At 35.5% G+C, this 40,635-nt stretch carries 36 protein-coding genes, 1 pseudogene and 1 riboswitch; of the genes and pseudogenes, 22 read left to right on the top strand and 15 right to left on the bottom strand.

The window, feature by feature from the left end; translation table 11 throughout:
- Nucleotides 1-646: 646 nt before the first annotated feature.
- Nucleotides 647-787 (bottom strand): annotated as a pseudogene (locus ACECE_RS30580) (ISKra4-like element ISAcce1 family transposase); the annotation flags it as partial.
- Nucleotides 788-988: 201 nt separating this feature from the next.
- On the opposite strand from ACECE_RS30580, the gene ACECE_RS0207515 reads away from it, so the two are divergent.
- The 3 genes from ACECE_RS0207515 to ACECE_RS0207505 all read left to right on the top strand — a co-directional run bounded on the left by ACECE_RS0207515 (nucleotide 989) and on the right by ACECE_RS0207505 (nucleotide 2,419).
- Nucleotides 989-1,189 carry a hypothetical protein gene (locus ACECE_RS0207515; protein ID WP_010246271.1) on the top strand — a complete coding sequence of 67 codons (201 nt, stop codon included), beginning with the start codon at nucleotides 989-991 and terminating at the stop codon, nucleotides 1,187-1,189.
- A gap of 323 nt (nucleotides 1,190-1,512) precedes the next feature.
- A complete protein-coding gene (locus tag ACECE_RS0207510; protein WP_010246269.1) occupies nucleotides 1,513-2,040 on the top strand; it encodes a CarD family transcriptional regulator in 528 nt (175 codons plus the stop codon).
- A 10-nt stretch (nucleotides 2,041-2,050) separates the two neighbouring features.
- Nucleotides 2,051-2,419: a hypothetical protein gene (locus ACECE_RS0207505; RefSeq protein WP_010246267.1), complete on the top strand. Its 369-nt coding sequence runs from the start codon at nucleotides 2,051-2,053 to the stop codon at nucleotides 2,417-2,419.
- Nucleotides 2,420-2,672: 253 nt separating this feature from the next.
- On the opposite strand, the gene ACECE_RS0207500 is transcribed toward ACECE_RS0207505, so the two are convergent.
- On the bottom strand, nucleotides 2,673-3,116 hold the full coding sequence (locus ACECE_RS0207500; protein WP_010246265.1) for an RbsD/FucU family protein: 444 nt from the start codon (nucleotides 3,114-3,116) through the stop codon (nucleotides 2,673-2,675).
- A gap of 535 nt (nucleotides 3,117-3,651) precedes the next feature.
- Here ACECE_RS0207500 and ACECE_RS0207495 point away from each other — a divergent pair.
- The 5 genes from ACECE_RS0207495 (at nucleotide 3,652) to ACECE_RS0207475 (ending at nucleotide 11,326) form a co-directional block, all read left to right on the top strand.
- Nucleotides 3,652-4,146 (top strand): chemotaxis protein CheW, encoded by a 495-nt coding sequence (locus tag ACECE_RS0207495; RefSeq protein WP_010246263.1) that lies wholly within the window; start codon nucleotides 3,652-3,654, stop codon nucleotides 4,144-4,146.
- Nucleotides 4,147-4,189: 43 nt separating this feature from the next.
- The gene (locus ACECE_RS0207490) at nucleotides 4,190-5,977 is read left to right on the top strand and encodes a methyl-accepting chemotaxis protein (protein WP_010246261.1); all 1,788 of its coding nucleotides are present in this window, start codon (nucleotides 4,190-4,192) and stop codon (nucleotides 5,975-5,977) included.
- A 92-nt stretch (nucleotides 5,978-6,069) separates the two neighbouring features.
- The gene (locus tag ACECE_RS0207485; protein ID WP_010246257.1) at nucleotides 6,070-8,112 is read left to right on the top strand and encodes a chemotaxis protein CheA; all 2,043 of its coding nucleotides are present in this window, start codon (nucleotides 6,070-6,072) and stop codon (nucleotides 8,110-8,112) included.
- A 17-nt stretch (nucleotides 8,113-8,129) separates the two neighbouring features.
- Entirely contained in the window at nucleotides 8,130-10,883 is a 2,754-nt protein-coding gene (locus tag ACECE_RS29200) for a response regulator (protein ID WP_010246255.1), read from the top strand.
- Nucleotides 10,884-10,930: 47 nt separating this feature from the next.
- Nucleotides 10,931-11,326: a response regulator gene (locus ACECE_RS0207475; protein ID WP_010246252.1), complete on the top strand. Its 396-nt coding sequence runs from the start codon at nucleotides 10,931-10,933 to the stop codon at nucleotides 11,324-11,326.
- A gap of 104 nt (nucleotides 11,327-11,430) precedes the next feature.
- Here ACECE_RS0207475 and ACECE_RS0207470 read toward each other — a convergent pair whose 3' ends face one another.
- The 4 genes from ACECE_RS0207470 to ACECE_RS0207455 all read right to left on the bottom strand — a co-directional run bounded on the left by ACECE_RS0207470 (nucleotide 11,431) and on the right by ACECE_RS0207455 (nucleotide 16,109).
- Nucleotides 11,431-13,443: an ABC transporter permease gene (locus ACECE_RS0207470; RefSeq protein ID WP_010246251.1), complete on the bottom strand. Its 2,013-nt coding sequence runs from the start codon at nucleotides 13,441-13,443 to the stop codon at nucleotides 11,431-11,433.
- Nucleotides 13,436-14,221 (bottom strand): ABC transporter ATP-binding protein, encoded by a 786-nt coding sequence (locus ACECE_RS0207465; RefSeq protein WP_010246247.1) that lies wholly within the window; start codon nucleotides 14,219-14,221, stop codon nucleotides 13,436-13,438. Before ACECE_RS0207465 ends, ACECE_RS0207470 begins: the two co-directional genes overlap by 8 nt.
- Before the next feature lie 219 nt (nucleotides 14,222-14,440).
- Nucleotides 14,441-15,436 (bottom strand): sensor histidine kinase, encoded by a 996-nt coding sequence (locus ACECE_RS0207460; protein ID WP_010246245.1) that lies wholly within the window; start codon nucleotides 15,434-15,436, stop codon nucleotides 14,441-14,443.
- 4 nt (nucleotides 15,437-15,440) lie between these two features.
- Nucleotides 15,441-16,109, bottom strand: coding sequence for a response regulator transcription factor (locus ACECE_RS0207455; RefSeq protein ID WP_010246240.1), 669 nt, complete (start codon nucleotides 16,107-16,109; stop codon nucleotides 15,441-15,443).
- Nucleotides 16,110-16,338: 229 nt separating this feature from the next.
- Nucleotides 16,339-16,436: riboswitch (NiCo riboswitch) on the top strand.
- Nucleotides 16,437-16,483: 47 nt separating this feature from the next.
- On the opposite strand from ACECE_RS0207455, the gene ACECE_RS0207450 reads away from it, so the two are divergent.
- On the top strand, nucleotides 16,484-17,875 hold the full coding sequence (locus ACECE_RS0207450; RefSeq protein ID WP_010246237.1) for an ABC transporter permease: 1,392 nt from the start codon (nucleotides 16,484-16,486) through the stop codon (nucleotides 17,873-17,875).
- A 77-nt stretch (nucleotides 17,876-17,952) separates the two neighbouring features.
- Here the strand turns inward: ACECE_RS0207450 and ACECE_RS32310 are convergent, their stop codons facing one another.
- A complete protein-coding gene (locus ACECE_RS32310) occupies nucleotides 17,953-18,225 on the bottom strand; it encodes a glycoside hydrolase family protein (protein ID WP_026073740.1) in 273 nt (90 codons plus the stop codon).
- A 288-nt stretch (nucleotides 18,226-18,513) separates the two neighbouring features.
- Here ACECE_RS32310 and ACECE_RS0207440 point away from each other — a divergent pair, with 288 nt between their 5' ends.
- The 11 genes from ACECE_RS0207440 (at nucleotide 18,514) to ACECE_RS0207390 (ending at nucleotide 27,332) form a co-directional block, all read left to right on the top strand.
- A complete protein-coding gene (locus tag ACECE_RS0207440) occupies nucleotides 18,514-18,846 on the top strand; it encodes a DUF3795 domain-containing protein (protein WP_010246233.1) in 333 nt (110 codons plus the stop codon).
- A gap of 44 nt (nucleotides 18,847-18,890) precedes the next feature.
- The gene (locus ACECE_RS0207435; RefSeq protein WP_010246230.1) at nucleotides 18,891-19,529 is read left to right on the top strand and encodes a flavin reductase family protein; all 639 of its coding nucleotides are present in this window, start codon (nucleotides 18,891-18,893) and stop codon (nucleotides 19,527-19,529) included.
- 191 nt (nucleotides 19,530-19,720) lie between these two features.
- Nucleotides 19,721-21,076 (top strand): MATE family efflux transporter, encoded by a 1,356-nt coding sequence (locus ACECE_RS0207430; protein WP_010246227.1) that lies wholly within the window; start codon nucleotides 19,721-19,723, stop codon nucleotides 21,074-21,076.
- A gap of 258 nt (nucleotides 21,077-21,334) precedes the next feature.
- The gene (locus tag ACECE_RS0207425; protein ID WP_010246224.1) at nucleotides 21,335-22,003 is read left to right on the top strand and encodes an HAD hydrolase-like protein; all 669 of its coding nucleotides are present in this window, start codon (nucleotides 21,335-21,337) and stop codon (nucleotides 22,001-22,003) included.
- 105 nt (nucleotides 22,004-22,108) lie between these two features.
- Complete coding sequence (locus tag ACECE_RS0207420) at nucleotides 22,109-22,747, top strand: HAD-IA family hydrolase (protein ID WP_010246221.1); 639 nt, start codon at nucleotides 22,109-22,111, stop codon at nucleotides 22,745-22,747.
- Between the two features lie 195 nt (nucleotides 22,748-22,942).
- Entirely contained in the window at nucleotides 22,943-23,749 is an 807-nt protein-coding gene (cbiQ, locus tag ACECE_RS0207415) for a cobalt ECF transporter T component CbiQ (RefSeq protein WP_010246218.1), read from the top strand.
- A gap of 3 nt (nucleotides 23,750-23,752) precedes the next feature.
- Nucleotides 23,753-24,511, top strand: a complete 759-nt coding sequence (locus ACECE_RS0207410) for an energy-coupling factor ABC transporter ATP-binding protein (protein ID WP_010246215.1) — start codon at nucleotides 23,753-23,755, stop codon at nucleotides 24,509-24,511.
- Nucleotides 24,512-24,586: 75 nt separating this feature from the next.
- The gene (locus tag ACECE_RS0207405) at nucleotides 24,587-25,720 is read left to right on the top strand and encodes a YcxB family protein (RefSeq protein ID WP_010246212.1); all 1,134 of its coding nucleotides are present in this window, start codon (nucleotides 24,587-24,589) and stop codon (nucleotides 25,718-25,720) included.
- Nucleotides 25,721-25,882: 162 nt separating this feature from the next.
- Nucleotides 25,883-26,323 carry a DUF4288 domain-containing protein gene (locus ACECE_RS26925; protein ID WP_010246209.1) on the top strand — a complete coding sequence of 147 codons (441 nt, stop codon included), beginning with the start codon at nucleotides 25,883-25,885 and terminating at the stop codon, nucleotides 26,321-26,323.
- Nucleotides 26,324-26,403: 80 nt separating this feature from the next.
- Nucleotides 26,404-26,994, top strand: coding sequence for a hypothetical protein (locus ACECE_RS0207395; RefSeq protein WP_010246206.1), 591 nt, complete (start codon nucleotides 26,404-26,406; stop codon nucleotides 26,992-26,994).
- Nucleotides 26,995-27,071: 77 nt separating this feature from the next.
- Nucleotides 27,072-27,332, top strand: a complete 261-nt coding sequence (locus tag ACECE_RS0207390; protein WP_010246203.1) for a hypothetical protein — start codon at nucleotides 27,072-27,074, stop codon at nucleotides 27,330-27,332.
- A gap of 5 nt (nucleotides 27,333-27,337) precedes the next feature.
- On the opposite strand, the gene ACECE_RS0207385 is transcribed toward ACECE_RS0207390, so the two are convergent.
- The 5 genes from ACECE_RS0207385 to ACECE_RS0207365 all read right to left on the bottom strand — a co-directional run bounded on the left by ACECE_RS0207385 (nucleotide 27,338) and on the right by ACECE_RS0207365 (nucleotide 32,621).
- Complete coding sequence (locus tag ACECE_RS0207385) at nucleotides 27,338-28,333, bottom strand: tetratricopeptide repeat protein (protein WP_010246200.1); 996 nt, start codon at nucleotides 28,331-28,333, stop codon at nucleotides 27,338-27,340.
- 344 nt (nucleotides 28,334-28,677) lie between these two features.
- Nucleotides 28,678-30,999 (bottom strand): tetratricopeptide repeat protein, encoded by a 2,322-nt coding sequence (locus ACECE_RS0207380; RefSeq protein ID WP_010246197.1) that lies wholly within the window; start codon nucleotides 30,997-30,999, stop codon nucleotides 28,678-28,680.
- A complete protein-coding gene (locus ACECE_RS0207375; RefSeq protein ID WP_010246194.1) occupies nucleotides 30,980-31,366 on the bottom strand; it encodes a hypothetical protein in 387 nt (128 codons plus the stop codon). Before ACECE_RS0207375 ends, ACECE_RS0207380 begins: the two co-directional genes overlap by 20 nt.
- Complete coding sequence (locus tag ACECE_RS0207370) at nucleotides 31,359-31,940, bottom strand: RNA polymerase sigma factor (protein ID WP_010246191.1); 582 nt, start codon at nucleotides 31,938-31,940, stop codon at nucleotides 31,359-31,361. Before ACECE_RS0207370 ends, ACECE_RS0207375 begins: the two co-directional genes overlap by 8 nt.
- Nucleotides 31,941-32,183: 243 nt before the next feature.
- Complete coding sequence (locus ACECE_RS0207365; RefSeq protein ID WP_010246188.1) at nucleotides 32,184-32,621, bottom strand: DUF3788 domain-containing protein; 438 nt, start codon at nucleotides 32,619-32,621, stop codon at nucleotides 32,184-32,186.
- A gap of 168 nt (nucleotides 32,622-32,789) precedes the next feature.
- On the opposite strand from ACECE_RS0207365, the gene ACECE_RS0207360 reads away from it, so the two are divergent.
- A complete protein-coding gene (locus ACECE_RS0207360) occupies nucleotides 32,790-33,260 on the top strand; it encodes a hypothetical protein (protein WP_205410165.1) in 471 nt (156 codons plus the stop codon).
- Nucleotides 33,261-33,377: 117 nt separating this feature from the next.
- Here the strand turns inward: ACECE_RS0207360 and ACECE_RS0207355 are convergent, their stop codons facing one another.
- Together ACECE_RS0207355 and ACECE_RS0207350 are read right to left on the bottom strand one after the other, a co-directional pair.
- The gene (locus tag ACECE_RS0207355; RefSeq protein ID WP_026073737.1) at nucleotides 33,378-34,112 is read right to left on the bottom strand and encodes a carbonic anhydrase; all 735 of its coding nucleotides are present in this window, start codon (nucleotides 34,110-34,112) and stop codon (nucleotides 33,378-33,380) included.
- 253 nt (nucleotides 34,113-34,365) lie between these two features.
- Complete coding sequence (locus tag ACECE_RS0207350; RefSeq protein ID WP_010246179.1) at nucleotides 34,366-35,175, bottom strand: MerR family transcriptional regulator; 810 nt, start codon at nucleotides 35,173-35,175, stop codon at nucleotides 34,366-34,368.
- A 292-nt stretch (nucleotides 35,176-35,467) separates the two neighbouring features.
- Between ACECE_RS0207350 and ubiB the strand changes: the two genes are divergently transcribed.
- Nucleotides 35,468-37,156 carry a 2-polyprenylphenol 6-hydroxylase gene (gene ubiB / locus ACECE_RS0207345; protein ID WP_010246176.1) on the top strand — a complete coding sequence of 563 codons (1,689 nt, stop codon included), beginning with the start codon at nucleotides 35,468-35,470 and terminating at the stop codon, nucleotides 37,154-37,156.
- A 536-nt stretch (nucleotides 37,157-37,692) separates the two neighbouring features.
- Here ubiB and ACECE_RS0207335 read toward each other — a convergent pair.
- The gene (locus tag ACECE_RS0207335) at nucleotides 37,693-40,275 is read right to left on the bottom strand and encodes a calcium-translocating P-type ATPase, PMCA-type (RefSeq protein WP_010246171.1); all 2,583 of its coding nucleotides are present in this window, start codon (nucleotides 40,273-40,275) and stop codon (nucleotides 37,693-37,695) included.
- Nucleotides 40,276-40,635: the final 360 nt, after the last annotated feature.

Genomic DNA, 40,635 nt, shown 5'->3' with positions numbered 1-40,635 from the left:
GTTGTCAGTAGGTGCACACGCTATTGCGTTCATTTGCTTTCCTTCTTCCAGAAATTCTTCAATTTATCTCGTAATCAAGCACCATGTCGAAGTCTGCACGCTTTCACGTCAGGATATTTATCCCTATCTACCTCATTACAAGATAGCCTTCGCTTCCTCGACACTCCCATACCCACATTCCCGTCGGTTCACCTTGCGGTTGCCTACCTGTCAATTGACAGGAGAAATTTGGGCTTACCACGTTTCACACAGATAACATATTTCAGATGGGTTAGGTTCTGCGATTCCGCCGGTAGCTGTACATCCGTGTAATCCCAAACACGTAAGGAGTTAACTTAGCTACTTACCTTTTGGTTAAAGCTTATCAGCACTTTTAGCTTTTTGACATTGACGACGTTTATATGCAGTTTATTTAATTTAACCATACCATCCACAACCTAGCTCCCTAACCGCTTTAGTGCTAGCAGAATTCCAGATTCCTCACGGATTCCAGTTCTTCTCTTTCGAGAAAGGGTTGCATTGTCACAACAGCTTAGAACCCAAGGTGTTACCACCTACGCACCGTTGTCAGATTACTGTTAACGGAATAACAGGTTTATACTACTTAATGTAGCTAAACATTTATCTGTGCGACCTCGTGTCGCACCATATTCCATATCCAATGAGCACATTCTCCAATTACCATTACCTTTTTCACTCTACCATAACCTGCTCTTGCGGCAGAATCAAATAGAACTTTCTTAAATTCTGCTACACTGCCAATGTGTGTAATAAATTCCTTTATATTTGTTATATTGTTTTGAGTCTGTTTATAATACTAATATAATGCTCAAAAAAACTTCAAAAGTGCAACAGTAAATTTTCACAAAAAGCACGAAATGTACTATGCGCATAGGTCACAAATTTTTGAATTGTAAGAAATTTTCATTTGCGAATAAGTTTTTAAAAATGATAAAGTAAAAATATAAAAGAAATGGAGGTCAATTATATGAAAAGGATTCAATTTGCATGTTTAGAGCAGACAATACGTTTTGAACTAAAAGAGGAAGTAGACACCTTTAAAAAAGGTATGGATAAAAAGCGTGTACTTTATAAAATTTTGGAAGAAAGCTCACAACCTGATGGTTCTACAATTATTAAACTTAAGAGGCAGTATAATTCATATGACTGTGGCGATTATCTAAAATAATTATGCTAATAAGATTTATACCAACTATGAAACAATAAAAGTTATTTGACCCTATAAGAAATTATAATTGAAATGGCTAAAGTCTGATTTTTGTGGATTGCGGCCGTTTTGCTTTTTTGCACAGTTTAATTAGCTGTAAAAAAAGTGTTTTATTATAAAAAGTTTTACTTACATTGAGAAAATAAAAAATGATAAAATTAAAGTACAACGTGTAGTTTTGATAAACGTAAGTCCAGTTGTCAGAACTGCATGTTTTTATATGGGGCTAAGTATTTTTTAAAAGAACAAAATGTAAATGAAAGATAGGAGAAGTAAGAAAAATAATGTATCAAATTGGTGATTTTATTATTTATGGCAACCATGGTGTATACAAAGTGGACGGAATTGGAACTCCCGGAGTTTGTGGAATCGATGAAAACAAACTATATTATACAATAAGCGCTGTTTACGGTAATGAAAGGATATTTACCCCGGTTGATACAAATGTGTTTATGCGTAAGATTATTACTTTTGATGAAGTGCAACAGCTGATATCCTTAATTCCATCAATCAAAGAAAGTGTATACTGCAACAGGAATATAAAATTAGTTGAAGACCATTATCAGGAATACCTGCAAGCCTATGACTGCCGCGATTTAGTAGAATTGATAAAAAGTATCTACACAAAAAAGACTATCGTAGCTGAGCAGGGGAAGAAACTCGGTCAAATTGATGAACGTTTCATGCGTAAAGCTGAAGAATTGCTCTACGGTGAACTTGCAGTAGCTTTGAAAATACCAAAAGAAAGCGTAAAGGGATATATCGAAGAAAGAGTAAAAGAATTCGATAATGCGTATTTAATAAAATGTTGAGGTGAGAATTATGAATATAGTAAATGAACAAGTAAGCCATATTTTGTATAGAGAAGGAAAAGTAATCAGTCAGGAAGAGAATACGCTTTCTATCCAATTTTCGCAGGAGTACGGGATAAAAAAATTCGTATATCCTGATGTGTTTGAAAAGTACCTGAAGTTAAAGAATCCCGAAGTTGAAGTTTCTGTGCTTGAAGAATTAAAGGATAAACAAGCAATGCTTGAGGCTAAAGCATTACAGGAACGGCAGGAATATGAGGCTATGTTAAGAAATAGGGAAGATAAAAAATCTAAATCATCAACTCGTAAAAAGAAATCACCATCAAAAAGCAAGGTAGCCAAATTAGCTGATGAGGAATTTGAGGAGAATGACGAGTAATGAGCATACAAGAATCTCCATGTAAAAGTTGTAAAACGAAACATTGTTTAACAACATGCGCTCGTTGGACAGAGTGGTTTCGTTCTTTCTGGACGGCTGTTATAGCGTTATTTGGAAGGGCTTAAAAACAGAAAAGCTAACGGATTACCGGTAGGGCTGTAAAATTTTTTGTGTATTTCCTTAGCAGGTTGAATACAAAAAGTGGTAGTTTAATTTTGAACTACCACTTTCTTATTAATTGTTGTGCGCCTTTCTATTCTGGTGCAATTACACCTTTCTTCAAAATAGCATTGGCGTAGATTGCTCTCTCTCCTGTTGCAACAATACAATATGCCTTCTTGGCTGTATCATAAAATGAAAATCTCTCAATAAAACCAATTGCACTTTTTGCTCTGTCATCATGCGCAGCAACAACTGTTTCAATTTCACTCCATATGGGTTGTATCGGATCATCCTGTGGGCCTGCCTGCATCAACTGGATAGGCTGTTCCACATATGTATCAAGTGGGAATACTTTTAAGACAGCATCCAAAATATCTATGACACCATGTCCATCGGCACGAATTACTAAGGAATCTCTACCTACAGACTCAGCCGGGAAATTACCATCTGCTAGAACAATACAGTCACCATGCCCCATTTCACACAATATTTTTAATAATTCCGGAGATATAATACTTGGAATTCCTTTTAACATCTAAATGACCTCCTAATGAATGACGTAATAGGTTTATTCTAACTTTTTTTTGATGGATTTACAACCGCCCATATCTATATTATTATGGGAATTTCTAAAGCTGCTGAACGGATTTATGCAAACAATATAGAAGTAGATTTGGTTATCATTGAGGGAAAATTAGGAATTGTCATAAATCTATTGAGGAGTTTATAAATACTGCCGATAAAAAATATGAAATTCAGTTAATTCTTTATATAAGGTTAATAAAATCCTGCAACTTGAAACTACAATAAAGATCTTGAAGCTGTTGAATTTGAGAAAAATATATATGAAAGAATAAGCAATTCTGAATAGAAAAGTTGAAGAGGTCAAAATTAGCATTTCTCAGTCTTCTTACGAATGATTCAATAAGTATTAAAAAGGAATTTAAATAAAACGTGAGCATGAAAACTAACTATGAAAGCACGATAATTGGATAAACCAACAAAGGGGTAGTATGTAAAATTGTGCATATATATGTTAAAAACGATAAATAACAAGGAGGTTGGAGAAAATGTCGGAAGTATTAGATGAACTACAGGAATTGGAAGAGGACACTCAAAAGGGCAGATTTCTGACTTTTATTATTGGGAAGGAGGTATATGGGATTGAAATAAAATATGTTACGGAAATAGTTAACATCCAGAAAATAACCGAAGTGCCTGAACTGCCAGATTATATCAAAGGAATTATCAATCTTAGAGGCAAGATAATTCCAGTGCTTGATGTAAGGCTGCGGTTCAAGAAGGAATCAAAAGAATATAATGATAGAACATGCATTATAGTTATAGACATAGGGGATATTTCTGTTGGGCTTATTGTTGACAGCGTTGCAGAGGTTATTGCAATAACAGAAAATGATATTGTGCCTCCCCCTGACGAAAATACTGGATTCCACAACAAGTACATAAAAGGAATTGGAAAAGTTGGTGATGAGGTAAAGCTCATTTTGGATTGCAGTCGACTTTTAAGTGATGAGGATTGTGAAAGCTTAATTAAAGTATCTTAAATAAATGCAAATGTAAAAATAACAAGGAGGGTAAATTTATATTATGAATAAATTTAAAGATTTCAGTATAGGCAAAAAAATGATAATTGGATTTGCTTTAGTAGCTGCAATTGCAATGGTTATAGGAATTGTGGGTTTTTATGGAATGAGACAGGTTATGAATGGAGAAAAAGTGCTTGGGAATGAAGACTTGCCAGCAATAAATAACCTGGAAGTTGTAAATGAAGCTACAACAGCTGTATTATTGGGAGAACGAGGTTTGTTGATACCTCAAATGACTATGGAACTTCGGGAAGCAAATTATACTTATATGAACAATGCAATGTCAAGGATTGAAGAAGCCTGGAAGGTGTATGACAATATACCAAAAACTGAAAAGGAGAAAGAACTTCTGGATAAATATAAAAGCAGCCTGTATGCGTGGTTTGAGGCGCATGATGCTTTTATTGCAATTGAAAAAGAAAGGGACAAACTTATTGTATCTGGTATCGGTTTAAATGACGAAAGAATATTAAAGCTGGATAATGAAGCTTTTGATGCATCTCTTGTGTCAAGAGAGAAATATCTTGCTGGTCAAGCAGTGCTTGATGAATTAATTACTACGGTTAACCAGGGTGTAAATCAAACAGTTAAAGATGGCCAATCAACATATAATTTTGTTTTAGCAATATTGGTAGTGACACTTATAGCAGGTGTTATCATTGCTATGATTCTCGGGTTATTCATTTCAAAATTGATAAGCAAGCCAGTTGCGGAATTGGTAGATGCTTCTCAAAAGATTGCAAAAGGAGATTTGGATGTTGATATAAAAGTAAATTCAAAGGATGAAGTTGGAAAGCTTGCTGAGGCTTTTAAAGAAATGGCTGATAATGTAAATGAAACAATGTTAAATATTAGTTCTTCAGCAGCACAGGTTACATCAGGTTCAAGGCAGATATCAGTGTCCAGTCAGGCGCTTGCACAGGGTTCTACAGAGCAGGCAAGCTCTATTGAAGAGATAACAGCTTCTATAGAGGAAATTGCTGCACAGACAAGGCAAAATGCTGCAAATGCAACTAAGGCAAATGAACTGGCTCTAGGAACAAAGGCAAATGCAATTTTAGGTAATGAAAAAATGAAGGATATGTTAAAATCAATGGATGAAATAAATGTATCTTCAAACAATATATCCAAAATAATAAGGGTTATAGATGACATAGCCTTCCAGACCAATATACTTGCCTTAAATGCAGCGGTTGAGGCAGCAAGAGCAGGACAATACGGTAAAGGGTTTGCTGTGGTTGCAGAGGAGGTTAGAAATCTTGCAGCAAGAAGTGCTGATGCTGCTAAGGAAACAACTGCTATGATTGAAGGATCGATCAGGAAGGTTGAAATTGGAACAAGTATGGCTAATGAAACGGCAAAGGCATTAAATCAGATTGTTGAAGGAATTACTGAAGCAGCTACATTAGTGGGAGATATTGCAACAGCATCTAATGAGCAGGCGTCAGGTGTAGCACAGGTTAACCAGGGAATTACTCAGGTTTCTACAGTAGTGCAGACAAATTCTGCAACATCTGAAGAAAGTGCTGCAGCAAGTGAAGAACTAGCAGGACAGGCTGAATTGCTCAAGGAAATGGTTGGAAGGTTTAAGTTGAAGAATGCAGGCTATTCTGCATTTAATCATATGAGTACTATAAACCCTGATATTATGAAGGCACTTGAAGATATGGTAGAAAATAAAGCAAGGAGTAGTACCGAAAACAGAAATAAGGCAGTTATGAAAGAACCTGACAAGGTTTCTGCAGGTGTTAAAATAAATCTCGGAGATAATGATTTCGGTAAATATTAATCATGCTTTTAAAAGTCGATTCAGTATAATAGTTTTGCTATTATACTGAATCGACTTAAAGTATTGCTAGTAAATTTGTGAGGTGAGGTTATATGCAGAGAGACTTTAGAAATGAACCTATGCTTGAAATGTATTTGTTTGAAACCAATCAACAGATAGAAGAATTGGAAAGGATACTATTGGAAATTGAAAAATCAGATGGGTTTGATACTGTTTCTATAAACGATATATTCAGACTAATGCATACCATTAAAGGTTCTTCGGCAATGATGATGTTTAATAGCATTGAAACTCTTTCTCATGCGATGGAAAATCTATTTTCATTTTTTAGAGAAAATGATGGGGTGAAAATAGACAATTCAGAAGTTGTCGATCTTATACTTGAAAGTGTTGACTTTATAAAGGAAGAGATTTTAAAGATTGGGAATGGGAACAATCCTGACGGGGATGCCTCAACTCTCATCGGTAGAACCGATGCTATGCTTGCCAAGCTAAACCAGGAAACAGGTACTTCAGGTATCGCCAAACAGCAAGAAAGTTCAGATAAAGAGAGGTATTACGTTGGTTATGCAACAGATGATTTAGTATTAAAAAATAGTTTTAAAGCCAAAGTTTTATTTGAAGAAGATTGTGAAATGGAGAATATAAGAGCTTTTGCGCTTGTACATAGCTTGAAAGACAGTGCAACAGTTATTTCACATATTCCTCCTGATGTTATTAATCAAAATGATGCAGCGGAGGAGATCAAAAAGAACGGATTTGAAATATTTTTTAAGACTGACTTGTCCTATAATGATATAAAAAGCTTACTATTGCAGACCTTATTTTTAAAAAACCTTGAATTGGAAGAAGTAAATGATTGTAGAGAAGTTTCGGATGCACCTGTGAATTTCGATAATATAAATGAAAATGTTATTAAAATTCCCGAAAAGTTAAAATCAATAAAAAATGAGGAAAACACTAAAAGCAGTTCTGCCCACACCGGGATGATAAGCGTAAATGTCCAGAAGTTAGACAAGCTTTTGGATCTTGTAGGTGAACTGGTTACTTCCGGGATGATGGTTACAAACAGCTCGAATTTAAAGGGTTCTAATTTGAATGAGTTTAAAAAAGCAGCAACAATGCACCAAAAGATAATCAATGAACTTCAGGACTTAAGTATGGCACTTAGAATGGTGCCTATTTCAGGAACCTTTAGTAAAATGAGTAGGATTATAAGAGATGTAAGCAAAAAGCTGGGTAAAGATATTGAATTGGAAGTGATAGGAGAAGAAACGGAAATTGACAAGAATATAATTGAAAGTATCTCCGACCCTCTGATGCATTTGGTTAGAAATGCAGCCGATCATGGAATAGAAGACAAAAATGAAAGAGCTTCTATGGGCAAGAAGGAAAATGCCAAAATTATATTGGAAGCAAAAAATATCGGCAGTGAAGTTTGGATTATGGTGAGGGATAACGGAAAGGGGCTCGACAAGGAGAAAATTTATAATAAAGCCTCTCAAAAGGGATTGGTATCTAAATCCATTTCTGAGATGTCAGATGAAGAAGTTTACTCCATGATATTTCAGCCCGGTTTTTCTACTAAGGAAATAGTGACAGAGTTCTCAGGACGTGGTGTTGGTCTTGACGTTGTAATGAAAAATATAAACAGTATTGGTGGCAGTGTTTCTGTTGACAGCAAAAAAGGGGAAGGCACAAGCTTTATTATAAAAATACCGTTAACTCTGGCAATTATTGGTGGCATGGTGGTGAAAGTTGGAAAAGGGAAATATACAATTCCTACAACAGGGGTTAGAGAAAGTTTTAAACCCATTCCAAAGGATATTATATGTGATCCGAACGGTAAGGAGATGATTATGATCCGCGGTATGTGTTACTCTATTGTCCGCCTGCATAGTGTTTTTGCAATGGATACTCAAATAACGGAATTTACTAATGGTATTTTTATTCTTGCAGAGAACGAAAGGGAAAAGTATTGCATTTTTGCAGATGAGTTAATCGGAGAGCAGCAGGTCGTAGTAAAAGCACTTCCAAACTATATTAACAAACGGATTCGTGGAGTATCAGGATGTACATTGCTTGGAGATGGAAGTATAAGTTTGATTATTGATTTAGAAAGTCTTCTTGCATAAAAATTGGGGTGGATAATATGAGGGATAATGTATTTAAGTGTAAGCCAGATATATTAGTTGTGGATGATATGCCTGAATATATTGATAATTATATAAGACTTTTAGGAGAGAAAGGTTGCAGTGTCAGAGTTGCTAAAACTGGGAAAGATGGATTGGCGGAAGTAGAAAAAAAGCTTCCGGACTTAATCCTTCTTGATGTTGCTATGCCCGGAATGAATGGATTTGAAGTTTGTACAGTTATTAGAGGTTGTGAGAATTTTGGAAATATTCCTATAATTTTTATGATCGTCGATAATGATGTTAATAGTATTGTTCAGGGATTTAAGGCCGGAGGTCAGGATTATTTGACTAAACCGCTTAATGAAATAGAATTTATATTAAAAATTGAAAACCATTTGAAGCTGAAATTTATGTCAGAAAATAATGACGCAGAACTTAAAGACATAAGCGAGTCGACTGACGGGAAGATGCTTTTTGATGAGATATTTGAAAGTATAAACATTTCAGCGCATGATGTTTTTGAAAATACCGTTGATGGAATAGTTGTGACTGGCCCTGAAGGAGAAATTCTGTATTTAAATAAATTTGCAGAGCAAATTATTGGATGGGAACAAAAAGATGTAATTGGGAAAGCTTTTGAAGAAATCTTTCATCTTTTTGAAGGGGATCCATGCAATAAGGCTCCGAATCCGGTAAAAAAGGCTATTGAGACACGCAAAGTTGTCGGGCTTGCAAAGAATACGTTATTGTTAACAAAAAACAAGGAATATATTTATTTGTCTGCCGGTATTTCTACAATTCAAGATAGGGATGAAAAAGTTAAAGCTGTAGTAATTGTGTTTAGAGATATATCAAGACTTAGAAGAAGAGAGATCAATGTTGAAGAGAATGAAAGAAAGTATAGAGCTTTGTTTAATAATACCCTTGATGCTATATTTGTGTCATTGGTTATGCCGGATAATGAATTGGGAAAAATTATTGAGGTCAATGATGCTGCCTGCCGTTGGACGGGTTTCAGCAGGGAAGAACTACTGAACATGGAGATTACTGATTTGATGAAAGTTCTTAAGGTAGAGTCTAGTTCATATTCAAACACAGGCATGGTAAATTATGCAATGATAAATGCCGAGGCTGGAGTGATCAAAAAGAATCAGGGTATACTGGATAACAATAAAGTATACTTTGAGAGCAGTATACACTACTTTACCTTAAATAATCAGAAGATAGCATTATCTATTAACCATGATGTAACCAGTTTCAGGGTTGCTCAGGAGCAAATGCTTCAGGCTAAAAAAATAGCAGAGGAAGCAAATAAAACAAAAAGTATATTTTTAGCAAATATGAGTCATGAAATCCGCACACCACTAAATGGAATTATAGGGATGAGTGATTTGATGCTAAGGGTTAAAATGACGCCAGAAGAGCAAAGAGAGACTACAAAAACAATTATTTCCTGTTCTCAAAATCTATTGCACCTTCTGAATAATATTTTAGACTTTTCTAAGATAGAGGCAGAAAAGGTTGAAATAAGCAGTAATGTGTTTGACTTAAAGGAAATTATCGGGGAATCAATCAATATGTACAAAATCCGGGCAAAGGAAAAAAGCTTGGATATTAGTGCTGGTTTTCAAGATGGTCTGGAAAACTTGTGGATAGGTGATAAAGTAAAAATCCAGCAGATATTAAACAACCTTATAAACAATGCTATAAAGTTTACTATAGAGGGTAGAATCAATGTTTTGGTAAATAAGTTGAATGATGATGGCAGTTGCTGTGAGCTGCAGTTTACTGTCAGTGATACCGGTATTGGGATAGAAGATAAAGACCTAAATAAGCTCTTTGTAGCATTCAGCCAGGTAGATGGTTCATATACAAGACAGTTTGGGGGAACTGGCCTTGGTCTTTCAATTTCAAAGAAATTAGTTGAATTAATGGGTGGCAGGATTTGGGTAGAAAGCACAATGGGTGTTGGAAGTAGATTCAATTTTACTCTCAAACTCACAAAGGCAAACGATTCGGAAAAACATACTATAAAAAAACAAAGTGACTTATTGGTAGCCAAGAAAGATGGCTTGAGGGGAAAGAAGGTGCTTCTGGTTGATGAGGAAAAAGTCAACCAACAGTTGTTCATAAAGATAGCAGATTTCTGTATGATTGAGACTGATGTTGCAAATAACGGTCTCGAAGCGGTGGATGCAGTTAAAGACCAATTTTATGATTTAATTTTAATGGATATTCAAATGCCTGTTATGGATGGCATTGAGGCGACAAAAAAGATTCGGGAGTATCAAGAAACAAGAGGAATGTATACACCAATTATCGCAGTTACTGCCAATGCATTACAGGGTGATAGGGAAAAATTCATTGCTTTGGGGATGGATGATTATTTGGCAAAGCCTTATACTGTTGAGGAATTGTTGAGTGTAATTGCAGGTAAAATTGATGAGAAAACAGATGTATCCAATGATATTTCTTTTTCAAAATTGGTACTTGGTGGTATAGACAAAGCAGATCCTTCAAAGAATGGTAATTGGAAATCCAACGATGCTAAGGAATATTGCGAAAGGCTACAAGCTGCTATATTGGAAAGAGATCAGCAAAATGCTGAAAAATACTCTCATCTCATCAAAGAGATGGCTGCCAATTCCGGTTTTGATGACGTTAAATATGCTGCATTTGGTATAGAAATAGAGGTTCGTAAGAGAAATTTTGCTGAAGCCGAGGTTCTTATTAAAGAGCTTATAAACCTATTTATTGCTATTAGAGAATAAATATTGGTATAGAAAAGGTAAACCAATTAAATGAGGAGGTCCTTTTTATGAGGATACTAATTGCAGAAGATGATTATGTTAGCAGGCAGTTTCTTTTTAAGCTGTTATCACAGTATGGTGAGTGTGACATGGTTATAGACGGAATGGAAGCAATAGAGGCTTTTATGATGTCTATAAGAAAAAAACAGCCATATGATCTGGTTTGTCTTGACATTATGATGCCAAAAGCCGATGGTACAAGAGTTCTAAAAGCTATCAGAGAATTGGAAAAACAAAACAATATTGCACCGCAAGATGCATCAAAGGTTATTATGGTTTCAGCCTTAAATGAAGTAGAAATTGTAAATGATTCATTTGATTCAGGCAGTGAAGGTTATGCAGTGAAGCCTTTGAATACTGAAAAATTCATTACACTGCTGAGAAAACTCAAATTGATAGACTAACTAATTTCGCACCATAAAGAGTTTGTGAAGAGAATAAAAGTTTGAAAGAAACCTTAAACGGTAATGAAATGGGAAGCTAAACTATTTCATTACCGTTTTTAATACTATTCCACAATTTTGTAGTAAATCTTTGCAGTCAGTGCATAAACCAATCCATATATAGCTGCAAATACTAGCAAAGTACCTACCGTACACCAGAAAAAGAGTGTGACATTTGTAAGGTTCATTAGTGCAAGCAGCTTGGTGATCATTTTGAAGGCTGCTGCAATATGGACTGCTGCTGCTGCAATGGGAAGGAAGAAAACTTTCAGTACTTGTGAACGTACGGTTGACTTGATTTCGTCGTGGCTCATGCCTACCTTTTTCATTATTTCGAAACGTTCCTTATCATCATAACCTTCGGATATTTGCTTGTAGTAAATAATTAATGCCGTAGCCATCATAAATAAGGTGCCTAAGAATAATCCAAGAAATAAAAATCCACCATATAGTACATAGAATTGCTTTGCAGTCTTTTGTCTGGATTCTGTGAAATTTACATAGCGATAGCTAATGCTGCCATCCTCCTTAGTGTATTCTTCTTTTTCCCTTGTGGCATTATCTACAGCATCTGCACATGCTATTTTTTCATCGTTTGTGCCATCTATGTCGAGTGAAATTTCATATTCCGGTGAGCTTGCATTTTCGCCATAAGCACTCAACTGAGCATTCATTATTTGTGACAGTAAGGCGTCACTGCTTAGAACAACATAATGGACATTCATTAAAAATGCAGCATAATCACTTGTTGATGGAAAACTATCAAGACGATTCTTTACAGTGTAAGTTTTTCCGAACAAGGTAAAATTATCGCCAAGTTGGCGGTTGCTGCTGTATGAAAGCACATTATAACCACTTATATCTGCGGATTTGCCTGTAAGATGTTCATATTCCTTTGAGGTTATGAAGCAAAAAACTTCAGTACCGGAGCTTCCAAATTGATTTTTAGTATTGGTAATAAACTGACCGTCACTATAGCTTACTGTAAATACCAGGTATTCGTAGTCGGTCAATTTTTTTATTGTCCGTCCTTTTGAGGACACGGCTTTAAGTACTGATTTAATAGTTCTATCCCGGTCATTGTTCTCTTTAGCATCTTTTATGACTGTTATGTCGTGGGGATATCTATTGTCTATGGCATCTTCTGCTCCAAGATACAAGGATACTGTGCCGCTTACCATAACAAGTACCATAGTTGAAAGAATACAGATGTTGGCAAGTCCTACTGCGTTCTGCTTCATGCGGTAAAGCATTCCAGAAACCGATGTAAAGTGCTTTGTCTGATAATAATACTTCTTGTTTTTACGAAGCAGTTTAAGAAGAGCTATACTTCCTGCATTAAAGAGAAAATAGGTACCCATAATTACAAGGACAACTGCCACGAGGAAAAGCGATATGGCATCTGTTGGGGTTTCGGTTGTAAGTGCGATGTAATAACCGATTCCTAAGGATATAGCACCTGCTATTGCCATAATAGCTTTAGTTTTTGGCTCTTTTTCACCTACATTTCCACCACGAAGCAGCTCGATTGGTTTTGCGAGCTTTATCTGCCATAGGTTTGATAAAAGAATGAGTATAAATGCTGCAGAAAACAGGCATATAGATGCCTTTATCCCGTATGTCGATATAGAGAAGCCAAACGGTACTGGAAAATCCAAAAGTTTCGAAAAGAGCATAAAAATCAGCTTAGATAAAAGAATACCTAAAAACAGTCCTGTAATGATGGAAACAACACCTGTTATGGCAGTTTCAAAAAACAAAATTTTGGCTATATGCCGTTTCTCCATTCCAAGAATATTATAAAGTCCCAGCTCTTTTTTCCGGCGTTTTATCAGAAAGCTGTTTGTGTAGAATAAAAAGATTACAGCGAATAGAGCAATGACAAAGGTTCCAGCTCCCATCATAGATTCAAGTGCATCAGCGCCGGGCATTTTTTTTATTCCTTCATTTGTTTTTATGAAACACATAATGTAGAACATTGCCACAGTGAAGATACATGTCAGGATATAAGGAAAATAAAATTTTCCGTTCTTTTTTATGGTGGTTATGGAGAGCTTCGGAAAAAACAGCTTACTCATCATGATCACCTCTTGCAGCTTCAGCGGTTTTTGTTGCAAGCATGGTCAAAGTATCGGATATTTTGCTGAACATTTCCTCTTTGCTCATATTTGCACGGTAAATCTGATGAAATACCTCTCCATCCTTAATGAAAAGAACACGCTTTGCATGGCTTGCAGCCTTAACGCTATGGGTTACCATGAGAATAGTTTGACCATCATTGTTTATTTCATTAAACAGGTGGAGCAGACTGTCAGTGGCGTGAGAATCGAGTGCACCTGTTGGTTCATCGGCCAGAATCAGCTGTGGATTTGTAATAAGAGCACGGGCAACAGCCGATCTCTGCTTTTGACCACCGGAAACCTCGTAGGGGTATTTTGTGAGTATATCATTTATGCCTAGTTTTGATGCAATAGGCTTTAGACGGTTGTTCATTTCATCATAGGATTTTCCTGATAGAACAAGGGGCAGAAATATATTGTCCTGCAAAGAAAAAGTATCAAGCAGATTAAAATCCTGGAATACAAAACCAAGATTATTTCGACGGAATGCGGATATTTCCTTTTCCTTTATTGAGACAATGCTTTTGCCGTTGAGCAAAACCTCACCGCTTGTGGGTTTGTCAAGGGATGCGAGAATGTTTAGCAGTGTGGTTTTACCGGAACCTGATTCACCCATTATTGCAACATATTCACCCTTTTCAACTGAAAAGGATACATTAGTCAAGGCCTGAACATGATTACTGCCGAATCGTGAGGAGTATACTTTTTTAAGATTACTTACATTTAATATTTCCATTTATTTTAACCTCCTGGTGATTTTAACATTATTAATCTGTTATAATGCTAAAAATAAATTTCATCTGCTCTATGGTCTGCATTTTGTAACCAATAAATATACAGAGCACTTAAGAAGCAACTTGTCATATTCATTGTAGCAAAACGAGGAAATGTACTGCCATTGATTTGGCTTACATTTCCCCTAGGTATCTTACAATATTGTAAGGAATAGATTTTTTTACTCGACCTTTATATTTGCTGTATCCAGCTTGATTTTTACGAGAGTTCCCTTGCAAACGTCCGATTCAATGGAGATAGAGTGCGACAACTTCGTTAAAATACGCTTGCATAGATATAATCCTATTCCTGTAGATTTTTTATCCGTTCTTCCATTGTATCCTGTAAATCCTTTTTCAAACACACGGGGCAAGTCTTCCGGCTGAATGCCGATGCCGGTATCCTCAATAACAAGGGTTTTACTGTTTGGGCAATCCATATATATAGATATTCTGCCTTCATGAGTATATTTGAGCGCATTAGATAAAATTTGCTCAATAACGAATAAGAGCCACTTTTCATCTGTCAGTACTTCACAGTCAAACTCTGATAAGTCAAGGCTTATTTTCTTCTGTATGAACAGCTTTGCATATTTACGGACAGCTTGCCTTACAATATCATCAAGCTTGTAACGTTTGAGAATAAAGTCGGTTGATGTGCTGTCAAGCCGCAGGTACTGAAGCACCATTTCTACATACTGCTCAATTTTAAAAAGCTCAGAGGAGAGCTCGTTATTCTGTCCGTTATCTGCTGACTGCAGCAATAAGCGCATGGCTGCAATGGGAGTTTTAATCTGATGTGCCCAAAGTGTATAATAATCTACCATATTGGTTCTTGCACTGTCTGCTTTTGAAACAAGCTGCATTTTGTCCTGATGAACTATTTTAAGCAGGTTCTGATAATCAAGTTCCAACAAATTACCCGCAGTAGGAAGTGAATCAATTGAAAGAGTAATACTCTCTTCAAGTTTACAGAGCAGATGATGCTTATTGGAATATTGCCAGAAATCAAACCCTGTAAATATTATTCCAAGGCATGTACATAGCAAAGCTGCATAGGCAATGGGTTCTGAAGGTAAATTATAAAGTATGGAAACAACTGCAAAAATAATAATAAAAAGACAGAATAGCAAGATAACTTTTGACTTGTTTTTCAAATATGCAAATAATAATCTCATAGCATTACACCATATATCCTATACCTTTTTTAGTTGAGATAAAGTCACAAAGTCCTGCGTCCTCGAGTTTCTTTCTAAGCCGAGTCACATTGACAGTAAGTGTATTGTCGTCGATAAAACTATCGGTTTCCCAAAGCTTTGTCATAATGGTATCTCGGGATACAACTTTGTCTTTGTTTTCAATGAGGACTTGAAGAATCTTATATTCATTTTTAGTAAGATCAATTTTTTTGTCATTATAAGAAAGTGTTGTATCGCTAGTGTTTAGAATTACACCTTTGTGTTCAAGCAGATTTGTTTGACCAGCGAAATCATAGGTACGGCGAAGCATTGCCTGAACCTTTGCAGTCAGCACGCTCAAATCAAACGGTTTGGAGATGAAGTCGTCCCCACCCATGTTTACAGCCATAACAATATTCATGTTGTCGGAGGCTGAGGATATAAATATGATGGGTACCTTTGACAGCTTTCGTATTTCACTGCACCAGTGATAGCCATTATAAAATGGCAGGGATATATCGAGCAAAACAAGCTCCGGATTGTATGAAACGAACTCAGTCATCACATTGCGAAAATCCGTAACACATTTAGCATCATAATTCCATGTTTCAATAGTATTCTTAATTGCCTTTGCAATTACTGCATCATCTTCAATAATTAAGATCTTATACATGTTTTTTTTCCCGCCCAAGTTCTTATTTTGCTTTTTTCGAACTAAGTAAAAGAGGCAAAACCAAAAGGAGTCAAATGCCCTTTTGGTTTTGTTAGATTGATTTTCATAAATATATCATAGATTAATGGAAAACTCAAGGAACTGCCTTTTTAAGGTGTGTAGGTATATATTGACAGATGCTGGCTAATATGATAAACTACCTTTAATCTCTTTGCACTGCATTTAATCTACAGTACAATCTGATCAGGCGATGAATGCGAATTCATGGTGCCGGGCTGCTTCAAATAGCGGCAGTGGGTGAGTGATACACACATCTACGGGACAGTAGTATGTCCTGATGGTGTGTTTTTTTATGCCTACAGGACCTACCAGCAATGGGATACCGGAAGCGTGAAATAATAAAACACTATCTTTATCTGCCGGTGATGATTTCACTGTTTGGTTCAATAATTGGTTTAGGAGCAGGTTTACTGCTGATTGAGCCGTTTCAGAATTTAATAACTGTGGAATACAATGTCCCGAAGACTCAGTTTTCTATTCGAGGGTATGATATTATACTGGTAATACTTTTGCCTGTGATTCTTAATGCAATGTCGGCACTAATGGTTGTCAAAAAAGCATTGAAAATCAATATTGTAGCACTGCTCAAAGCCAATGGCGGTAAAGAAAAAAGGAATATATTTTTAAAGGCTGTTCCTCACAAAAAGGGTCCGTTCAAACTGCGTTTTAAGTTAAAAGAAATATTTTCAAACATTCCGAGAAGCTTTTTAATGCTCGCGGGAATAACGGCTGCTTCAATGTTTTTGATGACAGGATTTCTGTTTTACAGTTGTGTAAATTTTGTTGTAGAAAACAACTTCAATGCTGTGTTTGGCTATGATTACCAATATGTATTCAATAAGCTTCAAACAGAAAATTTAACAGATGGTGAGCCCTTTATGATTTCCAGCTTTGAATATACGTCAAAGGGTGAAACTATAGGCCTTGAAATAAACGGTGTGCCTGAAAATCCAAAGTTTGTGAAGCTTCGCAATAAGGATGGCGAGATTATTCCAGCAGACAAAACCGTAATTACTTCGAGTGTTGCAAAACGGCTTAAACTCGAAAAGGGAGATACAATTACAGTCAAGAATGTTTCAAATATGAAAAGCTATGTTTTAACTATCGATGAAATATGCAACATTAAATTCAGCGAGTATGTTTATATGCCGATGAAGAAACTTAATAAAATGCTGGATTTGCCAGAAACCGCTTATGTTGGACTTTACTCGGATAAACTGTTGGACGTTGATGACAACATTGTTGAGAAACTGTTGACGGTTGAGGACAGTAAAGCAGGACTTGAAGCATCCATCAGTTCCTTTAGTTCATTATTATACCTTCTTGCCGCCTTTGCTGCGATAATTGGAATTATTATAGTGTATATTGTTACAGTAATGCTAATTGAGGAGAACCGAAAAAATATATCGATGCTAAAGGTAATGGGATATCGCAACAGGGAAATTTCGAGGCTGCTGATTAATTCAACATCTATACTTGTTTGGGCAGGCTTTTTTCTGGCTGTACCTGTTACAATTTGGCTTATACAGGTTTTTCTTGATCTCCTGACTAAAACAATGTTTTATGATTTTACCACAAGTCTTGCGTGGTGGCAGGCATTGATTTCCTTAGTGTTTATTCTGGCGGTTTATTATATTACACTGTTTTTTACCAGAAATAAGGCCCTTAATATAAATATGGCAGAAAGCCTTAAAGCAAGAGAATAAAAATTTTTATCTTGATTCAAACATTTTATATTTTTGAAGGTGCAACGATTTTTGCGCTAGCAAAATATCGAACTGATTTATGCCAGGGCCTTATGGTTTACTCCATAAGGCCCTGTATAATATTTACAGGCATTAGAAATAATAGACAGTAAAATCAAATTGTAAGAAGAGTAAAATCTGATGCTATTTCCGCATGCTACCAGAGCGATCCACTTATTAGAGGATTGGTTAAAGAAAACTTTTGGATCCCTGAAATCTTTTATTCCTGGATTCTTAATCACAGGGTTATTTTTATACTTTATCCAACTGCGGCCATTATCATTACTGTATGCAATACTTTGAACTTCCAAATTATTTAATGGGCATTTATAAAACTAAAGCCACTATTGAAATAATACACTAATATACGAAATTTTTATCGCAAATTTGAGATTTATTTATTATATATTTTAGAATGTATTCAAATTGCTTTAAAATAAAACTACAAAGTATTTTTCGGAATTGTCTTTGAATTTATTTAGATATGCTGCTAAAATTTTTGAAGATAGTATTGAAATTGGAAAGGATTAGTGATAGAATTATTATCGAACAGATGTTCGACAATAATTCTATCTATTCTATTAAGTAGGAGGGGTCTTATGAGCGATATAATAGCGTATTGCGGTTTATTATGTAATGAGTGTCCTGCATATAAAGCTACTGTACATAATGATAATGAATTAAGGGAAATGACTGCTAAAGAGTGGAGAAAGATGTTTAATCCGGACATTAAGGCTGAAGACGTAAATTGCCTTGGGTGTAAGTCGGATTTGGTTTTTGGGTATTGCAAAACATGCGATATAAGAGCTTGTTCATCAGGCAAATCGCTTGATACATGCGCAGGCTGTGCTTCATATGGATGTGATAAACTAGAAGAAATGCTGCAGTATGCCCCTAATGCAAAGGAAAGACTTGATAAATTAAGAGTTTGAGCTGTTACTTTAGAAATATAATTTTATAGCTATGGAGGTTTTGTATGAAGCTTGAAATGGGTGTTAATAAGCCAGATGTATTAGTAGAACAGTGGCCAGGGAATTACAGCGTTTTTTCCTGGATGGAATTTGTTACAGCAATACCACAGCCTATTTTCCTAATCTCAACATTAAAGGAAAATAACAGGCCCAACGCGTGCCTTCATGCGTGGTCTACATTTACGGGAGAGGGAGATAATTTTTTCTGCATTATTTCGATTCTTAAAAGTCAACATACCTATACAAATATATTAAGGACAGGGGAATTTTGCATAGGTTTTCCTGACAACACACTTATTGAAAAGTGCCGGGAAACAGTTAAAAATAATAGTGAAGATGATGATGAGATTACCAAATCCGGTTTTACAGTTGAAACTGCTGCAGAAATATCAGCTCCAAGAATCAAGGAATGCTTCCTGTCTATTGAATGCGGTTTAGAATGGGAAAAGGAGCTTTTTGAAAACAGCCAGTGGGCTTTGATATGCGGAAGGGTGAAACATATGGCCATGGATGAGGAACGTCTCAAAGCAGGTGCAGAAGGGCGATATGGAAAGAACGGATATTTTTATAATATTCATTCGCCAAAGAATCCGATTGATGGATCTGGAGTGGAAGATGGAATTGGTGTAATTCAGGTTTTGTAACTATGAAATAAATCCTTCAAATATATATACAGTATTAATCCCGCGAAGTCATATTGTTTGTGATTTCGCGGACTTTTTATATAGGGGGATATTTATTCGGCCTCTCTAATATCGTAATATATTTTTATTATAGTATTACATAAGGACATGCTATACTTAATAAGAAAAACTTATGACACATGGAGTTATTAATGGAATCAAAAATTTTAGATAGTAAATCTTTCTATAAAATGGCATTTGCTCTTGTAATGCCAATGGCACTTCAGAACCTAATCAACGTAGGAATAAACTCAATTGATGTACTTATGCTTGGTAAAGTTGGTGAAACTGTACTTTCCGGGGCATCCCTTGCAAGTCAGGTCCAATTCATCATGAATCTTATTTTCTTCGGGTTAACTTCTGGAGCTGCTGTTCTGACAGCCCAATATTGGGGCAAAGGTGACACAAAAAGCATAGAAAAGATTCTTGGAATTTGTATGAGATTCTCAATACTTGTGGCAATATTTTTTACTGCTGTTGCATTATTATTTCCCTCGCAGACTATGAGAATTTTTACTTCAGAAGAGCCCGTAATTGCTGAGGGTGTAAAATACCTGCGTATAATTGCCTTTTCGTACTTATTGACCTCAATTACAATGATTTATTTGAACGTAATGAGAAGTATGGAGAAAGTAGTAGTTTCGACAGTTATATATTTAATTTCATTAATCATAAATTTAATTGTCGCTTCGATTTTGATTTTCGGGTTATTCGGTATTCCCCAAATGGGAATACAAGGTGCGGCCATTGCTACTCTTACCTCGAGATGTGTTGAACTGATATGTGTTATAGTTTATGCAAAAAAGTTCAACAAAACGGTGCACTTTAACCCTACAAAATTGTTTATCAAGGACAAGCTCTTATTCAAGGATTTTATGATCTACTCGATACCAGTTACTATCAACGAGCTTATGTGGGGAGCTGGTGTTGCTATGAACTCAGTTGTCATAGGTCATTTAGGCAGCTCAGTTGTTTCAGCAAATTCAGTTGCACAGATTACCAGGCAGCTCGCAACGGTTATAGCATTCGGTATCGCCAACGCAACTGCAATTACAATTGGAAAGACAATTGGGGAAAACAACATCGAGGCAGCTAAAGTATATGCCAAGCGATTTATAAAGCTCAGTATAGCAGCAGGTTCATTCGGAGCATTAGTTATTCTTGCAATAAGGCCGATGTTAATGTCGGTTCTCAGTATAAGTGATATAACCCGGGGGAATTTGTCTGTGATGATGTTTGTAATGTCCTATTTTGTTATTGCACAGGCCTTCAATACGGTCCTTATTGTTGGAGTATTTCGTGGTGGCGGTGATACCAAGTTTGGTTTAGTGCTCGATGTTACAACTATGTGGGGTGGCTCTATACTTTTTGGTGCATTAGCTGCATTTGTTTTCAAATGGAGTGTTCCAGCGGTATACATCATTTTGATGAGTGATGAGATAATAAAAATCCCTCTTTCATTTATGAGATATAAACAGAAAAAATGGCTTAACAATGTAACAAGGTAACGGCTGATTATGCCTTGATTTAAAACATTTTATTTGGTAAAATTTTCTTCTAAGATCGCAATAATTATATTTTTATTTCACCTCTTTTGAACAAAGTGAAAGAGGCACAAGAAGGGGCATAAGTATCTCCGATTACTTCAAAACGAGTTTTAGCTTTGACTATGAAAGAAGGAAGTGGTAAGCTTTATTAATGTGGAAGGTATAGGCAGCTGGAAATTATTTTTCGAACGATATGAAAAGTACGGGGGGAAACCTTATATGAATTTTACAAGCAAAAAGACAATTCTTTTCGATCTTGACGGAACAATAACAGATTCCGGGGAGGGAATAGTAAATTCCATAGAATATGCTTTGAAGGCTTATGGGATAAGTGATTATGATAGAAGTCATTTATATACGTACCTTGGACCACCGTTGATAGATACTTTTAAGAATGGATTTGGATTTGATGAACTTACGGCTATAGAGGCAGTCGAAAAATTCAGGGAATATTTCAAAGATATTGGAATTTTTGAAAACAAACTATATAATGGTATTGAATTACTGCTTAAACGTCTTAAGGAAAGCGAAAGAAAAATAATACTTGCGACTTCAAAAGCAGAAGTGTTTGCAGTAAGGATTCTGGAGCATTTTAAGATTGCAGATTACTTTGATGTAGTTGTAGGAAGCGAATTGGATGGAACTCGCCTGAGGAAAAGTGAAGTTATTCGTTATGCATTAGGTAAGGCTGGTATAACCGAATTAAGCAGCGTAGTAATGATTGGAGACCGCAAGGAAGATATTATCGGTGCAAAGGAAACAGGCATAGAATCAATTGGTGTGTTATATGGTTATGGAAGCTTTGAAGAACTTGAAAAGGCTGGGACTTCTATGATTGTAGAAACAATTGATGAGCTTGGGAAAACGTTGATGGGCTTGGAAAACTGAAATTGGAATTGTTAAGAGAGCTCAATTACTGGTGCCCAGTAACAGAATTCGTTTCTAGAGATCCTTTAGTATTACACATTTGTCCAATTAACGGAGGTTAAGGCAGTGAGCAAAAATATATTATTTGATTTTGATGGAACAATTGTACATTCTGAACAATTAGTCATTACTTTGTATAATGAATTGGCGGATGGAAAAAGTCTTAAAAAGATTGGTGTTGAAGATGTTGAGCGTCTAAGGAGTTATTCACTTATAGAGAAATGCAAAATGATTGGAATTCCGGTTTATAAAATTCCTAAAATGTATGTTGAGGCGAAGAAAATCTATAGAAATCATGTAAGCTCATTAGTTCTGAAAGATGGGGTATTGGATTTATTACATAACTTGAAGAATAAAGGCTTCAGGCTGGATATTCTTTCATCTAATGATGAGGGTGTTATTAGTGAGTTTGTTAAGTCAAGAAATATTGATTTATTTGATCATATTTATTCATCAAATAATTTGTTCGGAAAGCATCATGCTATAAATCGTTATATAAAAAAGCATGATTTATCCGCGGATGACATATGGTATATAGGAGACGAAGTAAGGGATATAGTTTCATGCAAGAAAGCCAATGTTAAAGTAATTGCTGTAGCATGGGGTTATGACTCGGAACAAATACTGGCGGAGGAAAAGCCGAATTTTTTGGCTAGGAAACCGCATGAAATTCTGGATATTGTATTGGGTTCAAAAGCTGTTTGACAAAGAATAGAAAGATATGTTATATTGATTTTGAAGTGAGGCCATGAAGGTTTCAAAGCAGTTTTTCCAACTAAGAATAATGTGACCCATGAAGGGCTAAGTGCTAAACTATCCTTTTATGGGCTGTTTTATTTTTGAGGCTCAAATTCGCTCGAGGTGGAGCATTATAATATTGAATAGGATTTGGTTTATAATATGTCCGGTATAACAAGCTCATTATACAATATGAGGCTTCTAGATGATTTGGCTCGGAAAGAAAGCTCTATACATAGGATTCATCCACTCATAAAACTATTGACCACAGTTGTTTATTTGACTGTGGTTGTCTCATTTGGAAAATATGAAGTTGGAAGGCTCTTGCCTTTTATGTTCTATCCGGTAATTATCTTTGCACTTGCAGAATTACCTGTTGTTCCAATCATAAAAAGGATATTGATTGTTGAACCTTTAATAATCGGAATTGGGATATTAAACCCTTTGTTCGATAGTCATTTAGTTGTTTTTTGCGGGTTTGCTTTTTCAAGGGGTTGGGTTACTTTCATGTCTATCTTTATAAAAAGCGGACTAACAGTGACCGTTGGTATTTTACTGATTGCAACCACAGGGATGGATAAGCTGGCTGCAGCGTTGCGCATGCTCAAAATACCCAAACTTTTTGTATTGCAGCTTTTATTGACTTACAGGTACGTCTATGTATTTATTGAAGAGGTTTCGAGGATGGTAAGGGCGTACTCGCTGAGAGCACCTGGACAAAAAGGTATTAAACTGGGTGATTTGGGACCTTTCCTTGGACAATTGATTCTAAGGACTTTTGATAGAGCGCAGCGGATTTATGAAGCTATGATTCTGAGAGGATTTACAGGTGAGTATAATACAGGGATTACAGAAAAAGCAGGAGTTAACGATTTTGCTTATTTGATAGGCTGGAGTTTGTTTTTTGTTATGGCAAGAATTTATGATATCCCTAAGCTTATAGGTGTATTGTTTACAGGAGTGATTTAATAGATGAGTCATCATAAACTTGAAGTAAGAAACTTAAATTTTGCATATCCCGATGGACAGGTTGCAGTGAAGGATATATCGTTTACGATTCGCCATGGAGAATCGGTGGGGATTATCGGTGCTAATGGTGCAGGAAAATCTACTCTTCTTATGCTGATAATGGGTGTCCTGTTTCCAAAGGCAGGAGAGGTTTTAGTTGGGGATGTTCACGTGACAAAGAAGACAATACCCATGATACGCCAGAGATTGGGAATGGTTTTTCAAAATCCGGATGACCAGTTGTTTATGACAACTGTGTATGATGATGTAGCCTTCGGACCACGGAATTACAAGCTTGATGAAAAGGAAGTTGAAAACCGGGTAAATGAGGCCTTGGAATTGGTAGGTATAGCTCACTTGAAAGATAGGGCATCTTTTAAATTGTCTGGTGGAGAAAAACGCTCAGCAGCAATTGCAGCCGTTCTATCCATGCAGCCGGATGTATTGATAATGGACGAACCAACGGCAGCCCTTGATCCAAAATCAAGGCGCAGAGTTATAAACCTGCTGAAAAGCTTTGAGCATACGAAGATAATTACCAGTCATGATCTGGATATGGTGTTTGAAACATGTAAGAGAGTTATTGTAGTTAATGAAGGTGAGATTGCAGCAGATGGAACAGTGGGTGAGATTCTGCAAAACTCAGAGTTGCTGGACAGCTGCGGACTGGAAGTGCCTCTTTCACTGAAAGATTGTCCTGTATGCGGAGCTTCAAAGAGATGAGTGTAATACGCAATTTACTTGTAATGCTTTTAAAGTTATAATATAAAGTAAAAGACAATGAGGGGAAGTGAATTTGTGGATTCGGAAATGAGTGGAAATGTAAAAGTAAATATAAAATATACATTGAAAGATATTAGAGATTTTTGCTTTACAAAAGTATATGGAAGTGTGTTTAGAAAGATCTTTTTAGCTCTTATGGCCCTGATGATTTTTGCAGGTGCTGTTTGCATGCTTGCTTTTTTTATTTTTAGCCCCGATCCGGGGTTTATGGTTGTGTTTGCGATGTTTTCCATTTTATATCTGCTTATTATTTTAGTTATTGTAATGATGCCATTTTTTACGAGCTACCTGATCCTAAGAAATAATTTTAAAAAAGGTAAAGCCTGGCAAAGTTTATCATCTGTTGAATTTTCAAAAGAAGAATTCACTGTGTCAGCTATAGATGGGGTAGCTTTCCATTCTTGGAATGAGATCTATAAAGTTCAGGAAATGAGGCCCTGTATTCTGATTTATTTATCTTTTGCAAAATACTATATAATCCCAAAAAGATGTCTTGCTTCTCAGGAGCAGTTGGAGGAACTCCGGAACATTTTGCAAAGTAGTGTTCAAAAAAGTAAGTTGAAGCTTAAGAAGTATAAACTGACAAAGTCTTGTCCTGATTTTGAAGAGACGGAAAATGGGAAGGTGAATGCAACCGCAACTGAGTTGATTGAGGATGATTGTAGCGAGAGTCCTGAACTTGTATTGGAGTATTCGCTTGAAAAAAGTGATTTGTTGTATATTAATTTTATGGTGTTTTATACAAGACCACTCGGTATTATTGTGTCATTGTTGGGCGCGTTTGTAACTTGTAATTGTGTAATGCGTTTTAGAAAAATTACTTATCCAGATCTCATTTCTATATTATCCGGGCTGGTTTTCATTGCCTTTATTCCAGTAATGCTTATTATTAATTCACATAGATCATTTAATACTGACCCCTCAATAAAAAAGCTTTCAGAGCTTAAAGTGTATAAAGACTTTTATCAAATTGATCATCCTTCGGGCAGATCACGTGTTAAATGGGTGGATCTGGTGAAAATTAAAGAGACTAAAGCTCATTTCTTATTGTATGTATCTCCACAATTTATCCATGTGATTCCTAAAAGGATTTTTGAGGGGAGAGAAAACGATTTACAGAAATTGAAGGGTATTTTGAATAGTAAATAACGTATATGGCTTTTTCTTATAAGACAGTTGAAAAATCCACGATGGTATGGCACTAGAGGTTATGCTGCGGATAAATGGCTAGAATGAAACACTAAGTTTAATAAGTTAGTGCATATTTATATAAAAACGAATGAAATATAATAATAGGAGTACATAGAATATATGAAAAGTAAGAAAAGAAGATCAAGTTGGTCATGGTATGCTGTTAAACTGCTGTATGAAAGTACCATAACAGGTGAAGCAAACAAAGAAAAAATAGATAACCATTTTAGTAATGAATTCAAGCTGTATGAAGAACGAATTGTTGTTATAAGGGCTCAGTCTTCTGATCATGCGTATAAGAAAGCTGATGAAGAGGCAGTAAAAGATGAAATGGAATACAAAAATCCCTATGATCAATTAGTTAAATGCAGATTTGTTAATTCATTAAATTGTCAGGAGTTATTTGACAATGAAATAAAAACTGGAACAGAAATTTATTCAAGGTTATTTAAGGTGCCAATTGGAGAGAAAATAGAAAAAGTCATAGAAACATATTGCCCTGAAACATTGCCTCCAAAAGAGAATAAAACACCTTTTTATAATTTCCTTATTAATGAATAGAAAAATTAGAGTATCTAAAACCATTTTATGACCACGAGTTTAAAAGGCAGAATTAGAAATAAAAAAATGGGGGAATCTTTGTGGAAACAGAAGTTATTAAACCAAGCAAAATATTTTATGTTGTGTCAGGAGTAATTTTAGTTATAGGAATTATTTTGTTTGTGATTATCTTGATATCAGGTATTTTTTCAAGTGTAGATAAAATAAACAATCAGGTTATTGTACCGGGAACAAAGATAATTGAATTAAAAGAAACTGGTAAGTACAGCATATATTTTGAGTATAGAAGTGTTATTGATGGAAAAGTATTTGAGACAAATAATATAAGTGGCTTGATGTGTTCCTTAAGAAATGCTGAAACAGAGGAATTAATAAAGCTTGACAACTCTTCAGTAAATTCCAATTATTCAGTTAATGGCCGGGAAGGTAAACGTATATTTGAATTTGCCATTAATGAACCAGGGAAATATGAATTGAAAGCTTGGTATGAAGAAGGGGAAGGCGAAGAGGCTGTTCTGGCAATTGGCAAAGGATTTGGTATGACGTTAGTACGTACCATTGTAGTAAGCTTAGGTACACTTTTTATAAGTTTTGGAGCTTCGTTTGCTATTTTTATAATCACATTAGTCAAAAGGAAAAAAGCTAAAAGTGATATTTTAGCGAGATTGTAGAAAAAGTTGTGTATGAATGATAGGAAATACTCCTTTTTGGTAGTAATTGACAATATAAACCAGAGAGGAGATTTTTTATGGGAGCGTTACCAAAAGAAGTAGTACAGGAAATAATTAAGGGAAATAATGGCAGTGTAACAGATATTATCTATAACCATACTTTTATTTTCATCGCTGAAATCCCATGGATTCATCATCCAACACCCATAGTTCCATTTATCCATTTATTATTATCAGTTTTTTCATATATACTCACCTTAACTAAGTATCAAATGCGTTATCAATTCTCTCTTCTTAGTACAGCAACGCTTTCCACATTAATAGGAAAAACGAAGTAGATTGTTTATTTATATAATAACTTAAAATCGTTTCTTTCCATTAACTTATTAAATTCTTCATAATACTCTAATTCATACAGACATTCAGGATCTAATTCAATAGCTTTTTTTATGTTTTCCATTGCAGTATCTTGTTTGTTTTGAGCAGCTAAACATTTTGCCTTTTCCAAATAGGCCAAAGCATCTTTGGCATCAATCTGAATAATTTTTTCGTAATACTTTAATGCTCCATCATAGTCCTTTTTACTCTCGATAAGAATGTCTGCTATAGAATAAAGAGGTTGTGTATCACTAGCATCTAAACTATAATATTTTTTATTTTCCTGAATTGCAGTATCATATTGTTTTAATTTTTTATAAGCATCAATAATGTAATATCTTATACTCTCTTCTCCATCCGGTTTCAATTCTGCATATTTCTTAAAGTTTTCAATTGCTTTTGTGTATTCTTTTTTGTCGTAAAAAGCATAAGCTTTACCATAATACGCCCAATATGCATTTTCGCTTGAAACATTCTTTTCTAAAGCTTTATCATAACATGTAATTGCCTCATCATATTTTTTTAGCCCCCGAAGAGCATCGCCTACGTTAATATATTCGTAATCTGCATTTGGTAATAATTGCAGTGCTTTATCGCCAAAATACTTTGAAATCTTATACTTTCCAATTCTATGATAGCCCCAACACAAATTATTTAATGCTGTATCATATTTTGGATTTATTCTTACTACATCTTGCAGAATATACAAACCTTCTTCCTCTTTATTCTTATCAATAAGATCATAAGCGATGTTATTCATCGCTTCAACATCATATTTCCCCTTATTAACAAGTACTGTGATTTTTTCAAATGCATCATCATACTTTTCTTTCTTAATAAGCTCGTTTATTTGATCTGTTTGTTTTTTGCTATCGTACTTTTTTGTGATGTTTGGAATCATACAGCCTTGTAAAACAAGCCCAAGAAGAATAATTAATAATATAAGTCTGGTATTTTTCATTTATACGTCACCGCCATTCTATTTATTACTTATAATATCATATCGTTAATTTGCTTGTCATTTCGAATATTAAACTTTTTATGTATAACAGGAGGTAAAACACCTTTACCTTGTGGCACCATAGTATGCCAACGAGCTGCGTAAAAAGTTAATTGAAAGCAAAATTATTCCGTTTAGCAGGATTTGTAATAAAGACGAAATAGACTTAAACGAAATGACAAATGATTTTGCACAATAAATGTATTTACATTAATATTCTTTAAATGAAGAGTTTATGTAATTACGAATAAATGAATATAATTGAACCTGCTCTTGTTTGTTTTAAATAAGATGAGGAATAAGTGCTACTGATCGCCAAACGCACTATTTATACCGGATTTGCCGAAATACTGAAGAAGTTGTTTTATAACAGGATCCTTTACTTTATCGTAAAAGACTCTGTACTGGGCTTCCTTTTCAGTATAGCCAGGTATGTGCTTTTGAAGCAGCAGTAATGATTTGTACATAAGGGCCAGGTCATCATTTTTCCCTTCTAATAACAATTCTGCTTCAGCGGGTTTGTTTTCGTTAATAGATCTGAAGAATTCAGTGTAATCGGTTGTGTCTATTTGCAGATATTTTTTGACGAGTGGCTTATAGTCGGCGTAAAATGACCCATTGTCAATATAGGAAGCAGCTGTTTCGGTCATAAGTTCTGTTTTGTTTTTGAGAATATACAGCATGAGTAAATTATCTCCCCCATTACTAGAGCTATTATAGAACTGTCTGTATGATTCTTCAGCTTTTTTGAAATTGCCCATGTATCCATAAATGTCACCAATATCCCGAAATTTGTATGGACTGTTGAGAGTTTCAAACAATGCTAATGCATCGGTGTATCTTGATTCATCAATGTATAAATGTGCCAATGTAGAATTAATATCATAAGCACCTTTAATTTTCTTTTGAAGCATCTCAAAATAAGGCATTGCTTTTTTGTAATCTGCATTTTTCATCTCATATTTTACATTATCATATTCCCAACCATTAAAGTAGAGTTTTGCTAACACCTTCAAAGAATGGAGATCCTGATTGGAAGATACACTTTTCTCATAGAGTTTGATTGCCTCTTCGAACTTATAGTTTAAAAGCATTTGGTCAGCTTTGCTGAAAGAATTAGCGGATACATGTACAGTATTTTTATGTTTGTTTGGATAAAGCCCGTCGCTGTCAAAGAGAGTATTTCCGTTTTTGTCGTAAAAGCTTGCATTATATACATAATCTCCAGTGTGGTAAAATGGCTCAAACATTTCATATGGATCGATTCCACTACTCATTCCACTACTGATGGATGCTCCTGTGTTCATAGCAAGGTATCGTTGTTCAGGGATGTTCAGTATATATTCCTCAGTATAGATTTTCTCGGAGTAAAAACTATTATTCTTGATAGTTCGCGTGTTATCCAATTCTTGCAGTTCACTCATCTGAATGCAATAGGACTCTGCACCTTGCGGAATTTTTACATGGAATCGGAGCTTTCCGTTGCCTTCATCCTGCAACTGGACCAGATTATCGGTATCAAGAAAACGGATTTCTTCTGAAATACTTGTATTGCCGGTAAATTGCATGGAATAATAGTTTTTTAGCAGCAATGCCTTGCCATGAACACGTTGCCAGTCCACGTACACACTTATTCCCAAAACTCCATCCGGTACATTATCTATGCGGAAATTGCCATCTGCATCTGTCAAGGAGGCACATTTTACACCGATATGATTGCCTAGTATGGAGCTGCTATGTCCTCGGAATGTAACATCTTTAAGGTATACAAGTACATATGGAGCTGCTTTGCCATCAATTGATACTTTACCGCTGAAGGAATTATTGTTGGGTTTTAATTTAGCATTTATATCAATTAAATTCGAGTAGGTGTTAAACGAGTTATCTAACTCGAGAAATGGACTTAGAATCGCATTATCCAGTTGTTTTGTTTGGGCATACCATTCAGAGGAATCAAAATCTGCTTTTTTAAACTCCTCATAGTTTCCTTTCACAAAGCTGTAATATGCATAAAGTTCCTGTTTAATAACTGTATACCTGTCCTTTGTATTTAAACTTTTCTTTAATACCTCAAAGCCTTTATCAACGTTACCCAGTCCCATATACATTGCAGCCTTGTGAAGTTCGGCTATGGCCCCAAGATTTGTTCCATCGACATAACTGAGACTATCCAATAGGTTAATGGCATTATCTCCATAACCTGCCATATAGTTGATCAATGCAACATATATGGTATATTCAGCTAAAGTTGCATCTTTATCTGCAACGCTTGCAATACGTTTATATTGCATGTTAACCTTGTCTGCGCTATCGGCCCATATGTACACGCTGCCAGATGTAATATTGTTGTCTTCCAGTATGAGCTTGTTGAAATATGTGAATTTCTTCTCACCAATCAGCAGCTCAAGCTTTCTTTGGGCTGACTTGATGGCAGAGTGGGAAAATGAGTTGGCTTCTGATGCTCTGTCATAATATACGTAAGCTTTGTCTACATTTCCAGTAATTTCACATATTCTACCCAATATATATGAGACCTGACCATGGAGGAGGGTTACTGAAGTAAATATGGCAAACACAGATAATAAAATGATAATTAGATATTTAACTTTAATTTTTATATATGTCATATAATGCTCCTCCGTTTTGGTTCCCTGAAACTTCTATCTGGCTCTTTTGGATGTCTTCATTTGAAATTCCTGTGGCATCAAAGCTAATGTATATCAAACCTGATAAAACGATAAACAATACAGCAAATAAAGGTTTTACAGGAATTCTTAATTCTGTGTTCAAAATCAAGTGTATGCGATTCATTAAAGAAGAATATTTTGTACTTTTTCCAGAAGGCACACTTTTTTTAGCGTCATTTTTGAGAACTTCGGCAGAGAATAGCTGGCGGTTAGAAACTTCATCCAGCACATTCTTTTTAAGTTTTTCTCCAAATTCAATTTCGTTAAGTTCCGAATCCAATTTATGCCTGAAAGGAATATTACTCATTGCAAAAATCCTCCTGTAGTATACTTTTCAACCTGTCCCGGCCTCTTTTTAATTTGCTTTTGATTGTACCCTCAGGTTTGCACAGTATCTTTGATATTTCTGTTATTGGCAAATCATTGTAATAATAAAGAAGAAGGGCCTCCCTGGTACCTGTGTCCAGCTTTTTTAGTGCTCCGGACAGGCTGAGACGAACAGGTGCGGACTCAATGGCATCAGGATTGCTATTGGAGGATCTGTCCGGTTCAGCAGTAAGGATATTACGCCTGAACCATGCTTTTCTTTGCTTTTGTCGACATTCGTTTATCAGTATCTTACACAGATATGTTTTGATTCCGGCCTCACCTCTGTAATTGTCATAGCTGGTATAAAAATTGATAAACGTTTCTTGTACTGCATCTTCTGCAAGTTTAAGGTCCTTAAGCATGATGCTGGCCATACGAAGCAGCATGGTAGAGTAGGTATTCATCAGAGCTTCCAGATTTATCATGTCATTTGTACTGAGATATGTATCCTCAATGCTCTTTGAATTAATATATTCAATTTTTGCATCTATTCCGCTATTCAAAATGCTCATCTTAGCCTCCTCATATATAGATGCGGTAGCTTAACAAATGGTTGCAGCTAAAAAAATTTTTTTGTGTTCATAATTCTGTAAAAGTAACTTGGCAAAGTAATGGTAAAAGGATACAAAAAATCCGATAAACCCGTTACAATTTTTATGCCAATAAAAGGGGGTGTATCAGATATGAATTACGAACAAGGCAGGAAGTAAAAATATGGCCGAAGTTATATTTTCAGGATTCCTAAGCATTATGATTTATTTTGACTTCACTCTGATTTCTATTAAACCCTTTATATCATTTAAAGTCTCTTTATGTTTGACCTCTATCATCAGCCATCTTCCCATGGCCGAAAAAGCTGTGTTTTGATAGAGTTCCTTTACATAGGCTGAAAACATTCCTGCCTCTATTGCTAACTCCACTTCATTCTCTTCCTTTGCTCCTACTACAACCAAAGCGATAAAGTAATTTGGCATCGGATATAGTGTACATAGAGACTTGCTGTTTTTCTTGTACTTCAAATTCCAACCCGGTTGCGCGGAGCATTTGCTGTAGTCCAATTGAGGTTTAGCCTTATATGTTTGCTCAATATATGAAAGCAGTTCATCCCAAATAGGTTTTGCATACCCAATATAAGCTCTTATATCTTCAAAAGAAGGGATATGGTCTGCATCAAATAATTCATGCAATTTCATAAGCAACCTCCAAATTTATTGTTATAGTTAATTTATTACACATATTGTATCTTGTCAACTAATTCCAAAAGATAGAGGCACTGACAAATGGGGTGATTATGAAGAAGTTAATTTAATGTATTTCTAGCATAAAAGATTAAAAGTATGATACAATTTTTGTTAAGGAGGATGATTAATTTGATAAAACCCGCTATAATCTGTATTAGAATTGCTTCAATTATTTATTTTTTAATAGCTGTTTTATTAGTCGTTTTTGGATTTTTTCTCAAAGAAGATTTGCTAATATTTATTTTATATTCCGTTTTTATTCTACCCATGGTGTTTTGGTGTGAAATTACAATTTTGGGACTTAAAAAGACAAAGTATTGGGCTTGGGTGTCATCAATAATAATGTTTGCGATTTTTATACCATCTTTATTTATAATAATGGGTATTATTGGAATAAAAACAATGTTAAGTGAACCAGTGAGAAATCAATTTTTCGGAATAAAAGAACAACAATCAAATATGAGCAATAGTATATTTATTAACACTGATTATAAACATGTTAAAAAAGAGGAACAATCCATTGAGGAATACATAGAAAGTAACGCTGCATTAAAAAGGTATCTTGACTCTAGCAAAGAAGGGAAAAAATAATAGCAGGATATTTAAAACTTAAATGCACCTCCGAATATTGGCTTTGCGTCTAATATTTGGAGGTGCCTTTACCCTGGGTGGTTTGATTTTAGAATAGAGTCCTAAAGCTTGTGCTACTTATTCAGCAGGGCTGAATGTTACTTCTCCTGTGTTGATATCATATTTTGCTCCAACTACTACAACTTTCTTTTCTTCTTCCAACTCCTTGATAATAGAGCTTTTTTTAATTTCATTTAAAGAATTTTTAATATTTTCATTTTCACATTCTTCATAAAATTTATCCTTACCTACACCTGAAGATTTAACCTTTTCAAGTGAGATATTGATCTTGTCAACAATGTTTCCAATATTGCCGGGAGCTTCTCCACCTCCATCTACTGTGGCTTTTACTGCACCACAGCTTTCGTGGCCTAAAACAACTATAACCGGCGTTTTTAAGTGTTCAGCACCATATTCGATACTTCCAAGGGTTACAGGGTCTATAACATTTCCTGCATTCCTTACAACGAAAATATCCCCAAGTGCCTGATCAAATATTATTTCCGGCGGGACACGGGAATCAGAACAGCTGACTATAGTAGCAAATGGATGCTGTCCTTCGGTTACCAACTCTTCACGTTTTTTACTGCTCAAATCATCGTTTAATACGTTTCCGGAAATATACCTTTGATTACCTTCAACTAATAATTTCTTGGCGTCTTCAAAAGTTGAAACTGTTTCAGGCCTTGCGTAAACTTTGCTCGAAGTATTATCTACAGTCGATGAAGCAGTAGAACTGCAGCCAGCACAGGTTGTTAATAGTGCTGCCAAAGATATAATTCCTACAAATTTGTAAAACTTAGTTTTCATCATCGTTTGCCTCCTAAAATAGTAAATATAATGTTATAAAACTCTATTCTATAAATAAACACTAAGAAGACCATAAAAATAGCAAATTTTAGAATAATATATAGCAAGTTTAGAAAAAAGTCAAACAATTCTTATTACTTTGTCAGCTTCTGAAGCAGGAATATTATAATATATATAGGAAAAAGGGCATTGATATTTATATAGAAGAATGGAGATATAAAGAAGGCTGCGGCACTTTACTCCACAGCCAGAACTATTACCTTTTTTGTATCGGAAATTGTATTTCGGTTATATAATCATCTGGATTTGCGGTGCTGTCAACACCCTGAAGATAAACTTCACGTTCAGGTGCGATTATACTATAATTATTATCTTCAATCCATTTCATGATAGCACTGTAAGCAAGGTTCAAAGTTTCGTATGGACCTTTGTGAACTACACAAGCTGCCATATCAATTGGAGGTAAGTCTCGAACCTTTATGTTGTCTGTTGACGGTATGTCGTGATCAATGATTTCAAAGACTTCTGCATCAATTCCTTCACTTTTCTCGTGGCTATGGTAGGATACAAAACAGCCAGGCAGGATATTGACTTTATATTTACTTATATGGCTTCCGAGTTCTCCCCATAGATGAGACTGATCACCATAATCTTTAATTATTTTTCTTACTGAAGCGACCTTCATACTGCTTATTGACTTTATGGAAACATCATACATAACATTGCCCTCCTGTTCAAATAGTTTTATTAGACTGTTTACCTTATCAATTCGAGCCAATTCCTGATTGATAGCTGTCTGTATCTGACTTTTGCGTGACTTGAGGATACCAAGCATTTCTTCGGATGAGAGGTTGTTTTTAGTGAGCTCGGATATCTCTGTTAAAGAGAACCCCAGATCTTTCAAAGCAAGTATACGGTTAAGAGTATGAATTTGCTGAGCCGAATAATAACGGTATCCCGAAAAATTATCAACTTTGTATGGAGTTAACAACTTTAATCTTTCATAGTGGCGAAGAGTTTTTACCGTGACACGGTTAAGTCGTGCAAATTCACCAATCTTAAACAAACTATCACATCCTTAAATTCTTTTTGAAGGCCTCCATAGATATAGTAAACCTTGACCTAGCAGGAGAGTCAATATATAACTTTGAAGATTTTATAGTACTAATTATATACGATAAAGACGAAAATAAAAACTTTCTTTGAACCAGTGGAGATCTGTAGTAAAATAAATATAATGTTATGGTTCACTAATATAACTGATGAAATTAATAATTATCCAACTGAATAGGTGTTCCGATAATATTGTAAAATAATAAAGCATTCCTGAACGTCCGATAATATTTTGGAGGCTATTTATGGTTATAAGTAAGAGAGTCAATATAAAAAGATATCAAGAGATTATAACCGTTTTTGCAAAACACGGTTTTGGGCTTGTAATTGACCAGCTTGGCATTTTTGAATACTTAAAAATGAGAAAACGTGGTACTGAAGTAGAGTCGGTTAATTCTAAGCGCTCAATAGGCGAAAGGCTTAGGATTTCTTTGGAAGAGCTTGGCCCAACTTTTGTAAAAGTCGGGCAGATATTGAGCACACGAGCAGATATTGTTCCTCATGGTATTGTTGAGGAACTGAAAAAGCTGCAGAATTCTGTTCAGCCATTTTCCTTTAACGAAGTGAAAACATTGATTGAAAGTGAATTTGAAGATGTACTTGAAAATATCTATATGGAATTTTCACAGGTACCGATTGCCTCTGCATCTATTTCACAGGTTCATTATGCAGTATTGAAAAATGGAGAAAAGGTTGCAGTAAAGGTCCAAAGGCCTGGAATAGAAAGAATTATAAGCCACGACTTAAATATTCTAAAAGATTTAGCTCATTTCGTTGACAACCACACAAAGTTTGGTAAAATATACGATTTCAGCAGTATGGTAAATGATTTTGAACGCACACTTAAAAATGAATTGGACTTTACCAAAGAAGGTGAAAACGCGGATACCTTCAGGGAAAACTTCACCAAAGATGAAGGCATTAAGGTTCCTGAAGTAAAGTGGACATACACTTCACGTCGTGTCTTAACGATGGAGTACATTGAAGGTATAGGTATAGATGACCATAGAGCACTGGAAAAAGCAGGTGTCGACAAAAGAGAAACAGCTGAAAAGATTGCTGCATCAATATGCAATCAGATATTAAGAGATGGTTTTTTTCATGCAGATCCTCATCCCGGTAATATTAAAGTTTTACCGGATGGTACAATCGTATTTTTGGACTTGGGAATGGTAGGACGCGTAAGTGAATCGCGCAGAAAGACTATTTCAAAGTTCTTTGTAGGTGTTGCCAACAAAGATACCAGAATGGTGGCCAGAGCTATTATGGAGCTTGATGCAATGTCTGAAAAGAAGAATATCAGAAAGTTTGAGCAAGATATAGATATAATGATTGACAAATACCTTACTTTGCCATGGAGCAGGATTAATATAGGGGAACTGCTTTATGAGGTATTTAATATTGCGTTCTTAAACGGAATAAGATTACCTCGTGAGTTTACTTTATTAGCCAAGTCACTTGCAACCATTCAGAGCTTATTAGAAAAACTGGCTCCTGAACTTAATACTCTAGAGGTAGCAAAACCTATCGCTAAAAAATTGGTAATTCAGTCCTATTCAATAAAAAATATAAGCAAAACTTTTAAGAAAAATATCTACGCGTATAAGGATTTGATCGGTGAGCTCCCTTTTTATATTCAGAACCTATTGGAAAAAGCAGAGGATGGAGATTTAACTGTTCAGCTACGTATAAAAGATATTGATAGAGTCCAAAAACGTTTTGACAGAGCTTTAAACAGAATATCCTTCAGTGTGATATTACTTTCAGTAAGTATCATTATTACGGGTATTATTATAGGCTCGAGTCAAAATGCAGTTGAAGGCAGTGAAATGTATCTAATGAATCTCACTGCTCTAAAAATTGGATTAGTAGTAGCATTCTCCATAATTATAGGTGTTGTTATATCAATGCTTAGATCGGACCGTTTAAAGTAATGATAGCCTAAGATTACAAATTAGTAATGCTAAAGTTTACTAGGTCTTTTTTACAAATTCTTTTCTGCATTTAGGACAGGTTATCTTTATTTTGCCTTTACCTTTAGGAAGTCGTAAGGTTGCTTTGCAATTGGGACAGGAAAAGTGTCTGTGGGTTTTTGAATCCTTGATGCGGTTCTGTGCTTTTTTAAACCATGATTGTAAACGAGTCATAAGCATTATGAATTTATAGTTTTCTGCTCTTCGCTTAACTGTATTTTTTGAGAGTACTCTATAAATACAAATAACCAATACAATAAAACCTGCATACTTGAAAAACACTAGTTTGAACAAATTAGCCATTAATGTCAACAGTAGCGCGATTATAAGCAAAAAAACAGAAAGTCTGTCTGAACCGTTTCTTCCCGTCATAAATTTTCTTAACCAGTTTATTTTAAATCACTCCATTTCGTTTATTATAAAGATCAAGGGACCGTTGCAAACAGCACCTACCATTATTATAATGGTTAAGATGATTTGGCAACAGTCCCTTAAAACTATTTCTTAATTGAGCGGGTTATTAACTTTACCAATTCCACTATCGGGATAATTGCAACAGCCAAAGCAATTGATGCAAATAAGTCAATACCTGAGAGTGGGGTAAGCTTGAAGATTGTGTTTAATCCCGGTATATATATTACACATAACGATAATACAAAGGATAATATCATTGCGCCAAACAAATATTTGTTTCGGGTTTTTAGTGCGAAAATAGATTTTGTCATTGACCTTAGATTCAGTGCTTGAAAAACTTCACAGGTGGTCATTGTCATAAACGCCATTGTCATTCCTGTAACATTTGAAACTTTGTTGCCAATAAAGAAAGATATTAAAGTCAAAGCTGCAATGGCAACACCCTGATAAATAACACTAAAACCAAGTCCGTTTGAAAATATTCCTTCTTTCGTACTGCGCGGAGGCTTCATCATGACGTCATTTTCCGCTTCTTCCATACCTAGTGAGATAGCCGGAAGTGTATCAGTAATAAGGTTTATCCATAAAACATGTATCGGTGAAAACAGCTTGAAATTCATTACTGTTGCTATAAACAGGGCAATAACTTCGCTTAAGTTTGAGGATAGGAGGAATTGTATTGCCTTGCGGATATTATCATATATTCTGCGCCCTTCCTCAACAGCATAAACAATAGATGCAAAATTATCGTCAGCCAGTACCATATCAGATACGTTCTTAGTAACGTCTGTTCCTGTAATTCCCATACCAATACCTATATCTGCAGATTTAAGAGCAGGCGCATCATTAACCCCGTCACCAGTCATGGCAGTAACCTTGCCTTGCTTTTTCCATGCTGTAACTATACGCACCTTGTGCTCTGGCTGTACACGGGCGTATACCGAGTAATTATGAATTTTCTTTTCAAATTCATGATCCGGTATCTCGGACAATTCTGCTCCAGTAATAGCCTGGTTTGCATTGGTTATAATACCTAATTCTTTTGCAATGGCAACAGCAGTGTCTATGTGATCACCAGTAATCATTATTGGACGTATTCCCGCTTGACGACATTTTTCAATAGCCACTTTAACTTCAGGACGTATAGGGTCAATCATCCCTGTTAGCCCTATAAATGTTAAGTTTTTCTCAAGGCTTTCGGGGGAGATTTTTTCCGGTATGGAATCTGTTTGTTTCAAAGCTGATGCCAATACACGTAGAGCCTTGTTTGCCATTTTTTTGTTTTCTGCCATAATAGCTGATTTATGAGCATCAGTTAAAGGTATAGCACCATCTTTAGTGAGAATATGCGTACAGGCTTTTAAAAGTTCGTCTGGTGCTCCTTTGGTATATTGAATAAATTTACCGTTAGGCTCCTTATGGACTGTTGACATCATCTTACGGACAGAATCAAAAGGTGCTTCTGCAACACGAGGCATATTTTTTACAAGATCAGTTTTGTTCTGTCCTTCCTTGTAAGCATACCGTACAAGTGCACTTTCTGTAGGCTCTCCGATAACTTCATCGCCTTTCCCAGTAAGAGAAGCATCATTACACAGAGCCATAGATATTGCAAGTTGCTCAGGATTACCAAGGGTATAAGATTCAACAACTGTCATCTTATTCTGAGTCAAGGTACCCGTTTTATCAGAACATATTACCTGTGTACATCCTAAAGTTTCAACAGCTGTAAGTTTTCTGATGATGGAATTGCGTTTGGACATTTTTGTAACACCAATTGACAGAACAACTGTAACGACTGCTACCAATCCTTCAGGAATTGCAGCTACTGCAAGGCTTATTGCCATCAAAAAGGTATCAAACACTTCTCCGCCTCTAAATACTCCAAAAGCAAATATGAATACACAGATTCCAAGTACTCCTACACTCAATACTTTACTTAATGAAGACAGCTTTTGCTGCAGAGGAGTTTTTTCATCTCCTGCATTGGAAATAATATTTGCTATTTTGCCCATTTCTGTCGACATACCAGTAGCAACTACAACCCCTTCGCCACGGCCGTAAACTACATTGGTGCCCATATAAGCCATGTTGACACGGTCGCCAAGCGGAATATCCTTATCATTTGCAGGGATAACAAGATCAGTTTTCTCAGAAGGTACGGATTCTCCTGTAAGGGATGCTTCCTCAATTTTAAAACTCGATGCTTCAATTATTCTCATATCAGCAGGAATAGAATCACCTGCCTCTAAAAGAATAACGTCCCCTGGTACGATTTCATCTGATTTTACTTGCATAACCTGACCGTTTCTTCTGACTTTAGTAAATGGAGACGACATCTTCTGCAGCGCTTCAATAGCCTTTTCGGCTTTTCCTTCCTGCACAACGCCCAAAATTGAATTTACCACAACAACTATCATTATAATAACTGCATCTGCTATTTCTCCGAGTGCACCCGAGACAACTGCTGCTGCAATAAGTACAATGATCATAGGGTCTTTTAATTGCTCCAAAAATTTTACTAATACAGATTTCTTTTTTCCTTCATCAAGCTTATTTCTTCCGTATTTCTCAAGCCGTTCTTGTGCTTTCGACGAATCGATACCGTTTTTTGAAGTTTCCTGCGATTTAAAAACTGCTTCAATTTCCTCAAAATAATGTTTCATTTGACAATTCCCTTCCATATTAATTTGATATATTATAGTTTAATAGTATGCTTTTTTTGCATACAAACTATTATAATTTGGTGCGTATCAACGCTAACCTTTACAAATAATTTAACATGTTATAAGATGATAAAAAACCAATAATCGAAATTAAGTGTCCTATTTTTACACATATAATTGCAAGTGAGATGTTTTAGGACAGATTTAAAGAAATGTCCGTATTTCCTTGATTTGATTTGAAAAAATTAGGTGGCGAACGTTTTATGTTTGAGTAGGGCTAAATGCCACTGGGACTTTTGCTGCAGCTTATGGCTGAGTTAGGATGTGAATGAAAATGTCAAAACCGGAACTTACAAAACA

The sequence above is a fragment of the Acetivibrio cellulolyticus CD2 genome (genome assembly GCF_000179595.2).
In the GTDB taxonomy this organism is placed as follows: Bacteria; Bacillota; Clostridia; order Acetivibrionales; family Acetivibrionaceae; genus Acetivibrio; species Acetivibrio cellulolyticus.
Note: the sequence above shows the minus strand (reverse complement) of the source record. Positions and strands in the feature narration are given on the sequence as shown.

Coding starts and splice junctions, on each gene's coding strand:
- ACECE_RS0207450 (WP_010246237.1), top strand. CDS start 16,484: ATGGGATACCGGAAGCGTGAAATAATAAAACACTATCTTTATCTGCCG.
- ACECE_RS0207335 (WP_010246171.1), bottom strand. CDS start 40,275: ATGAAACATTATTTTGAGGAAATTGAAGCAGTTTTTAAATCGCAGGAA.
- ACECE_RS0207435 (WP_010246230.1), top strand. CDS start 18,891: ATGAAGCTTGAAATGGGTGTTAATAAGCCAGATGTATTAGTAGAACAG.
- ACECE_RS0207390 (WP_010246203.1), top strand. CDS start 27,072: ATGGGAGCGTTACCAAAAGAAGTAGTACAGGAAATAATTAAGGGAAAT.
- ACECE_RS26925 (WP_010246209.1), top strand. CDS start 25,883: ATGAAAAGTAAGAAAAGAAGATCAAGTTGGTCATGGTATGCTGTTAAA.
- ACECE_RS0207475 (WP_010246252.1), top strand. CDS start 10,931: ATGAGGATACTAATTGCAGAAGATGATTATGTTAGCAGGCAGTTTCTT.
- ACECE_RS0207470 (WP_010246251.1), bottom strand. CDS start 13,443: ATGAGTAAGCTGTTTTTTCCGAAGCTCTCCATAACCACCATAAAAAAG.
- ACECE_RS0207355 (WP_026073737.1), bottom strand. CDS start 34,112: ATGATGAAAACTAAGTTTTACAAATTTGTAGGAATTATATCTTTGGCA.
- ACECE_RS0207385 (WP_010246200.1), bottom strand. CDS start 28,333: ATGAAAAATACCAGACTTATATTATTAATTATTCTTCTTGGGCTTGTT.
- ACECE_RS0207490 (WP_010246261.1), top strand. CDS start 4,190: ATGAATAAATTTAAAGATTTCAGTATAGGCAAAAAAATGATAATTGGA.
- ACECE_RS0207430 (WP_010246227.1), top strand. CDS start 19,721: ATGGAATCAAAAATTTTAGATAGTAAATCTTTCTATAAAATGGCATTT.
- ACECE_RS0207380 (WP_010246197.1), bottom strand. CDS start 30,999: ATGACATATATAAAAATTAAAGTTAAATATCTAATTATCATTTTATTA.
- ACECE_RS0207505 (WP_010246267.1), top strand. CDS start 2,051: ATGAATATAGTAAATGAACAAGTAAGCCATATTTTGTATAGAGAAGGA.
- ubiB (WP_010246176.1), top strand. CDS start 35,468: ATGGTTATAAGTAAGAGAGTCAATATAAAAAGATATCAAGAGATTATA.
- ACECE_RS0207440 (WP_010246233.1), top strand. CDS start 18,514: ATGAGCGATATAATAGCGTATTGCGGTTTATTATGTAATGAGTGTCCT.
- ACECE_RS0207495 (WP_010246263.1), top strand. CDS start 3,652: ATGTCGGAAGTATTAGATGAACTACAGGAATTGGAAGAGGACACTCAA.
- ACECE_RS29200 (WP_010246255.1), top strand. CDS start 8,130: ATGAGGGATAATGTATTTAAGTGTAAGCCAGATATATTAGTTGTGGAT.
- ACECE_RS0207515 (WP_010246271.1), top strand. CDS start 989: ATGAAAAGGATTCAATTTGCATGTTTAGAGCAGACAATACGTTTTGAA.
- ACECE_RS0207460 (WP_010246245.1), bottom strand. CDS start 15,436: ATGAGATTATTATTTGCATATTTGAAAAACAAGTCAAAAGTTATCTTG.
- ACECE_RS0207510 (WP_010246269.1), top strand. CDS start 1,513: ATGTATCAAATTGGTGATTTTATTATTTATGGCAACCATGGTGTATAC.
- ACECE_RS0207375 (WP_010246194.1), bottom strand. CDS start 31,366: ATGAGTAATATTCCTTTCAGGCATAAATTGGATTCGGAACTTAACGAA.
- ACECE_RS0207370 (WP_010246191.1), bottom strand. CDS start 31,940: ATGAGCATTTTGAATAGCGGAATAGATGCAAAAATTGAATATATTAAT.
- ACECE_RS0207465 (WP_010246247.1), bottom strand. CDS start 14,221: ATGGAAATATTAAATGTAAGTAATCTTAAAAAAGTATACTCCTCACGA.
- ACECE_RS0207360 (WP_205410165.1), top strand. CDS start 32,790: ATGATTAATTTGATAAAACCCGCTATAATCTGTATTAGAATTGCTTCA.
- ACECE_RS0207485 (WP_010246257.1), top strand. CDS start 6,070: ATGCAGAGAGACTTTAGAAATGAACCTATGCTTGAAATGTATTTGTTT.
- ACECE_RS0207425 (WP_010246224.1), top strand. CDS start 21,335: ATGAATTTTACAAGCAAAAAGACAATTCTTTTCGATCTTGACGGAACA.
- ACECE_RS0207500 (WP_010246265.1), bottom strand. CDS start 3,116: ATGTTAAAAGGAATTCCAAGTATTATATCTCCGGAATTATTAAAAATA.
- ACECE_RS0207365 (WP_010246188.1), bottom strand. CDS start 32,621: ATGAAATTGCATGAATTATTTGATGCAGACCATATCCCTTCTTTTGAA.
- cbiQ (WP_010246218.1), top strand. CDS start 22,943: ATGTCCGGTATAACAAGCTCATTATACAATATGAGGCTTCTAGATGAT.
- ACECE_RS0207410 (WP_010246215.1), top strand. CDS start 23,753: ATGAGTCATCATAAACTTGAAGTAAGAAACTTAAATTTTGCATATCCC.
- ACECE_RS0207455 (WP_010246240.1), bottom strand. CDS start 16,109: ATGTATAAGATCTTAATTATTGAAGATGATGCAGTAATTGCAAAGGCA.